At 65.1% G+C, this 55,822-nt stretch carries 54 protein-coding genes and 1 pseudogene (2 of these 55 running past the window's edge); 32 read left to right on the forward strand and 23 right to left on the reverse strand.

All coding sequences use genetic code 11. From position 1 onward, the window contains the following. Positions 1-306, reverse strand: partial view of a thioredoxin TrxC gene (gene trxC / locus ACFORG_RS01070; protein WP_386733522.1) — the 5' portion only. It extends 120 nt beyond the left edge of the window; 306 of the gene's 426 nt are visible here — the first part of the coding sequence; it begins with the start codon at positions 304-306; its stop codon lies beyond the left edge, outside the window. Between the two features lie 191 nt (positions 307-497). Between trxC and ACFORG_RS01075 the strand changes: the two genes are divergently transcribed. The 4 genes from ACFORG_RS01075 to ACFORG_RS01090 all read left to right on the forward strand — a co-directional run bounded on the left by ACFORG_RS01075 (position 498) and on the right by ACFORG_RS01090 (position 2,500). Continuing rightward, entirely contained in the window at positions 498-884 is a 387-nt protein-coding gene (locus ACFORG_RS01075) for a hypothetical protein (RefSeq protein ID WP_386733523.1), read from the forward strand. An 85-nt stretch (positions 885-969) separates the two neighbouring features. Beyond that, the gene (locus ACFORG_RS01080) at positions 970-1,524 is read left to right on the forward strand and encodes a L,D-transpeptidase family protein (RefSeq protein ID WP_386733524.1); all 555 of its coding nucleotides are present in this window, start codon (positions 970-972) and stop codon (positions 1,522-1,524) included. A gap of 25 nt (positions 1,525-1,549) precedes the next feature. Next, complete coding sequence (locus tag ACFORG_RS01085; RefSeq protein WP_386733525.1) at positions 1,550-2,131, forward strand: DUF4329 domain-containing protein; 582 nt, start codon at positions 1,550-1,552, stop codon at positions 2,129-2,131. 162 nt (positions 2,132-2,293) lie between these two features. Next, positions 2,294-2,500 (forward strand): cold-shock protein, encoded by a 207-nt coding sequence (locus tag ACFORG_RS01090; protein ID WP_386733526.1) that lies wholly within the window; start codon positions 2,294-2,296, stop codon positions 2,498-2,500. A 44-nt stretch (positions 2,501-2,544) separates the two neighbouring features. On the opposite strand, the gene ACFORG_RS01095 is transcribed toward ACFORG_RS01090, so the two are convergent. After that, positions 2,545-3,183 carry an arylesterase gene (locus tag ACFORG_RS01095; RefSeq protein WP_386733527.1) on the reverse strand — a complete coding sequence of 213 codons (639 nt, stop codon included), beginning with the start codon at positions 3,181-3,183 and terminating at the stop codon, positions 2,545-2,547. A 52-nt stretch (positions 3,184-3,235) separates the two neighbouring features. Between ACFORG_RS01095 and ACFORG_RS01100 the strand changes: the two genes are divergently transcribed. Together ACFORG_RS01100 and ACFORG_RS01105 are read left to right on the forward strand one after the other, a co-directional pair. Then, positions 3,236-3,928 (forward strand): ABC transporter ATP-binding protein, encoded by a 693-nt coding sequence (locus tag ACFORG_RS01100; protein WP_386733891.1) that lies wholly within the window; start codon positions 3,236-3,238, stop codon positions 3,926-3,928. Beyond that, a complete protein-coding gene (locus ACFORG_RS01105) occupies positions 3,925-6,453 on the forward strand; it encodes an ABC transporter permease (protein WP_386733528.1) in 2,529 nt (842 codons plus the stop codon). The genes ACFORG_RS01100 and ACFORG_RS01105 overlap by 4 nt, the downstream gene beginning before the upstream one ends. Here ACFORG_RS01105 and ACFORG_RS01110 read toward each other — a convergent pair whose 3' ends face one another. Next, positions 6,454-6,900: an RrF2 family transcriptional regulator gene (locus tag ACFORG_RS01110; protein ID WP_386733529.1), complete on the reverse strand. Its 447-nt coding sequence runs from the start codon at positions 6,898-6,900 to the stop codon at positions 6,454-6,456. A gap of 93 nt (positions 6,901-6,993) precedes the next feature. On the opposite strand from ACFORG_RS01110, the gene ACFORG_RS01115 reads away from it, so the two are divergent. Continuing rightward, on the forward strand, positions 6,994-7,563 hold the full coding sequence (locus ACFORG_RS01115) for a gamma-glutamylcyclotransferase family protein (protein WP_386733530.1): 570 nt from the start codon (positions 6,994-6,996) through the stop codon (positions 7,561-7,563). A 45-nt stretch (positions 7,564-7,608) separates the two neighbouring features. Here ACFORG_RS01115 and gltX read toward each other — a convergent pair whose 3' ends face one another. Both gltX and ACFORG_RS01125 read right to left on the reverse strand, forming a co-directional pair. Beyond that, complete coding sequence (gene gltX, locus ACFORG_RS01120) at positions 7,609-8,934, reverse strand: glutamate--tRNA ligase (protein WP_386733531.1); 1,326 nt, start codon at positions 8,932-8,934, stop codon at positions 7,609-7,611. 277 nt (positions 8,935-9,211) lie between these two features. Then, a complete protein-coding gene (locus tag ACFORG_RS01125; RefSeq protein ID WP_386733532.1) occupies positions 9,212-9,640 on the reverse strand; it encodes a DUF1801 domain-containing protein in 429 nt (142 codons plus the stop codon). Positions 9,641-9,756: 116 nt separating this feature from the next. Between ACFORG_RS01125 and ACFORG_RS01130 the strand changes: the two genes are divergently transcribed. Further along, positions 9,757-10,698, forward strand: coding sequence for an MBL fold metallo-hydrolase (locus tag ACFORG_RS01130; protein WP_386733533.1), 942 nt, complete (start codon positions 9,757-9,759; stop codon positions 10,696-10,698). Between the two features lie 22 nt (positions 10,699-10,720). On the opposite strand, the gene ACFORG_RS01135 is transcribed toward ACFORG_RS01130, so the two are convergent. The 3 genes from ACFORG_RS01135 to ACFORG_RS01145 form a co-directional block, all read right to left on the reverse strand. Next, positions 10,721-12,052, reverse strand: a complete 1,332-nt coding sequence (locus tag ACFORG_RS01135; protein WP_386733534.1) for an NAD(P)/FAD-dependent oxidoreductase — start codon at positions 12,050-12,052, stop codon at positions 10,721-10,723. A gap of 137 nt (positions 12,053-12,189) precedes the next feature. Continuing rightward, positions 12,190-12,729 (reverse strand): hypothetical protein, encoded by a 540-nt coding sequence (locus tag ACFORG_RS01140; RefSeq protein ID WP_386733535.1) that lies wholly within the window; start codon positions 12,727-12,729, stop codon positions 12,190-12,192. Between the two features lie 123 nt (positions 12,730-12,852). After that, complete coding sequence (locus tag ACFORG_RS01145) at positions 12,853-14,511, reverse strand: NAD+ synthase (protein WP_386733536.1); 1,659 nt, start codon at positions 14,509-14,511, stop codon at positions 12,853-12,855. Positions 14,512-14,700: 189 nt separating this feature from the next. Here ACFORG_RS01145 and ACFORG_RS01150 point away from each other — a divergent pair, with 189 nt between their 5' ends. Next, entirely contained in the window at positions 14,701-16,125 is a 1,425-nt protein-coding gene (locus tag ACFORG_RS01150; protein WP_386733537.1) for an MORN repeat-containing protein, read from the forward strand. A gap of 58 nt (positions 16,126-16,183) precedes the next feature. On the opposite strand, the gene ACFORG_RS01155 is transcribed toward ACFORG_RS01150, so the two are convergent. Further along, complete coding sequence (locus ACFORG_RS01155) at positions 16,184-17,713, reverse strand: cryptochrome/photolyase family protein (RefSeq protein ID WP_386733538.1); 1,530 nt, start codon at positions 17,711-17,713, stop codon at positions 16,184-16,186. Next, the gene (locus ACFORG_RS01160) at positions 17,707-18,372 is read right to left on the reverse strand and encodes an SDR family NAD(P)-dependent oxidoreductase (protein WP_386733539.1); all 666 of its coding nucleotides are present in this window, start codon (positions 18,370-18,372) and stop codon (positions 17,707-17,709) included. The genes ACFORG_RS01155 and ACFORG_RS01160 overlap by 7 nt, the downstream gene beginning before the upstream one ends. 329 nt (positions 18,373-18,701) lie before the next feature. On the opposite strand from ACFORG_RS01160, the gene ACFORG_RS01165 reads away from it, so the two are divergent. Further along, a complete protein-coding gene (locus ACFORG_RS01165; RefSeq protein ID WP_386733540.1) occupies positions 18,702-20,279 on the forward strand; it encodes a 2-isopropylmalate synthase in 1,578 nt (525 codons plus the stop codon). Positions 20,280-20,520: 241 nt separating this feature from the next. On the opposite strand, the gene ACFORG_RS01170 is transcribed toward ACFORG_RS01165, so the two are convergent. Continuing rightward, positions 20,521-21,306, reverse strand: coding sequence for a 23S rRNA (adenine(2030)-N(6))-methyltransferase RlmJ (locus tag ACFORG_RS01170; RefSeq protein WP_386733541.1), 786 nt, complete (start codon positions 21,304-21,306; stop codon positions 20,521-20,523). 247 nt (positions 21,307-21,553) lie between these two features. On the opposite strand from ACFORG_RS01170, the gene ACFORG_RS01175 reads away from it, so the two are divergent. Genes ACFORG_RS01175 through ACFORG_RS01200 form a run of 6 tightly spaced genes read left to right on the forward strand, consistent with a single transcriptional unit; the run spans position 21,554 to position 28,136 of the window. Continuing rightward, entirely contained in the window at positions 21,554-22,600 is a 1,047-nt protein-coding gene (locus ACFORG_RS01175) for a rod shape-determining protein (RefSeq protein ID WP_386733542.1), read from the forward strand. A gap of 58 nt (positions 22,601-22,658) precedes the next feature. After that, on the forward strand, positions 22,659-23,570 hold the full coding sequence (gene mreC, locus ACFORG_RS01180) for a rod shape-determining protein MreC (protein WP_386733543.1): 912 nt from the start codon (positions 22,659-22,661) through the stop codon (positions 23,568-23,570). Beyond that, positions 23,563-24,102 carry a rod shape-determining protein MreD gene (locus tag ACFORG_RS01185; RefSeq protein ID WP_386733544.1) on the forward strand — a complete coding sequence of 180 codons (540 nt, stop codon included), beginning with the start codon at positions 23,563-23,565 and terminating at the stop codon, positions 24,100-24,102. Before mreC ends, ACFORG_RS01185 begins: the two co-directional genes overlap by 8 nt. Then, positions 24,099-26,045 carry a penicillin-binding protein 2 gene (gene mrdA, locus ACFORG_RS01190; protein WP_386733545.1) on the forward strand — a complete coding sequence of 649 codons (1,947 nt, stop codon included), beginning with the start codon at positions 24,099-24,101 and terminating at the stop codon, positions 26,043-26,045. Before ACFORG_RS01185 ends, mrdA begins: the two co-directional genes overlap by 4 nt. Next, complete coding sequence (gene rodA / locus ACFORG_RS01195; protein ID WP_386733546.1) at positions 26,042-27,181, forward strand: rod shape-determining protein RodA; 1,140 nt, start codon at positions 26,042-26,044, stop codon at positions 27,179-27,181. The genes mrdA and rodA overlap by 4 nt, the downstream gene beginning before the upstream one ends. A gap of 22 nt (positions 27,182-27,203) precedes the next feature. Beyond that, the gene (locus tag ACFORG_RS01200) at positions 27,204-28,136 is read left to right on the forward strand and encodes a 2-hydroxyacid dehydrogenase (protein ID WP_386733547.1); all 933 of its coding nucleotides are present in this window, start codon (positions 27,204-27,206) and stop codon (positions 28,134-28,136) included. 9 nt (positions 28,137-28,145) lie between these two features. On the opposite strand, the gene ACFORG_RS01205 is transcribed toward ACFORG_RS01200, so the two are convergent. Next, positions 28,146-30,161, reverse strand: a complete 2,016-nt coding sequence (locus ACFORG_RS01205) for a M3 family metallopeptidase (RefSeq protein WP_386733548.1) — start codon at positions 30,159-30,161, stop codon at positions 28,146-28,148. Positions 30,162-30,274: 113 nt separating this feature from the next. Here ACFORG_RS01205 and ACFORG_RS01210 point away from each other — a divergent pair, with 113 nt between their 5' ends. The 6 genes from ACFORG_RS01210 to ACFORG_RS01235 all read left to right on the forward strand — a co-directional run bounded on the left by ACFORG_RS01210 (position 30,275) and on the right by ACFORG_RS01235 (position 35,481). After that, the gene (locus ACFORG_RS01210) at positions 30,275-31,486 is read left to right on the forward strand and encodes a trans-sulfuration enzyme family protein (protein WP_386733549.1); all 1,212 of its coding nucleotides are present in this window, start codon (positions 30,275-30,277) and stop codon (positions 31,484-31,486) included. 236 nt (positions 31,487-31,722) lie between these two features. Then, the gene (locus ACFORG_RS01215; protein WP_386733550.1) at positions 31,723-32,598 is read left to right on the forward strand and encodes an STAS domain-containing protein; all 876 of its coding nucleotides are present in this window, start codon (positions 31,723-31,725) and stop codon (positions 32,596-32,598) included. 1 nt (position 32,599) lies between these two features. Further along, entirely contained in the window at positions 32,600-32,956 is a 357-nt protein-coding gene (locus ACFORG_RS01220) for an STAS domain-containing protein (protein WP_386733551.1), read from the forward strand. Further along, entirely contained in the window at positions 32,949-33,353 is a 405-nt protein-coding gene (locus ACFORG_RS01225; RefSeq protein WP_386733552.1) for an ATP-binding protein, read from the forward strand. Before ACFORG_RS01220 ends, ACFORG_RS01225 begins: the two co-directional genes overlap by 8 nt. Further along, a complete protein-coding gene (locus ACFORG_RS01230) occupies positions 33,350-34,354 on the forward strand; it encodes an ATP-binding protein (protein WP_386733553.1) in 1,005 nt (334 codons plus the stop codon). Before ACFORG_RS01225 ends, ACFORG_RS01230 begins: the two co-directional genes overlap by 4 nt. Next, positions 34,351-35,481, forward strand: coding sequence for a sensor histidine kinase (locus ACFORG_RS01235; protein WP_386733554.1), 1,131 nt, complete (start codon positions 34,351-34,353; stop codon positions 35,479-35,481). The genes ACFORG_RS01230 and ACFORG_RS01235 overlap by 4 nt, the downstream gene beginning before the upstream one ends. A gap of 2 nt (positions 35,482-35,483) precedes the next feature. Here the strand turns inward: ACFORG_RS01235 and ACFORG_RS01240 are convergent, their stop codons facing one another. Further along, positions 35,484-36,089, reverse strand: a complete 606-nt coding sequence (locus ACFORG_RS01240) for a ferric reductase (protein ID WP_386733555.1) — start codon at positions 36,087-36,089, stop codon at positions 35,484-35,486. Positions 36,090-36,094: 5 nt separating this feature from the next. Continuing rightward, a complete protein-coding gene (locus tag ACFORG_RS01245; protein WP_386733556.1) occupies positions 36,095-36,583 on the reverse strand; it encodes a twin-arginine translocation pathway signal in 489 nt (162 codons plus the stop codon). Between the two features lie 193 nt (positions 36,584-36,776). Between ACFORG_RS01245 and ACFORG_RS01250 the strand changes: the two genes are divergently transcribed. Then, positions 36,777-38,090 carry a hypothetical protein gene (locus ACFORG_RS01250; protein ID WP_386733557.1) on the forward strand — a complete coding sequence of 438 codons (1,314 nt, stop codon included), beginning with the start codon at positions 36,777-36,779 and terminating at the stop codon, positions 38,088-38,090. A gap of 65 nt (positions 38,091-38,155) precedes the next feature. Here the strand turns inward: ACFORG_RS01250 and ACFORG_RS01255 are convergent, their stop codons facing one another. Beyond that, on the reverse strand, positions 38,156-39,592 hold the full coding sequence (locus tag ACFORG_RS01255) for a dihydrolipoyl dehydrogenase (protein ID WP_386733558.1): 1,437 nt from the start codon (positions 39,590-39,592) through the stop codon (positions 38,156-38,158). Between the two features lie 107 nt (positions 39,593-39,699). Between ACFORG_RS01255 and ACFORG_RS01260 the strand changes: the two genes are divergently transcribed. Continuing rightward, positions 39,700-39,915: a hypothetical protein gene (locus ACFORG_RS01260; protein WP_386733559.1), complete on the forward strand. Its 216-nt coding sequence runs from the start codon at positions 39,700-39,702 to the stop codon at positions 39,913-39,915. After that, positions 39,912-40,301 (forward strand): annotated as a pseudogene (ligD, locus tag ACFORG_RS01265) (non-homologous end-joining DNA ligase LigD). The gene ACFORG_RS01260 and the pseudogene ligD overlap by 4 nt, the downstream one beginning before the upstream one ends. A gap of 57 nt (positions 40,302-40,358) precedes the next feature. On the opposite strand, the gene ACFORG_RS01270 reads toward ligD, so the two are convergent. From ACFORG_RS01270 to ACFORG_RS01290, 5 genes are all read right to left on the reverse strand, one after another. Continuing rightward, positions 40,359-41,432: a HesA/MoeB/ThiF family protein gene (locus ACFORG_RS01270; RefSeq protein ID WP_386733560.1), complete on the reverse strand. Its 1,074-nt coding sequence runs from the start codon at positions 41,430-41,432 to the stop codon at positions 40,359-40,361. Beyond that, on the reverse strand, positions 41,432-41,887 hold the full coding sequence (dut, locus tag ACFORG_RS01275; protein WP_386733561.1) for a dUTP diphosphatase: 456 nt from the start codon (positions 41,885-41,887) through the stop codon (positions 41,432-41,434). The genes ACFORG_RS01270 and dut overlap by 1 nt, the downstream gene beginning before the upstream one ends. Positions 41,888-41,903: 16 nt before the next feature. Further along, positions 41,904-43,106, reverse strand: a complete 1,203-nt coding sequence (coaBC, locus tag ACFORG_RS01280; RefSeq protein WP_386733562.1) for a bifunctional phosphopantothenoylcysteine decarboxylase/phosphopantothenate--cysteine ligase CoaBC — start codon at positions 43,104-43,106, stop codon at positions 41,904-41,906. Positions 43,107-43,182: 76 nt separating this feature from the next. Continuing rightward, on the reverse strand, positions 43,183-44,013 hold the full coding sequence (locus ACFORG_RS01285; protein ID WP_386733563.1) for a ChaN family lipoprotein: 831 nt from the start codon (positions 44,011-44,013) through the stop codon (positions 43,183-43,185). Further along, positions 44,010-44,888, reverse strand: coding sequence for an RNA polymerase factor sigma-32 (locus tag ACFORG_RS01290; RefSeq protein ID WP_386733564.1), 879 nt, complete (start codon positions 44,886-44,888; stop codon positions 44,010-44,012). Before ACFORG_RS01290 ends, ACFORG_RS01285 begins: the two co-directional genes overlap by 4 nt. A 106-nt stretch (positions 44,889-44,994) precedes the next feature. On the opposite strand from ACFORG_RS01290, the gene cobU reads away from it, so the two are divergent. Genes cobU through ACFORG_RS01310 form a run of 4 tightly spaced genes read left to right on the forward strand, consistent with a single transcriptional unit; the run spans position 44,995 to position 48,415 of the window. Continuing rightward, positions 44,995-45,516 (forward strand): bifunctional adenosylcobinamide kinase/adenosylcobinamide-phosphate guanylyltransferase, encoded by a 522-nt coding sequence (gene cobU, locus ACFORG_RS01295; RefSeq protein ID WP_386733565.1) that lies wholly within the window; start codon positions 44,995-44,997, stop codon positions 45,514-45,516. Next, positions 45,513-46,091 carry a histidine phosphatase family protein gene (locus ACFORG_RS01300; RefSeq protein WP_386733566.1) on the forward strand — a complete coding sequence of 193 codons (579 nt, stop codon included), beginning with the start codon at positions 45,513-45,515 and terminating at the stop codon, positions 46,089-46,091. Before cobU ends, ACFORG_RS01300 begins: the two co-directional genes overlap by 4 nt. A gap of 59 nt (positions 46,092-46,150) precedes the next feature. After that, positions 46,151-46,852: a glutathione S-transferase gene (locus ACFORG_RS01305; protein WP_386733567.1), complete on the forward strand. Its 702-nt coding sequence runs from the start codon at positions 46,151-46,153 to the stop codon at positions 46,850-46,852. A gap of 48 nt (positions 46,853-46,900) precedes the next feature. Continuing rightward, positions 46,901-48,415, forward strand: coding sequence for a YifB family Mg chelatase-like AAA ATPase (locus tag ACFORG_RS01310; protein ID WP_386733568.1), 1,515 nt, complete (start codon positions 46,901-46,903; stop codon positions 48,413-48,415). A gap of 15 nt (positions 48,416-48,430) precedes the next feature. On the opposite strand, the gene gshB is transcribed toward ACFORG_RS01310, so the two are convergent. The 3 genes from gshB to rsmI all read right to left on the reverse strand — a co-directional run bounded on the left by gshB (position 48,431) and on the right by rsmI (position 50,659). Then, positions 48,431-49,363, reverse strand: coding sequence for a glutathione synthase (gene gshB, locus ACFORG_RS01315; RefSeq protein WP_386733569.1), 933 nt, complete (start codon positions 49,361-49,363; stop codon positions 48,431-48,433). A 65-nt stretch (positions 49,364-49,428) separates the two neighbouring features. Next, a complete protein-coding gene (locus ACFORG_RS01320) occupies positions 49,429-49,800 on the reverse strand; it encodes a YraN family protein (protein ID WP_386733570.1) in 372 nt (123 codons plus the stop codon). Between the two features lies 1 nt (position 49,801). Then, on the reverse strand, positions 49,802-50,659 hold the full coding sequence (gene rsmI / locus ACFORG_RS01325; RefSeq protein ID WP_386733571.1) for a 16S rRNA (cytidine(1402)-2'-O)-methyltransferase: 858 nt from the start codon (positions 50,657-50,659) through the stop codon (positions 49,802-49,804). Positions 50,660-50,746: 87 nt separating this feature from the next. Between rsmI and ACFORG_RS01330 the strand changes: the two genes are divergently transcribed. The 3 genes in view from ACFORG_RS01330 to murJ are tightly spaced (each overlapping or abutting the next) and all read left to right on the forward strand, a layout consistent with a single transcriptional unit that may run on beyond the window. After that, positions 50,747-51,922: a penicillin-binding protein activator gene (locus ACFORG_RS01330; RefSeq protein ID WP_386733892.1), complete on the forward strand. Its 1,176-nt coding sequence runs from the start codon at positions 50,747-50,749 to the stop codon at positions 51,920-51,922. Next, entirely contained in the window at positions 51,882-54,704 is a 2,823-nt protein-coding gene (locus ACFORG_RS01335) for a [protein-PII] uridylyltransferase (protein WP_386733572.1), read from the forward strand. The genes ACFORG_RS01330 and ACFORG_RS01335 overlap by 41 nt, the downstream gene beginning before the upstream one ends. Beyond that, positions 54,701-55,822 carry the 5' portion of a murein biosynthesis integral membrane protein MurJ gene (murJ, locus tag ACFORG_RS01340; RefSeq protein WP_386733573.1) on the forward strand. Its footprint extends 423 nt past the window's final position, so 1,122 of the gene's 1,545 nt are visible here — the first part of the coding sequence; it begins with the start codon at positions 54,701-54,703; its stop codon lies beyond the right edge, outside the window. The genes ACFORG_RS01335 and murJ overlap by 4 nt, the downstream gene beginning before the upstream one ends.

Here is a 55,822-nt window from a genome sequence, read left to right on the forward strand (position 1 = left end):
CCCGGCCTGCTGATGCGTCTGCGTGTCGAGCTTGACGAGCCGCGCATGTCCCTTAAGCTCCTGAGCTGCCTTCGAAAACTCGGGCGACATCATTCGGCAGGGCCCACACCAGGGCGCCCAGAAGTCGACCACCAGCGGCAAGTCATCGACCCGCGCCGCCTTGTCGAGGATCGCGGGGTCAACATCCACCGGCGCGCCCGGAACCAGCGCCGCACCACAGGTGCCGCACTTGGCCCCCGACAGGATTCGCTCCGCTGGCACCCGATTCACCTGCCCGCAGGTCAAACATGTGAGTTTTTTAGGCACGACAGGGCCTCCTGAATACACATTCGTGAATCGATATGGGAACTTCTCGACAGCGCCGCAAGTTGTCGACACGGTGAAACAGAGTAACGGGAAGACATTAACTCATGAGAAACCCGCGTAAGACATCCTCGTCGCATGCGACCACCGCGGACCGGTGGATTAACACGACACGAGGACGAGACGATCGGGACATGGTTCAGTTCTCCACGCTCATCGCGCCGCTTCTGACCCTTGTCGCGCTTTCCGGCGGCGCGGTCTGGACCGGGGCGACAAGCGCACTCGGCGCTGCCCCCTGGTGGGCGGAAAAGGTCGTCTGGGCCGGGCTTCCTGCCGGAATCGCCTTGGCCGCAACGGCATGGTTGCTGGCCCCGTCGCGCAGGCCACGCCTTCTGACGCTTGCCGCACTCACGGTTATTGCCTTCACACTGGCGAGGTACGGACAGGCGAATGCAGTTGCGTCGGCACCCGAAGCCCCCGAACTTGCCGCGCAGACATGGTATTTCGGCTGGTTTGCCACCTGCGCGCTGGCAACGGCGACCGTGGCATCACTTTTCCGCTATCACAGGCCCGCGCATTGACCGATCGGAAAAGCCGACGGAAAATGAGCGGGGGCGTAACAGCTTCTCAACGAACCCGAAGAGCAAAAAGACGGAGACGCCAGACATGATCACGCGCCGCAGCTTCCTCGCCGCGACTACTGCCGCCGGTGTATTGCCCGGACTTGGCATGGCGCAAACGACCGAGTTCGATCCGACGCCGCAATACGTGCGCATCAAGGCCGATTTTGCACCGGGCCAGCTTTTGGTGCTGCCGCGGTCATTCTACCTTTATTACGTTACCGAACCGCGCACCGCGATCCGCTATGGCGTGGGTGTTGGCAAGGCCGGCCTGCAGTTCCAGGGTACCGCAACGATCGACGTCAAGAAGGAATGGCCGACCTGGCGCCCCACCGAAGAGATGATCGAGCGCAGCCCGCAAACCTATGGCCGATTCAAGGACAATGATTACGTCCAGCCGGGTGGACCGGACAACCCGTTGGGGGCCCGGGCGCTGTATCTCTTCCAGAACGGCAAGGACACCTTTTTCCGTATCCATGGCACAACGCAGCCCGAAACCATCGGACACGCCGTATCGAACGGGTGCATCCGCATGCTGAACGAGCATGTAATCGACCTCTACGACCGTGTGCCCATCGGTACGCAGGTCTCCGTCATCTGATGCGGCACGCGGCGGAGAGCGGATCGTGAACCTCTTCGCCGCGTTCGGCCCTTCCGCCAGCCTTGGGCTGGCCCTTTTGCCCGCTGGCCTGAGTGCTGCGCTTCTTCCTTGCATGTTGTGCGCGGACGAGATGCACCGCCCGCCGGTCGAAGTGATCGAGGCCGTGCGCCGTCGCTTCGACCCGATCCAGCACCTGTCCTTCGCCGCGAACCTTGAATATTGCGGCTATGTCGGGCGCGATGTGAACGGGGAAATCGCCTTTACCCCGATGCTGCGCGGCGATGCGGATGGTTGCACACCGCCGATACCCGACCCGACCTTGACCGTGTTTGCCTCGATGCACACGCACGGAGCCTATCATCCTGACGTTCCAGCCGAATTTCCCACCGCGCTCGATATGCAGAGCGATCGGAACGAAGGAGTGAACGGGTTCGTTGCAACGCCGGGCGGACGGCTTTGGTACATCGACAGCGCCGCGATGATCACCTTCCAGCTGTGCGGGCTTGGCTGCCTTCCGCAGGATCCGACCTTTCGTGCGGGGGACGACGGCACGATCGCGCAAAGCTACACGTTGGAACAGTTGCTGCAACTGGAAGGATATCACTGAAAAGGATCCCTCTTGATCCGAATCTCCTCTTGGCTCAGACAAAGAGGGCGACGTTGGACTATCGACTACACTGCTCCACTACCGGCCCAGTCTTCGATTTCTACTGACAGAGCCGCCCTGCCGCATCCCGCGGGCAGAATTTGAAACAGGAGTATTGAGACGATGGCCACCGGCACCGTCAAATGGTTCAACACCACCAAAGGATACGGCTTCATCGCGCCCGAAGGCGGCGGCAAGGACGTGTTCGTGCATATTTCCGCGGTCGAGCGTTCGGGCCTGACCGGCCTCGCCGACAACCAGAAGGTCAGCTATGAGTTGAAACCCGGCCGCGACGGTCGCGAGTCGGCGGTCGATCTGCAGCTTCTGTGAAACGAAGCTCTTGCGCATGAGGCCGGGAATTCCCCGGCCTTTCTTCATTCGTCAGCAGCGCGGCTGACAAGATCCAGCACTTGCGGCCCAAGCGCCTCGACGATCCGTGCAACCCCTTGGGCGTTCGGGTGTATGCCGTCGGGCTGCATGAGCTCACGCGCCGCTGCCGGATCGCCTTCCACCGCAAGCCCATCAAAAAAGCTCTGTGCATAAAGGGCGCCGTATTCATCGGCCAGTTCGGGATAGATCGCGTCGAAATCCGCCTTGTATTCGGGTCCATAATTGCCCGGCGCCTGCATCCCCACCAGCAGTACCTCGACATCACGGTCCGCCGCGGCCTGCAGGATCGTGTCGATGTTGGCGCGAGCCACCGCCGGATCGATCCCCCGCAGCACGTCATTGCCACCCAGGGCAACGATCATGCCATCGACCTCGGGCGTCAGAGTCCACTCGACCCGCGCCGCCCCCCCGGCCGTGGTATCGCCCGATACACCCGCATTGATCAGCCGCACATCCGCGCCCCGTTCGGACAGCCACGCACGCATCTGCGGCACGAATCCCTCCTGCTCGATCAGGCCATAACCCTGCGTGAGCGAATCACCGAGCGCCGCGATCACCACCTGTTGGGCCGTGGCGGCAAAACCGCAGACCGTGAACACCGCTGCCAGAAGAACCTTGCGCATGATCCTCTCCGCTCCATATCCCGAAAAGACGCCAATCAAGGAGGCCGCCCACGTGACCGACCCCGTGCTCACCCTCGAAGATGCCGCATTGTCGCTGGATGGCAATGCCGGGCGCGTCGATATCCTGCACGGGATCACGCTTGCCGTCGACAGGAGAGAAACGCTGGGCCTCGTCGGGCCGTCCGGGTCGGGCAAGTCCTCGCTCCTGATGTTGATGGGCGGATTGGAGCGCGCCACGGGCGGAACGATCCGTGCCTTGGGCCACGACCTGACCGCGATGGACGAAGACGCGCTCGCCCGGTTCCGACGCGATCACATGGGCGTCGTGTTCCAGAGCTTTCACCTGATTCCCACGATGACCGCGCTCGAGAATGTGGCCACGCCGCTGGAACTGGCCGGCCATTCCGACGCCTTCGCCCGCGCCGAGGCCGAGCTTGAGGCGGTCGGCCTCTCGCATCGCGCGGGCCACTATCCCGCGCAGCTGTCCGGCGGCGAGCAGCAGCGCGTTGCGCTGGCGCGCGCCTCGGCCCCGCGCCCCGAGATCCTGCTGGCCGACGAGCCGACCGGAAATCTTGACGAATCCAATGGCGCGGCGATCATCGATCTGCTCTTCGGTCTGCGCGACCGGCACGGGGCGACGCTGGTGCTGGTAACGCACTCCCACACCCTTGCGCATCGCTGCGACCGGACGATCCGCCTGCGTGACGGCCGCGTCGCCGAACCGGAGCGTGAGGCCGCCGAATGAGCCTGCGCCTCGCCGCCCGTTTCGCCCGTCGTGAGCTGCGCGGCGGCCTGCAGGGGTTTCGGATCTTCCTCGCCTGCCTTGCCCTTGGGGTTGCGGCCATTGCTGCGGTGGGAACGGTTCGCGCAAGCATCGAGGCCGGGTTGGCGCGCGAAGGCGCGGCACTGCTCGGCGGCGATGCCGAGATGGAATTCACCTATCGCTTTGCCACCGAGGCCGAACGCGCCTGGATGGAGGAGGCCGCCCTTGCCGTCAGCGAGGTGGCCGATTTCCGCTCCATGGCGGTCGTCGAGCGCGATGGCGAAACGGAACGCGGGCTGACGCAGGTCAAGGCAATCGACTCGGCCTATCCGCTGATCGGCGCAGTCGAGCTCGACCCGCCTATGCCGCTGGACGAGGCGATGTCGGGAACCGGCGGCCTGCCCGGCGCAGTGATGGAACGCGCACTGAGCGACCGGTTGGCCCTGACGCCCGGTGACGTCTTTCGCCTCGGGACGCAGGACTTTGTCCTGATGGCCGCGCTGGAGCATGAACCCGATGGCGCCGCAGGTGGTTTCGGGCTGGGCCCCCGCACGCTGGTCCGGACCGAGGCGCTTGCCACCTCGGGGCTGCTTGCCCCCGGCACCCTGTTTTCGACCAAGTACCGGATGGATCTGCCCCAGGCGGCGGATCTGTCGGCAACGGCGCAGGAGGCGCGCACCGCCTTTGCCGAATCCGGCATGCGCTGGCGCGACGCGCGCAACGGGGCGCCCGGCGTGGCCGAATTCGTCGCGCGGCTCGGTGCCTTCCTCATCCTCGTGGGGCTCGCCGGGCTTGCTGTGGGCGGCGTCGGGGTCTCGGCCGCCGTGCGTGCCTATCTTGCCGGCAAGACATCGACCATCGCGACCTTGCGTACGCTCGGCGCAGATCGCGCCACCATCTTTCAAACTTATTTCCTGCAAATTGGCTTGCTCTCCCTCGCGGGCATCGCGATCGGGCTTGTCCTTGGGGCGCTTGCGCCGCTCTTCCTCGCCCCGCTGATCGAGGCGCGGCTTCCGATTCCGGCCGCTTTCGCCATCTATCCCACCCCGCTGGCCGAAGCCGCCCTATACGGGTTGCTCACTGCACTTCTGTTCACGCTCTGGCCGCTTGCCCGGGCCGAGGAGGTCCGCGCCGCGACCCTTTTCCGCGATGCGCTATCCTCGGCGAACCTGCTGCCACGCGGGCGATACCTGCTGGTGACGGGCTTCGGGCTTGCCCTGCTGATCGGTGCGGCGGCATGGTTCAGCGGATCTACATGGCTCACGTTGTGGACCTTCGGCGGCATCACGGGCGCGCTGCTCCTTCTTGCCCTCTCGGCGCTGGCCATTCGCAGGCTGGCCCGTGCGACAGCCCCTGCCGCGCGCGGGCGCCCTGCCCTACGCTGGGCTCTCGCCGCGATCTCGGGTCCCGGCGAAGGGGCAGGTTCCGTCGTCCTTTCGCTGGGCCTTGGCCTGTCTGTTCTCGCCGCCGTGGGACAGATCGACGGCAACCTGCGCAATGCCATCTCCGGCGATCTGCCCGAGGTCGCACCCTCCTATTTCTTCGTCGACATCCAGAAGGACCAGATGCCCGGCTTCACCGAGCGGCTGAACGGCGATCCGGCTGTCGACAAGGTGGAAAGCGCGCCCATGCTGCGCGGCATCATCACCCGTATCAACGACCGCCCCGCCAGCGAGGTGGCGGGCAATCACTGGGTGCTCGAAGGTGACAGGGGCGTCACCTACTCAGCCGACCTGCCGCCCGATACGCGCCTGACAGAAGGCGAATGGTGGCCCGACGGGTATGACGGCCCGCCGCTTGTCAGCTTTGCCGCCGAAGAGGCCGAGGAAATGGGCCTCTCACTGGGCGACACGCTGACGGTCAACATCCTTGGCCGGGATATCACCGCCACGGTCGCATCGTTCCGCGAGGTCGATTTTTCCACCGCTGGCATCGGGTTCATCATGTCGATGAACCCCGGCGCGCTTGCCGGCGCTCCGCACAGCTTCATCGCGACCGTCTATGCCGAACCTCAGGCCGAGGCCGCGATCCTGCGCGACCTTGCCGGGCAGTTTCCCAACATCACCGCGATCCGCGTGCGCGATGCGATCGATCGCGTGGCCGACCTGTTGGCCGGGCTGGCCGCCGCCACGTCATACGGGGCTGCGGCATCGCTTCTGACCGGTTTCCTCGTCCTGATCGGGGCTGCCGCCGCAGGCGAAGGCGCTCGACGTTACGAAGCTGCGGTCCTCAAAACGCTCGGCGCGGCACGGCAGCGCATCCTGATGAGTTTTGCCCTGCGCGCCACGCTTCTCGGCGCCGCTGCGGGTATCGTGGCACTGGCGGCTGGCATCCTTGGCGGCTGGGCAGTCAGCACCTTCATCCTCGACACGGATTTCGCGGTGATCTGGCCCTCGGCCCTTGCCATCGTCCTGGGCGGCATCGGCATCACGCTTGCAGCCGGGCTCGCCTTTGCCTGGCGACCACTGGCCGTGCGGCCCGCCCGAATCTTGCGCGCGAACGATTGATCAGCGCGCGCACTGCACCGGCTGAAGGATCTTGAGCAACGCGTCATTGTCACAGACAAGCGCATCCAGCGTGATCTCGTCCAGCGAGGCATAAAAAGCGACAGCCGCGTCCTGCAGGGCCACCCTGAGACGACAGGCCTTGGTCAACGGGCATGTATTGTCGGCATCGGCAAAGCACTCTGCCAAGGGCAAGCCCCCCTCGATAGAGCGGAAGACATCGCCGATCCGGATCTGGCTTGCCGGTCGTGCCAGCGTCATCCCGCCGTTCCGGCCGCGCTGTGTGTTCAGGTAATCGAGCTGGCTCAACTGGTTGATGACCTGCGCCAGATGGTTTTCCGAGATGTTGCAGACCTCGGCGATCTCGGATTTCGTGACCAGCCGGTCCTGATGCGCGGCGCAGTACATCAGCAGGCGAATTGCAATATTTGTCCGTTTCGTGATGCGCATGTCGACTCCTCCCGCGGCAGCGGCACATCCTTGTCGCATGACGCGGGAAAAAACGGTTTGACATACATCAATAGGCAAAGGCAGGCAGGGCGCATGGCAGATCCCTACTTCTTTGGCTATGGCAGCCTCGTGAACACCTCCACCCACGATTTCCCGGACCCGCGACCGGCGGTTCTGTCCGGCTGGAAACGGGCATGGCGCCACACCGACCTGCGCCCCGTTGCCTTTCTCACCGCGATCCCGGTCGAAGGTGCCGAAATCGAGGGCATGATCGCCCATGTCCCGAACGATGACTGGGCCGCTCTGGATGAACGTGAATGGGCCTATGATCGCGTTGGTGTGACCTCATCCGTCACGCACACCCTGACGGAGGATGCCGATATCGCGGTCTATGCCGTGCCCGAAGGCCGGCACAGGGTTCCGTCCCGCAACTACCCCATTCTGCTCAGCTATCTCGATGTCGTGGTCCAGGGCTACCTGCGGGTCTTCGGACCAGATGGGGCCGACCGCTTCTTCGCCACGACCGAAGGGTGGGACAGCCCGATCCTGAACGACCGGGCCGAGCCGCGCTATCCTCGCCACAGGGTTCTGACCGAACAGGAACAGGGCTTCGTCGATGACCGCCTCGCCCGCCTGGGCGCGTCGCTGGTCAAATCGACCTGACCCTTGCGTCGCCGCCCGCGTGGCCGGCGACGAAGGCAGCGCAGGTCAACCGCGGGCGCGGATATTCTGCAACAGAGGCAGCAGCGCAGCCATTTCAGGCCCGCGCTCTTGCCCCGTCAGCGCCTTGCGCAGTGGCATGAACAGGCCTTTGCCCTTACGGCCGGTCGCCTCCTTGACGGCGGCGGTCCAGCTGCCCCAGCTCGACTCGTCCAGCGGGCCCTCGGGCAGCAATGTCATTGCCTGTTCCACGAACGCGCGGTCCTCTTCGTCGATCAGCGGCTCGGCACCGTCGCGGCAAAGGATCCACCACGCCTCAAGGTCGTTCAGCGTCTGGATATTGCCACGCGCCATCGACCAGAACGGCGCCCGGATCTCCTCGGGAATGCCCAGCGCCTCCAACCGGTCGGCCACGTCCTCGGCCGACAATGCCTGCAGGTAATGCGCCGTCAGCGGGAAGAGGTCGTTTACGTCGAACTTGGTTGGCGCCGCACCAAAGCGTCTCACGTCAAACCCGTCGATCAACTGTCCCATCTCGGTGCGCAGCTCGACCGGGTCTGCCGAACCAAGGCGCGCCATCAGCGACAACAAGGCATAGGGCTGCACACCCTGTGCACGCAGGTCGCGCAATGCCAGAGTGCCCAGCCGCTTTGACAAGGCCTCGCCCTGCGGGCCGGTCAACAACGAATGATGGGCAAACTGCGGGACGGTGCCGCCCAACGCCTCGATGATCTGGATCTGCGTCGCCGTATTGGTGACGTGGTCGGACCCGCGCACGACGTGTGTGACACCCATCTCGGTATCGTCGACGACCGACGCAAGCGTGTAGAGGAACTGCCCATCGCCACGGATCAGCACAGGGTCCGAAACCGAAGCAGCGTCGATGGAAACGGGGCCCAGAATGCCATCCTCCCACTCGATCCGCTCGTGATCCAGCTTGAACCGCCAGACACCGTCCCCACGCTCTGCGCGCAGGCGCGCCTTTTCTTCGTCGGACAGCGACAACGCGGCGCGATCATAAACCGGCGGGCGACCCATGTTCAGCTGTTTCTTGCGCTTGAGGTCCAACTCGGTCGGGGTCTCGAAGGCCTCGTAGAACCGCCCGATCTCGCGCAGTCGGTCAGCCGCGGCGTGATAGCGGTCCAACCGCTCCGACTGCCGCTCGACGCGGTCCCAGGTCAAGCCCAGCCATTCGAGGTCCTGCTTGATCGCGTCAACATACTCTTCTTTCGACCGTTCCGGATCGGTATCGTCGATCCGCAGGATGAATGTGCCACCCTCCTTGCGGGCGATCAGCCAGTTCATCAGCGCAGTGCGCAGGTTGCCGACATGGATGTATCCGGTGGGCGAGGGGGCGAAACGGGTGGTGGTCATCGACGATCTCCTGTTGCCGCGGCTCTTGTCACAGAGACGCCCCGTTGTCCAGCGATGGCCCTGTGAACAAGGGCTCCCGTCCCCTTGGCATGCATCGTGGATGCACGCCAAGGCGTTGGGCCGGGCGCCGCGCAATGCGCGGCGCGACTCCGCGACCTGATCTGGCGTGCCTCGTATCCGGGATCGCGACCGCGCCGTGCACGCAAGGGCACGGCGCCCGGCCCAAAGCCGCCAGCGGCTCCGGCCCTACCGGAGGCGCGCGGGTGCGGGAGCCTCCCTAGACCGGCTTCACCGGCCATCGACGCGCCAGATCAGCAAGCCCCGCGCGGATCAGCTCAGCAAGGACATCAATGTCGATATCCTCAAGCTTGTTGACGTAAAGGCAGGACTTTCCTGTCCGGTGCTTGCCGATCCTGCGCAGGATTTCACCGAAATCAGCATAACCGGGCATGATGTAGATCGAATGTCGCGCCTTGCGCGGCGCAAAGCCCGTGGCAAGAAAGTCGCCTTCGCGGCCACTAGCATAGTGATAGTGGTAGCGCCCATAGCCGACGATACCCTCGCCCCAGATCTGCGGCACGAACCCGGTTGCATCGCGAAACACCGCGTCGAGGCGGCGCGCCTCGTCAACCCTGCGAGGCGGATCGAGAGTGGCGATGAAGGAATCGACATCCACGTTCGTCGGCCGTGTCTTGTTTTCGCCCATGTCCGCCCTCTCACCCTGCGCCCTGACGCACATCCCCTATCGCAGAAACGAACAGTGGCCTGATCCAGTCACAACCCTAGCTTACGCAAAGGAAAGCCCCAACAGGAGATATTGAAATGACCATGGACCTGACCCGCCGTGCCGCTCTGACCGGCGGTGCCGCTCTGCCCCTCGCCGCTATGGCCGGCCCTACCCTCGCCGCGTCGCATTCTGCCGGCGAAGGCGGCGCGGCTTTGCCGCATGCGCGCAGTTTCATGCTGGGTGACATGACCGTCACAACGCTTCTCGACGGCACCGTCACGCGTGACGGGGTCAAGGATATCTTCGGCGGTGGCGCCACGCAGGAAGCCTTCGAAGAGGTATCGCAGCAGAACTTCATCCCCGCCGACATGGCGCAGTTCTTCTTTACGCCGACGCTGGTGGAAACCGGGGGGCAGCATGTGCTCTTCGACACCGGCCTGGGCCAGGGCGGCATCCAGAAAGCCCTCGCCGAGGCCGGCAAGTCCCCCGAGGATATCGACATCGTCGTCCTGACCCACATGCACCCCGATCACATCGGCGGGATGACGACCGGCGACGCGGCCACCTTCCCCAATGCCAGCTACGTCACCGCCTCGGCCGAGTACGATTTCTGGTCGGGGATGGAAGCGGGCAACCGTGTCGGTGACATGGTCGCCCAAAAGGTCACGCCGATGGCCGAGAAGATGAGCTTTATCGAGGATGGTGGAGAAGTGGCCCCCGGCCTTACCGCTGTGGCCGCCTTCGGTCACACGCCGGGGCACATGGCCTATCGCCTCGAAAGCGGTGGCCAGCAGCTGATCCTCACAGCTGACCTTGCCAACCACTATGTCTGGACCTTCGCCCATCCCGAATGGGAGGTGAGCTTTGACATGGACAAGGCGGCCGCGACCGAATCCCGCCGGCGCATTCTCGGCATGCTCGCCGCGGATCGCATCCCGATGATCGGATACCACATGCCATTCCCCGCCGCCGGGTATGTCGAGGCGCGCGGTGACGGGTTCCGCTTCGTTCCCGTCAGCTACCAGATGATGGGCTGACGCCCGGATCGCGGCGCCCGGGTCAGTACCCCGGATCCGGGCGCACCTTCGATCCGTCCGTAAATCGTGACAGGCGGAAGGCCTGCGGATCCACGCATGGGACCACCCCCGTCACGAGGTCCGCCATCAACCGTCCCGCCCCGGGGCCAATACCGAAACCGTGGCCGGAAAAACCGGTCGCGATGAACATCCCCGGCAGATCATCGACACCCGAGATCACGGGGATGGCATCCGGGGTCACGTCGATCATGCCGGCCCAGCTTTGCACGATCTCGGCACGGTCCAGCGCCGGGAACGCCTTGCGCGCCTCGGCCCATGCGCGTCGCAACACCTTTTCCGACGGCTCCGGGTCCAGCACCCGGCATCGTTCGAACGGGGTAACCTCCGCAGGTGCCCACCGACGGGGTTCGCGCGCCTCTTCCGCCCAGCGCCTTCCAAGGCGAAAGCGCAAAGATCGCCAATCCTGCGCAAAGGCCGGCAGGAACCGCCACGCCAGCCGGAAACTGTCGGGAACGAGGTCGACCATGTTCTCGGTCCCGCTCGCCACGGTGTATCCGCCATCGGCGCGCTTGCGGATCGCAAATCCTCCGGACCACAGGGCGGGCGCGGGCCCGTCTTCGACCGGAGAGGTCCGCATGACGGTGTTCAGTACCTTGAGCTGCGGCAGGAAGATCCCGGCGTTTCCGGCAAAAAGCCTGGACCATGCCCCGCCTGCCAGCACCACCGCGTCACAACTTACCCGGCCGCGCTCGGTCATCACGCCCGAGATCCGCCCCGCGGCGGTCTCGACGCTGCGCACCGCGCATCCGGTCATCACCGTCGCGCCGCGGTCCCGCGCCCCCTCGGCGATCGCCGGTGCGGCCCATTGCGGCTCGGCCCGGCCATCGCCCGGCGTGTGCAGCGCGCCCTTGAGCGGCAGCTCGTTTCCCGGCAGCAACGCGTCAAGCGCTTTGCCCGAAACGATCGCGGCCTGCGCCTGGTACGGTTCGAGGTTGCGCATCCAGCGTTGATGATCCGCCAGGTCACGATCCGTTGCACAGCCGAACAGGATACCGGTCTGCCGATAACCTGTCTCGCGGCCCAACCGGGCATCGAGCCCTTTCCACAGGCGCAGCGCCTCGATCATCAAGGGAATTTCGCGGGGATCGCGCATCCCCAGCCGCACCCAGCCCCAGTTGCGCGAGCTTTGCTCGCCCCCGATCTGGCCTTTCTCGCACAGCAGGACAGACTGCCCCCGCTCGGCCAGTTCCAGCGCGGTCGAGGCGCCGATGATGCCTCCGCCGATCACCACGACGTCCACACGTTTGGGAAGCGAAAGATCAGGCTCGAAGGAAGAGGGCTTGGGGCCCGGCATCAAGGTCACCGCACGAGGTTACAGGTAGCGCAGCAATACCGGCGTGGCCCCGCAAGCAAAGCCCAATTCGCGTTGTCGCGGCGCAAATCCGCCGCGACTGTGGCCGCCGCGCAATGACCGGCAGCGCGCCCGCGGATTCAGCCTTCCCGCAGCCGCTCGGCCAGCCGGTCGAACGGATCCTCGAGCATCTTTTCGGGCAGCTCGTGCGGCTCTCCGGCGATCATTTCCGTTACCCGGGCCTTCAGGCGTTCGACACCACGCACCAGCCGAGGCGCCCGTTTGCGTGCCATCGCTTCGGCCTTGTCCCGGCCCAACACCGCCCAGGCAATCCCGCCCGCCACAAGGCACAGCAGGAAAAGCGCCGGAAGAAGAAGGGGAAAGGCCAGCGTCACCGCCAGCAGGCCGATTGCGCCGCTCAGTTTCAGGCTTGGCCCGCGACGCGGCGCGCGTCCGGTCGACGCGGATGCCCTCGCCCCGCCCTTGCGCAGCGGCATCGCGCGCTGCGACTGCGGCGCATCAAATCCCCGCTGGTCCAGCGCGGCGTGTTTGGCCGCGGTTTCCTGCAACAGGGATTTCACCGCTTTTTCTGTTTCCGCGTCGTCATAAACGCGCGCGGGGGATTTCAGAGGCTGGACACCGGGCTTTCCGTACAGCGATCCGTATTCCGCATAGGACATTCTTCGTACCCCTTTCGACAGTCGTCACAATTCGGCCGGGTTTGCCCCCGCATCGCCGCGGCCTTGCCCAGAATGTGCCACATTCCGGGGCAAGGCCCGAGTGCAATGCGCCGAAAAGCGATGTCAGGAAGGGTCGCGCCAGCGATTTACGATGGGATATCGGCGGTCCAGCCAAAAGGCACGCTTGGTCAGCCGTGCCCCAGGTGCCGACTGGAAGCGCTTGTATTCGCTAATATAAATCAAATTTTCGACCTTTTTGACCGTCTCGCGGTCAAAGCCGAGCGCCACCGCGTCGGCCACCGAACCGTCGCGATCCACCAGCGTTTCCAGAATGGCATCCAATTCCGGATAATCTGGCAGACTGTCGCTGTCTTTCTGGTCTTCGCGCAGCTCGGCGCTTGGCGGCTTCTCGATCATGCGGGGCGGAATCACCTCTCCCGCCGGGCCCATCATCCACTCGCGATGATGATCGTTGCGCCAGCGGCAGGTCTCGAAAACGCGGGTTTTGTACAGGTCCTTGATCGGGTTGTAGCCGCCTGCCATGTCGCCATAGATCGTGGCATAGCCGACCGCCACCTCGGACTTGTTGCCGGTGGTCAGCAGCATCTCGCCGAACTTGTTTGACAGCGCCATCAGCAGCAGGCCACGAAGGCGTGACTGGACGTTCTCCTCGGTCAGCCCCGGCTCGGTCCCCTCGAACAGCGGTGCCAGCGTTTCGGTAACTGCCGCGCGGGCCGGTCCGATGGGCACATAGTCGTAGCGCACGCCCAGCGCCTTGGCGACGCCCTCGGCATCCTCCAGCGACTCGGAGCTGGTGTATTCCGACGGCAGCATCACGCACCGCACGTTTTCGGGCCCCAGCGCGTCAACGGCGATCGCCGCGACCAGCGCGGAGTCCACGCCTCCCGAAAGACCCAGCAGCACCTTGCGAAAGCCGGTCTTGCGCATGTAGTCGCGCAGGCTTTGTACCATCACGCGGTAATCCTGCTCCCATTCGTCGGGCTGCGGCGCGATCTCGCCAGGAAGGATACGCCACCCCTCCGGCCCGCGCTCCAGATCGACATGGCTCACCACTTCGTCGAAAACCGGCAGGCGGAATGCCAGCCCTCCGCCCGGATTCAGCCCAAAGCTGCCGCCGTCGAACACTTGGTCATCCTGCCCGCCAACCATGTTGAGATAGATCAGCGGCAATCCCGTCTCGATCACGCGCGACACCATGTGGGTCACCCGCACGTCAAGCTTGTGCCGGTAATAGGGAGAGCCATTGGGCACCAGCAGGAACTCCGCCCCCGTTTCGGCCAACGTCTCGGCCACGTCCGGGTGCCAGCTGTCCTCGCAGATCGGGGAACCGACGCGTACGTTACCCACGGCATAAGGTCCGCCCAACGGACCGGCATCAAAGATGCGTACCTCGTCGAATACCGTTTCATTCGGCAATTCGTGCTTGAAGACCTTTGCCGCGACCTTCCCACCCCGGGAGATCAGGTAGGCATTATAGAGCTTGCCATCCTCGGCCCACGGCCCACCGATGGCCAGCGCCGGGCCGTCGGCACAGTCGCGCGCCAGCGCCTCGACTGCCGCCATCGCCGCACGGTGAAAGGCGGGCTTCATCACCAGGTCCTGCGCATTGTACCCGGTTATGAACATCTCGGTGGTCGCGACCAGGTCCGCCCCCGCGTCGCGGCCGGCGTCCCATGCGGCGCGCGCCTTGGCGGCGTTGCCGTCGATATCGCCGACCACCGGGTCGAGCTGTGCCAGAGTGATGCGGAAACGCTCGGCCATGCCGCCCCCTTGCGCCTGAACTTTCCGCCCGATTTAGCAGATCACGCTGTGAGGAAAAGGCAAATGCGGCAAAAGACGTTGCCCCCGCCTGTCCCGTGCCGTAATTTCGCCCAAAACCCTACCGCGCGTGAGCGCCGAGATCACGGCAGGCATGGGCAGATTTCAGCAGACGGGGACAAGACGCCAGCCATGCAGAAACTTACCGCTTCCATCGCCACAGCCCTCCTGCTCGCAGGCGCGGCGCCCGCGCTTGCACAGGACGGCCAGATCCTCACCACCGAGGACGATATCGGCGGCGTCTACGAAGGGACATTCCGCGGCGGGCTGCAACACGGTACCGGCACATACCGCCTGCCCAACGGGTACGAATACACCGGCGACTGGGTGGACGGAGAGATCAAGGGCCGCGGCGTCGCACGCTTTCCCAACGGCTCGGTCTACGAGGGCGAGTTTGCCAAGGGCAAACCCCACGGCATCGGCAAGATCACCTTCGCCGACGGAGGCACCTACGAGGGCGAATGGTCCGAGGGCGTGATCAACGGCCCCGGCATCGCCGTCTACGCCAACGGCGTCCGCTACGAGGGTGGCTTCCGAAACGCCCAGCATCATGGCGCGGGCGTGATGACCAGCCCCGGCGGCTATGTCTATGACGGCGACTGGACCGATGGGCAAAAGGACGGCACGGCCAAGATCACCTATCCCGACGGCGCCGTCTACGAGGGCGAGGTCAAGGCAGGTCAGCGCCACGGCGAGGGCACGCTCGAACTGCCCGACGGGCTGATCTATGTCGGCACGTGGATCAATGGCCAGATCGAAGGCGAAGGCCGCCTGACCCAGCCCAACGGCGATGTCTACGAGGGCGAACTCGTCGCCGGCCGGCGCGAAGGGATCGGCCGCGTCACATATGCCAACGGCGATGTCTACGAGGGCGACTTTCTCGACGACCGTCGTCATGGCCAGGGCACGTTCACCGGGACCGATGGCTATCTCTACACCGGGTCCTGGATCGAAGGACAAATCGAAGGTGAAGGCCGCGTGACCTATCCCGACGGCTCGATCTACGAAGGCGCGTTTCTCGACGATCTGGCGCATGGCGTGGGCAAGATCACCTATCCCGACGGCTCCACCTACGAAGGCGAGTGGGTCGCCGGCGTGATCGAGGGCACCGGCACCGCCCGATACGCCAACGGCATCGTCTACGAGGGCGAGTTCCGTAACGCCAAGAACCACGGCCAGGGCGTGATGACCTATGCCGACGGATACCGCTACGAGGGCGACTGGCAGGACGGCGTGCGACACGGCAAGGGCAAGGCCACCTATCCCGACGGGTCGGTCTATATCGGCGATTATGTCGACGGGCAGCGCCAGGGCGAGGGCGAGATCGTGATGGCCGACGGCTTCACCTATTCCGGCCAGTGGGAGGGCGGCAAGATCAGCGGCAGGGGCACTGCCACCTACGCCAATGGCGATGTCTACGAAGGGCAGTTCCGCAATGGCAAGCGGCAGGGCGAAGGCACCATGCGCTATGCCAGCGGACAGGAAGAGACGGGCACGTGGGACAATGGCGCGCTCGAACGCGACGGCGAAACCGGCAGCGCCCAGAACGACGGCTGACCGGCATTCGCACACGGCTTGGCGGCTCTGACCCCGCCAACGCCCCCGTCAAAGCGGCCTATACGACCTCGCCCGCGTCCATCCGTTTCAGGAACGCGCCTGCCTCTTTCAGCACCGTTTCGCGCCGGTCGGCATCCATCCGGTCAAACGTCCGGTACATCTGCGCCATGCGCGGATTGCCCTCGAACCGGTCGCGATGCCGGTCGAGGAAATGCCAGTAGAGCAGGTTGAACGGGCAGGCCCCCTCGCCCGTCTTGCGGCTGACGACATAGTCGCAGCCTTTGCAGTAATCCGACATCTTGTTGATGTAATTACCCGACGAGACATAGGGTTTCGACGCGATCACCCCGCCATCGGCGAACTGGCTCATGCCGACCGTGTTGGGCGCCTCCACCCATTCATAGGCATCCGCATACACCGCCAGGTACCATTCATGCACCTCGGCCGGATCCACCCCGGCCAGCAGCGCGAAATTGCCCGTCACCATCAGCCGCTGGATATGGTGGGCATAGGCCTCGTCCCGCGTCTGCCCCACCGCCTCGGACAAACAGCGCATCCTGGTTTCCGCACCCCAGTAAAGCGGCGGCAGCGCGCGTTTGTGCCCAAGCCCGTTGCGCGCGGTATAGTCGCGCCCTTCCAGGAAATAGATCCCCCGCACGTATTCCCGCCAGCCCAGGATCTGCCGGATGAACCCCTCAACCGCATTGAGCGGCGCGCGCCCCTCGCGATACTCCGTCTCCGCGTCGCGGCACACCTCCAGCGGGTCCAGCAGGCCAAGGTTCATGTAAAGCGAGATCACCGCGTGATAGAGGAAGTGCTCCCCCCGCATCATCGCGTCCTGGTAATCGCCGAATTTCGGCAGCGCCTCACGCATGAATTGTGAACAGGCCCGCCGCGCCTGCCCCCGCTCGGTCGCGAACCAGAAAGGGCGCAGCGTGCCGAAATTGTCGCCGAACCGGTCCTCGACGAGGTCCAGCACCTCTTCGACCGTCTCATCCGGCGTGAAATGCATCACCCGCTGCCGTTCGATCCCCTCGGGCGGCGGCTTGCGGTTCTCGCTGTCATAGTTCCACTCGCCGCCCTCGGGCTTGTCGCCATCCATCAGCAGGCCCGTCTTGCGCCGCATCTCGCGATAGAAATACTCCATCCTGAGCGCCTTGCGCCCTTCGGCCCAGTCGCGGAACTCCTGCCCCGAACAGATGAACCGGTCATCGGCGTGGAACCGCGTCTTGAGCGGCGTGTGCTTCAGCGCGTCGATCAACCGCCACTCCCCCGGTGTCGTGACCAGCACCTCGGACGCACCGGCCTCCTCGGCCCGGCGCAACAACTCGGACGGGATCGAGCCGCCATTCTCGGGATCGTCCAGCCGGGTATAGGCGACCTGCCATCCCTCGTCGCGCAATTCATCGGCAAACTTGCGCATGGCGGCAAAGATCAGCGCGATCTTCTTGGGGTGGTGCGGCACGTATCCCGCCTCGTCGGCTACCTCGGCCATCACGACAAGGTCGCGCCCCCTGTCGCCCTCGCGCAAGGCCGAAAGAGTGGGCGTCAACTGATCGCCCAGCACAAGTACCAGCCGCGTCACCACTCCACCCGCTTGCCGGCCCAGTCGAAAAACAGTCCCGTCTCGTTCGGTGTCAGCCCGTCGATCACCCCCAGCAGTTTCCCGGCCGCAGCCGCCGGTTCGACCGCCGGATGCCGGCCCAGGTATTTCCGCGTGAATTCCGTGGCGACCGTGCCCGGATGCAGCGCGACACAGACCGCCTTCTTATGCGTCCGCGCCAGCTCGATGGCGGCCGTATGCACGATCTGGTTCACCGCGGCCTTGGCCGCCCGGTAGCTGATCCAGCCACCGATCCGGTTGTCCCCGATGGAGCCCACGCGCGCCGACAACACGGCAAAGACCGTCCGCTCCTCGCGCGGCAACAGCCGCCCCGCCTCGCGCAGCACCAGCGCCGGCCCAACCGCATTCAGCGCGAACTGATCCATCATCGCCTGCGCATCAATCGCGCGGATGGTTTTCTCGGGCTCCGCCCCGGCGATCTCCAGCGCACCAGAGGCCACGATCACCAAATCGAACGGCCCGTCGAGCCCCCCCAGCACCCGCGCGACGCTTCCCTCGTCGGTCAGGTCCAGCCCATCACGCGACCGGCTCAATCCCGTGACGGAAACCCCGCGCACCTCCAGCGCCTCCACCAGCGCCGAGCCGATTCCGCCCGACGCACCGATAACCAATGCATTTTTCATGTCGCGCCAGCTAGCGGGAAAAGGCGCGGCTTCAATCCTTCTTCTCGCTGCGCACCGGAAACGGCGGGCCCACGAACCGCGGCACGAACGTGCAAGCGGCAATCGGGCGATTTCGCCCTTTTCAATCGCCTCGCCCTCGGTATAACGTCGCGGCATGATCGCACGCGCATCCATATCCTCCGCCGCCGCCCGTCCGGGCGCGGTTCTGCGCGGCCTGCTGATCCTAATCCGCCTCTGAGCGTGCCACCCGGCGCGCCCGCTCAGAGGAGGACGCCTGCGCGCCAAACGCACCCAACAGGTTTCAGCATCAAAGACGAAAGACCCCGGAGATGACCCAAGCAGCGACCGAACAGGACCGCGTCCTGATTTTCGACACCACCCTGCGCGACGGCGAACAAAGCCCCGGCGCCACCATGACACATGATGAAAAGCTCGAGATCGCCGAACTGCTCGACGAGATGGGCGTCGACATCATCGAGGCAGGCTTCCCGATCGCCTCCGAAGGCGATTTCAAAGCCGTGAGCGAGATCGCGAAACGCTCGAAGGATGCGGTGATCTGCGGCCTGGCCCGCGCCAACGCAGCCGATATCGACCGCTGCTGGGAGGCGGTCCGGAACGCAGGCAAGCCACGCATCCACACTTTCATCGGCACCTCGCCGCTGCATCGCGCCATTCCGAACCTCACCCAGGACGAGATGGCCGAAAAGATCCACGAAACGGTGACCCACGCCCGAAACCTCTGTGACAACGTGCAATGGTCGCCGATGGACGCCACGCGCACCGAGTGGGATTACCTTTGCCGCGTGATCGAGATCGCGATCAAGGCGGGCGCCACCACGATCAACATTCCCGACACGGTGGGCTACACCGCGCCGGTCGAATCCGCCGACCTGATCCGCCGCCTGATCGAGACCGTTCCCGGCGCGGACGAGGTGATCTTTGCCACCCACTGCCACAACGACCTGGGCATGGCGACGGCCAACGCGCTGGCCGCCGTCGCCGGCGGCGCGCGCCAGATCGAATGCACGATCAACGGCCTTGGCGAACGCGCCGGCAACACCGCTCTCGAAGAGGTGGTGATGGCGCTCAAGACCCGCCACGACATCATGCCGTGGCACACGGGTGTCGACACCACCAAGATCATGCATATCTCGCGCCGCGTCTCGACCGTCTCGGGCTTCCCGGTCCAGTTCAACAAGGCGATCGTGGGCAAGAATGCTTTTGCGCACGAATCGGGCATCCACCAGGACGGCATGCTCAAGAATCGCGAGAATTTCGAGATCATGCGCCCCGAGGATGTCGGCCTCGCCGGAACCTCGCTGCCACTGGGCAAGCATTCGGGCCGCGCCGCGCTCCGCGACAAGCTCGAAAACCTCGGATACGAGGTCGGCGACAACCAGCTCAAGGACATCTTCGTGCGGTTCAAGGAATTGGCCGACCGCAAGAAAGAGGTGTTTGACGACGACATCCTCGCGCTCATGCGCACCGCCGCGGATGCCGAGAACGACCATCTGCAACTCGTCTCGATGAAGGTCGTCTGCGGCACCGGGGGGCCGGCCGAATCCACCGTCGAGATGGAGATCGACGGCAAGGACGTCACCGCCACCGAACATGGCGACGGGCCGGTTGACGCGACCTTCAAGGCGATCCGAGCGCTGCATCCCAACAAGGCCCACCTGCAACTCTACCAGGTTCACGCCGTCACCGAAGGCACCGATGCCCAAGCGACGGTCTCTGTACGGCTTGAAGAGGACGGCATGATCGCGACCGGCCAGTCGGCCAATACCGACACCGTGGTCGCCTCGGCCAAGGCCTATATCAACGCCTTGAACCGGCTGATCGTGCGCCGAGAAAAGGCTGGTCCCGGTGCCGATGCGCGCGAGATCAGCTACAAGGATCTCACCTGACACGAGCCGAAAAGGGGGAAGGCTCCCGCACCCGCGGGACCCCGGCTCCGCCGGGCTCCCTTTGCGGCTTTGGGCCCGGCGCCGCGCCCGTCCCGGACGCGGCGCGGTGGCGCGATAAGATCGGCGTCGTTACCTGGTCAGCTATGCGCAACCGCGCCGCGCCCCACCGGGGTGCGGCGCGCGGCCCAACGCTTTGCCGCGCATCCCTGATGCGCTGGAAAGGGGCGGGAGTGCTTGCCCGTCAGAGTTTCGCGAAAAGGGATGAAAGCCGCTGCGCCTCGTCGGACAGGCCCCACGGCGCGTTCACGACGAACATGCCCGACCCGATCATGCCATGGCCTTCACGCGCCGGTGGAAACCGGACCTCGTGATGCAACGGGCCGGGAAAATCACGCGCAGCCAGCGCCGCGACCATCTTCTCGTGCCGCGCATCCGCCAGGATCGGGTACCATAGCATGATGACCCCCACGTTCCACTTGCGGTGCAACTGCGCGACGATCCCTGGCAGGCGATCGTATTCCGCCTTGATCTCGTAGCTCGGATCGATCAGCACCACGCCCCGGCGCGGCGTCGGCGGCAGAATCGACTGTGCCATCTCGTACCCGTCCCGACGATGCACATTGGCCCCGTAACGCCCCATCGCCGCCTCCAGCGCCGCGCCTTCCTGCGGATGCAACTCGGCAAGATGCATCGCATCCCCTGCCCGCAGCAATTCGCCCGCGATCACCGGAGAGCCGGGATAAGCCGCAGCCCCTTCCCGCGCCCGAACCTTTTCCAGAACCCGTGTCAGGGGATGATCCGCACCGAACCAGCCCGCGCCCAGCGCCCGGCCCAGCCCCGCCTCTGCCTCGCCGGTCTTGACCGCCTCCATGGCGTCCAGCCGGTACAGGCCGCGCCCCGCATGAGTCTCGACATAGGACATCGGCTTGGCCTTGCGCGTCATGTAGTCCAACGCCACGGCAAGCAGCGCGTGCTTGTGCATATCGGCCAGGTTGCCCGCGTGATAGATGTGCTGATAGGACAGCATCGGCATCTCCCTGCCTGCGCGATTTCCTGCCCCGCTACCGCGAAAGCCGCCCCCTCGCAAGCCGCCGACCCGACGGCAGAAAGGCGGAAACGCGCTGATTTGCCCGGAAATGGACCTTTCGCATGGGCTTTGCGCGGCCTATAAGTCACACGTCCTGCGCCCCCGAGTCGCGGGGCCAACGGGCTCGAAAAGCCCGCACGCGTCGCCGGTGGCGCATTCTGACGACCTTTGGCAAGCAGGATCATAGATGGGGATCTTCGATAGTTTGAGCGGCCTGTTCACCTCGGACATGGCCATCGACCTCGGGACGGCGAACACGCTGGTCTACGTGAAGGGCCGCGGCGTGATCCTGTCCGAGCCTTCGGTCGTGGCCTATCACGTCAAGGACGGCGTGAAGAAGGTGCTCGCCGTAGGCGAGGACGCCAAGCTGATGCTCGGCCGGACCCCCGGCTCGATCGAGGCGATCCGCCCGATGCGCGAAGGCGTCATCGCCGATTTCGACACCGCAGAAGAGATGATCAAGCACTTCATCCGCAAGGTGCACAAGCGCTCGACCTTCTCCAAGCCCAAGATCATCGTCTGCGTGCCCCACGGCGCGACCCCGGTCGAGAAACGCGCCATCCGCCAATCCGTGCTCAGCGCCGGCGCGCGCCGCGCGGGCCTCATCGCCGAACCCATCGCGGCCGCCATCGGCGCGGGCATGCCGATCACCGATCCGACGGGCAACATGGTCGTCGATATCGGCGGCGGCACGACCGAGGTTGCGGTGCTGTCGCTGGGCGACATCGTCTACGCCCGTTCGGTCCGCGTTGGCGGAGACCGGATGGACGAGGCGATCATCAACTACCTGCGCCGCCAGCAGAATCTGCTGATCGGCGAATCCACCGCCGAGCGCATCAAGACCTCGATCGGCACCGCGCGCATGCCCGATGACGGGCGCGGCGCCTCGATGCAGATCCGCGGCCGCGACCTGTTGAACGGGGTGCCCAAGGAAATCGAGATCAGCCAGGCCCAGGTGGCCGAGGCGCTGGCCGAACCGGTCCAGCAGATCTGCGAGGCGGTGATGACCGCTTTGGAGACCACGCCGCCCGACCTGGCCGCCGATATCGTCGACCGCGGCGTCATGCTCACCGGTGGCGGCGCGCTTCTGGGCGATCTCGACCTCGCCCTGCGCGAACAGACCGGTCTTGCCGTGTCGATTGCCGATGAAAGCCTCAACTGCGTGGCCCTCGGCACCGGCAAGGCGCTGGAATACGAGAAACAGCTGCGCCACGCGATTGACTACGACAGCTGACGCGCCCACCCTTTGAGGCGCGGACGCACGGCGCACGCACCCGAACGGAAGGAGCCAAGTGGCCAAGGACCGCCATCAGCGCGAGGATTTCGCAGGCCCCCTGCGCAGGTTGCTGCTGGGGGTCGTCCTCCTGTGTCTGGTCGGCATCTTCCTCGTCTGGCGCATCGACAGCCCGCGTGTCGAACGCTTTCGCGCCCAGGTGATCGACAGGGTCGTGCCCTCGATGGACTGGGCGATGGTTCCCGTCACCGCCACCGTCAACCTCGCGCGCGATTTCCAGAGCTACCAGGCGCTCAGCGAGCAGAACCGCGAGCTGCGCAGCGAACTGCGCCAGATGCGCGCGTGGAAAGAGGCCGCGCTACAGCTCGAACAGGAAAACGCGCGCCTTCTCGACCTCAACAACGTGCGCCTCGACCCCCGGCTCACCTATGTCACCGGTGTCGTGATGGCCGATAGCGGCTCGCCCTTCCGGCAATCGGTACTGCTGAACGTGGGCGCGCGCGACGGCATCGTCGATGGCTGGGCCGCGATGGACGGGATCGGGCTGGTCGGGCGCATCTCGGGCGTCGGCCAGAACACCGCGCGGGTGATCCTTCTGACCGACCCGGCCAGCGCCATCCCAGCCACGATCCAGCCCTCGGGCCAGAGCGCGCTGATCGTCGGCGACAACAGCGCGGCGCCGCTGGTCGATTTCCTCGAGAACCGCGATTTCGTGCGCCCCGGCGACAGGGTTATCACCTCGGGCGATGGCGGGGTGTTTCCCGCGGGCATCCTGATCGGACAGGTGGCGCAGGATCCCGGCGGGCGGCTGCGCGTGCGGCTCTCGGCCGATTACGAACGGCTCGAGTTCCTGCGCGTGCTGCGCCACCACGGGACCGAAACGCCCGGCGATCCCGGCGGTATCGTCGGCCCGGTCCGCCCGGCCGAAACCGCCATCGTCACACCCGATGACGGAGGCGCCGATGGCTAACCCGTCCCCTTCCCGGCTGTGGGTGATGCGGGCGGCCTATCTCGGGCTGTCGCTGCTGATCCTGTTCTTTCACCTGTTGCCGCTCGATACCGTGCCCCGGCACTGGGCGCCGCCCGACCTGCTGATCGCGCTGACCTTTGCCTGGGCGATGCGCCGGCCCGATTTCGTCCCCTCCGCAGCCATTGCGCTGGTCATGCTGACCGCCGATCTCCTGCTGCATCGTCCGCCCGGCCTTCTGGCGGCGCTGGTGGTGGGCGGCGCGGCCTGGCTCAAGGCCGACCGCGCGGGCCTCAGCGAGGCGAGCTTTCTCGGCGAATGGGTCTCGGTCGGCCTCGTCCTGATCGTCATCGCCATCGCCAACCGCCTGCTTCTGGGTCTGACGGCCGTGGAACAGGCCCCGTTCTGGCTGACGGTGATCCAGCTGGTGCTGACCATCGCCGTCTATCCCCTCGTCGTGCTGGTCAGCCAGCTGCTTTTCGGCGTACGCCGCCTCGCCCCGTCCGAGGCCGAAGCGATGGGAGCACGCTCATGAAACGCAATCCCCGCGAGCTTGAACAGACGCACAAGACCTTCAGCCGCCGCGCCCTGCTGGTGGGCGGTATCCAGGCCGCCATGATCGGCACGCTGGCCATGCGCATGCGGTTCATGCAGGTCGATCAGGCCGACCAGTTCCGCCTGCTGGCCGAGGAAAACCGCATCAACATCCGCCTGGTCCCACCCACGCGTGGCGAGATCTTCGACCGCGAGGGGCGCGTGCTGGGCCGCAACATTCCCTCCTACCGCGTCGTGCTGGTGCCCGAGGATGCCGGCGACGTCGACAAGGTGATCGCCGATCTGGCCCAGCTCGTGCAGCTCGACCCCGAAGAGCTGGAACGCGCCCGCACCGAGATGCGCCGCTCGCCGCCCTTCCTGCCCATCACGCTGGCCGATCAGGTCACGTGGGAGGATATCTCCCGCGTTGCGGTCAACGCCCCCGCGCTGCCCGGCATCACGCCCGAGGTGGGCCTGACCCGCGTCTATCCCCGGCACGAGGACCTGGCCCATGTGGTGGGCTATGTCGGCCCGGTCAGCGACTATGATCTCAACCAGCTGGAAGACCCCGAACCGGTGCTGCGCATCCCGCGTTTCCAGATCGGAAAGGTCGGGCTCGAGGCCAAGCATGAATCGCTCCTGCGCGGCAAGGCGGGCTCCAAGCGGGTCGAGGTCAACGCCTCGGGCCGCGTCATGCGCGAGCTTGACCGGCGCGAGGGCGAACCCGGTGCCGACCTGCAACTGACCATCGACGCCGACCTGCAGGAATACACCCAGGCCCGGCTGGCCGGTGAAAGCGCCGCCGCCGTCGTGCTGGATTGCGAAACCGGCGATCTGCGCGCCATCTCCTCGGCGCCCAGCTTCGACCCCAACCTCTTTGTCCGCGGCATCTCGGTCCCGGATTACCGCAGCCTGACCGAAGACAAGTACCGCCCGCTTGCCAACAAGACGGTGCAGGGCGTCTACCCGCCCGGCTCCACCTTCAAGATGATCACCGCGATGGCCGCGCTCGAAGAGGGGCTGATCGGCCCCGACGAAACGGTCTATTGCCCCGGCTTCCTCGAGGTCAGCGGCCGCCGGTTCCATTGCTGGAAACGCGGCGGGCACGGTCATGTGAACCTCGAGAACTCGCTGAAGCAAAGCTGCGACGTCTATTACTACGACCTCGCTCTCAAGGTCGGCATCGACAAGATCTCGGCCATGGCCAACCGCTTCGGTCTTGGCGTGCGGCACGACCTGCCCATGTCGGCCGTGGCCGCGGGCCTTGCCCCCGACCGCGCGTGGAAACGCCGCGTGCATGACCAGGAATGGCTGGTGGGCGATACCGCCAACGCCTCGATCGGGCAGGGCTACATGCTGGCCTCGCCGCTGCAACTGGCGGTCATGACCGCGCGCATCGCCACCGGGCGCGAGGTAGCCCCGCGCCTGGTGAAATCGGTCAACGGCATCGAACAGCCCTCTGGCGCCGGGGAACCGCTCGGCATGAACGAGAACAACCTGCGCAAGATGCGCCGCGCGATGTACGCGGTGTCGAACGACCGGCGCGGGACAGCTTATGGCAGCCGCATCATCGAAGACGCCTACCGCATGGCGGGCAAGACCGGCACCAGCCAGGTCCGCAACATCACCGCCGCCGAACGTGCCGCGGGCGTGATCCGGAACGAGGATCTGCCGTGGGAACGGCGCGACCACGCGCTGTTCGTGGGCTTCGCGCCCTATGAAAACCCGCGCTACGCGGTGTCGGTCGTTGTCGAACATGGCGGCGGCGGGTCCCGCGCGGCCGCGCCAGTGGCGCGCGACGTGTTGCTGCAGGCGCTCTATGGCGGCACGCCGCCGCTCGACGCCTATCCGCAAAAGGACCGCTCGCGCATCGAGGCGCAACAGGAACGCCTCGAACGCGAGCGCCGCCCCCGCGCCCGCCCGAACGAGAGCGACCGCGCATGAGCTATCTCGAGTATAACGTCAAGGCGACCCCCTCGGGCCTGCGCAAGGTTCTCTACATGAACTGGCCGCTGACGCTCCTGCTCATCTCGACGGCCTGCGTGGGCTTTCTCATGCTCTACTCGGTCGCGGGCGGCTCCTTCTCGCCCTGGGCCGAGCCGCAGATGAAACGCTTTGCCCTCGGGCTTGCGGTGATGGGCGCGGTGGCGATGGTACCCATCTGGTTCTGGCGCAACATGGCCGTGGTGGCCTATTGCCTGTCGATCGTGCTGCTGATCGCGGTCGAATTCGTCGGCGCCACCGGCATGGGCGCCCAGCGCTGGATCGACCTCGGCTTCATGCGCCTGCAACCGTCCGAGCTGACCAAGATCACGCTGGTTATGCTGCTTGCCGCCTATTACGACTGGCTCCCGGCGCCGCGCACCTCCCGCCCGTTCTGGGTGCTCGTTCCAGTGGTGATGATCCTTCTGCCGACCTTCCTCGTGCTGCGCCAGCCCGATCTCGGCACCTCGATCCTGCTGTTGACCGCCGGAGGCGGGCTGATGTTCCTTGCCGGCGTGCACTGGGCCTATTTCGCCGCCGTGATCGCGGCGGGGGTGGGCCTCGTCTCGGCCGTGTTCCAAAGTCGTGGCACGGACTGGCAACTGCTCAAGGATTACCAGTACCGTCGCATCGACACGTTCCTCGACCCCTCCACCGATCCGCTGGGCGCGGGCTATCACATCACCCAGTCCAAGATCGCGCTGGGATCGGGCGGCTGGTCGGGACGCGGTTTCATGCAGGGCACGCAATCGCGGCTCAACTTCCTGCCCGAGAAACATACCGATTTCATCTTCACCACCCTGGCAGAGGAGTTCGGCTTCATCGGCGGCGTGTCGCTGCTGATCCTCTACGCTCTGATCCTCGTCTTCTGCCTGTCCACGGCGCTCGCCACGCGCGACCGCTTCTCGTCGCTGGTGACGCTGGGCATCTCTATCAACTTCTTCTTGTTCTTCGCCGTGAACATGTCGATGGTGATGGGCCTTGCACCGGTCGTCGGCGTACCGCTGCCGATGGTCAGCTATGGCGGATCGGCCATGCTGGTGCTGATGGCCGCCTTCGGCATCGTGCACAGCGCCCATATCCACCGCCCCCGCTAGACAGACCCGTCAGAAAGACCGCATGACCGCCAACATCCTCTTCGCCGCGAAACCCGACCGCTGGACCATCTACGAGGCACCGCTGCGCCGTGCGCTCGACGCTGCTGGCGTGACCTATGACCTGCGTACCGGTTTCGCGCCCGAGGAGGTGGATTACATCGTCTACGCGCCCAACAGCGACGTGCAGGATTTCACGCCCTACACCCGGCTCAAGGCGGTGCTGAACCTCTGGGCGGGGGTCGAGAACATCACCGGCAACCAGACCCTGACCGTCCCGCTCGCGCGCATGGTGGATCACGGTCTGACGCAGGGCATGGTCGAATGGGTCACAGGCCACGCGCTACGCCACCATCTCGGGATGGATGCCGACATCCTCGGCCAGGACGGCACATGGCGCAAGCATATCCCGCCACTGGCAAGCGAGCGCGGCGTGACCGTGCTGGGCCTTGGCGAGCTTGGCCGCGCCTGCGCCGAAACGCTGGCCTCGCTGGGCTTTGACGTCACCGGATGGGCCCGTTCGCCCAAGGACATCCCCGGCATCCGCTGCCTGCATGGCGACAGCGCGCTCGCCGACGCGATGGCCCGCGCCGAAATTCTCGTGCTGCTGCTGCCCGACACCCCCGCGACCGAGAACACGCTGAACGCCCGCACCCTGGCGCAACTGCCGCGCGGGGCCTGCATCATCAATCCCGGTCGCGGCCCGCTGATCGACGACGACGCGCTGCTCGCCGCGCTTGACGCGGGCCAGGTCGGTCACGCCACGCTCGACGTGTTCCGCACCGAACCGCTGCCTGCGGATCACCCCTACTGGGCACATCCGAACGTCACCGTGACGCCGCATATCGCGTCGGAAACACGTCCCGAGACCGCCTCGCAGGTCATCGCTGAAAACGTCCGCCGGGGCGAGGCGGGGGAACCTTTCCTCCACCTCGTCAACCGCGACCTCGGCTACTAGCGGCGGCCCTCAGGCCGCCACCAGCCCCCGCCCCCGCAACAGGGCATCGACGCCCGGCAAACGCCCGCGGAATGCGGTATACAGATCCTCCGCCTCGGCCGAACCGCCGGTCGACAGGATATGCGCCTCAAGCGCCTTGGCGCGTTCGGCATCGAACGGGCCGCCCGCCTCCTCGAAGGCTTCGAACGCGTCGGCATCCATGACTTCCGACCACATGTAGGAATAATAGCCCGCGCTATAGCCGTCCCCGGCAAAGACATGGGCGAAATGGGGCGTAGCGTGCCGCATCCCGATGGCGTGCGGCATGCCGATCCCGGCCAGCACCTCGGCCTGTTTCGCCATCGGATCGGCTGGCGCGGACCCTTCGTGAAAGGCCAGATCGACCAGCGCCGAGGCCACGTATTCCACCGTCTGGAACCCGGTCCCGTGCTTGGCCGCCGCCAGAAGCTTGGTCAGCAACGCCTCGGGCATCGGCTCGCCCGTTTCGGCATGGGTGGCGAACTCGGCCAAGACCTCGGGCACCTCCAGCCAATGCTCGTAGAGCTGGCTGGGCAATTCCACGAAATCGCGCGCCACCGACGTGCCCGAGATGCTCTCATAGGTCACGTCCGACAGCATCTGGTGCAACGCATGCCCGAACTCGTGGAACAGAGTGCGCGCATCGTCCCAGGACAACAGCGCCGGATCGCCCTTGGCGAAGTTGCACACATTGATCACGATCGGTGCCTGCGTCTCGGGGAACTTGGCCTGCCCCCTTATCGCCGTGCACCACGCGCCCGACCGTTTCGAGCCGCGCGCGAAATAATCGCCGATGAACACCGCCAGATGCTTGCCGTCCCGCGTGACGTCCCATGCCCGCGCATCCGGGTGATACAGCGGCACGTCCAGCGGCGCGAATTCCAGCCCGAACAGCCTGTTGGCACAGGCAAAGGCCGCCTCGATCATCCGCTCGAGCTGCAGATACGGCTTCAACTCGGCCTCTTCGAGGTCATGCAGTGCAGCGCGATGCTTCTCTTCGTAGTAGCGCCAGTCCCACGGCTCCAGCGGCCCGTTCACGCCGTCAGCCTGCATCAGTTCGGTCAGCGCCGCCTCTTCGCGCGCCGCCTGATCGCGGGCGGGCTCCCACACTGCCATCAGCAGCTCGCGCACCCGCCCGGGGCTGCGCGCCATCTCGGTCTCCAGCTTGTAATCGGCGAAACTCTCATAGCCCAACAGCTTTGCCCGCTCCTCGCGCAGCGCCAGGATCTCGGCCGCGATGGCGCGGTTGTCCGTCTCGCCGCCATTGGCGCCCCGTGCCGCCCACGCGGCATAGGCTTTCTCGCGCAGGTCGCGGCGCGGCGAGAATTGCAGGAACGGCACGATCAGCGAACGCGACAGCGTCACCACCGGGCCATCCACGCCCTTTTCCTGCCCGGCCGCGCGGGCGGCATCCACGACGAAACCCGGCAAACCTTCAAGGTCGGCCTCTGACAGTTCCATGAACCAGCCGCGCTCATCCGCCAGCAGGTTCTGCGTGAACTGCGTGCCAAGGCTGGCCAGCCGCGACTTGATCTCGGTCATCCGCGCCTCTTGCGCGCCTTCCAGCGCCGCGCCCGACCGGACGAAGCCGCGATGCGTCAGCATCAGCACCCGCGCCTGCTCATCCGTCAGGTCGAGCGTGTCGCGTTGCTCCCACAGCGCGCGCACGCGGGCATACAGCGCCTTGTTCGACGAGATCGCCGCGAAATGCGCGGCCAGCCTGGGCGAGAACTCCCGCTGCAGCGCCTCGCGCGTGTCGTTGCTGTCAGCGCCCGCAACGGTGAAGAACACGCCCAGCACCTTGTCCAGCCCCTCGCCCGCCGCTTCCAGAGCCTCGACCACGTTGGCAAAGCTCGGCGGCGCGGCCTCCTGCGCGATGGCCTCGATCTCGGCGGCATGCGCCTCGAGCGCGCGCTCCAGCGCAGGCGCGAACTGGTCGTCGCGGATCATGTCGAAAGGTGGCAGCTCGAACGCGGTGCGCCATGGCGCAAGGATGGGGTTGGTCATGCGGGATCTCCTTTGACCGTCAAGCTAGGGTCGGCACGCCGCAGGGTCCAGAGCCCTTGCGCCGCGACCGCGACCCGGCCACCCTGCACGCGACATGCGACAGGAGGCCCGCCATGACCCGACCGAACCGCCCGCAGGGCCAGATGACCACCGCCATCCACGCGGGCGAAACGCCGGACCCGGCCACGCTCGCCTCCTCGCCGCCGATCCACATGAGCTCATCCTTCATCAGCGAAGAGGTCGCGGGCTTCTCGGCCCATGACATGACGCCTGACAGCCCCTATTGCTACACCCGCTGGGGCAACCCGACCGTCGCCATGCTGGAAGACAAGATCGCCGCGCTGCAAGGGGCCGAGGCCTGCCTGTGCACCGCCTCGGGCATGGCCGCGGCCAGCGCGATCTTCTTCACCTTCCTGTCGGCGGGCGATCATTGCATCGTCTCGGATATCTCCTATGCCGGGGTTGCCGAACTGGCGCGCGATACGCTGCCGCGCATGGGTATCGCGGTCTCGATCGTCGATCTCAGCGATCTCGACGCGGTGGCCGCCGCGATCCGGCCCGAAACCCGGCTGATCCACAGCGAAACGCCGGTCAACCCGATCGGACGGCTGACCGATCTTGCCGCCGTCGCGGAGCTGGCACACCAGTCCGGCGCGCTGCTCAGCTGCGACGCCACCTTCGCCTCGCCGGTCGGGATGGATGCGATCGGGCTGGGCGTCGACCTGGTGATGCACTCGGCCACCAAGTATATCTGCGGCCATGGCGACGCGGTCGCGGGGGCCGTGGCAGGCCGCGCCGAGCTGATCCGGCAGATGCGGATCGAGGCCGCGATCCATCACGGCGGCGTTCTCTCGCCCTTCAACGCCTGGCTGGTCGCGCGCGGCGCGGCGACGCTGCCGATGCGGATGCGCGCGCATGAGACCGGCGCCCGCAGCGTCGCAGAGTGGTTGGAGGGCCACCCCGCCGTCACCCGCGTCGTCTGGCCGGGCCTCGCCTCTCATCCGCAGGCAGAGCTTGCCGCGCGGCAGATGCGCAATTTCTCGGGCATGCTGTCCTTCCAGGTGGGCGATGCCGCGACGGGCCGGCGGCTGGCCGAGACGATGATCGAGAAGCTCGAGACCATCCACTACGCCGTTTCGCTCGGCCATCACCGCAGCCTGATCTTCTGGATGGAGACGCAAGGCCTGCTCGACAGCTCCTTCCGCCTCGAGGGGGCACAGGCGCAGGCCTATCGCGACTGGGCCGGCGACGGGATCTTTCGCCTGTCGGTCGGGCTGGAGGACGCCGAAGACCTGATCACCGATCTCGCCCGCGTCCTGGGCTGACGCTCCATCTGGAGGGGGCGCTCCCGCCCCCTGCGGCGCCGCGCTGACGCGCGCCCTCCTCGGGGTTGGGCCGGGCCGCGCGCCTGCGGCGCACGGCGGAACCGCCCTGTCGCCGGCGGCAAGCCGCCCTTTCCCCCACGTTCCGGCCCCCGAACCCTCCCTCACGGAGGTGTTTCATTGACATTCCCCCCTCCCACCGGGTTAATCGCGGCCACATGTCCAAGGAACATTTCACCATGCCGCATACCGGAACCACCCACATCCTGACCCTGCTGGAATCGGATTTCTCCGGTATCGTCGACGAATGGGTCGGCGCCCAGATCGAAGAGGGCGTCAAGCGCTCCGACCTGTTCTCGGATGCCGAAAGCCGTGCGCAAAGCACCGAGCTTCTCAAGGCGCTCGCCAAGGGCATGCGCATCAACGAAAACAGCGACGATTTCAACTTCCACGCCGATGCCTGGGACGACCTGCGCGCCGTGCTGGCCGACATCACCCGCGAACGGGTCAACCGCGGCGTTACCCCGACCGAGATGGCCACCTTCATGATGGCGCTCAAGGGCCCGCTCTTCGGCCGCCTGCAGGATACCCTCGGCGCCGAACCCGACGAACTGCTGGCGCAGATCATGCTGGTCACCAAGCTGGTCGACGCCTTCGCCATCTTCACCAACGAGGTGTTCATCGCCGAACGCGAACAGATCATTGAACGCCAGCGCGAAGAGATGATGGAGCTGTCGACGCCCGTGGTCGAACTGTGGGACCGCGTCCTGACGCTGCCGCTGATCGGAACGCTCGACAGCGCCCGCGCGCAGGAAGTGATGGAGAACCTGCTGGAAACCATCCTCCAGCGCCAGGCCGAGGTCGTCATCGTCGATATCACCGGCGTCGGCACCGTCGATACCCAGGTCGCCCAGCACCTGCTGCGCGCCGCCGCCGCCGTCCGCCTGATGGGCGCCGAATGCATCATCTCGGGCATCAGCCCGACGATCGCGCAGACCATGGTTCAGCTCGGCATCGACGTGGGCACCGTCACCACCCGCCAGAACATCCGCGCCGCGCTGGCCGACGCGCTGAACAAGGTCGGGTACAAGATCCACCGCGTTCAGGACAGCTGACATGGCCGGCGTTGCCTCCATCACCCTGGTCGGGAACGCATTGCTGGTCTCGATCCAGGACGACGTCACCGATACCGACATCATCGAGCTTCAGGATACCCTCTCGCAGCGCATCGCGTGCGAAGAGGGCGTCCGCGGCGTTGTGCTCGACATCTCGGCGCTCGAAATCGTGGATACCTTCGTCGGCCGCGTCATTGCCCAGCTTGCGGGCATCGCGCGGCTGCTCGACGCGCAGACCTATGTCGTGGGCATGCGCCCGGCGGTCGCCGTGACACTGGTCGAGCTCGGAATGTACCTGCCCGAATCCCGGACCGCGCTCAGCCTCACCCACGCGCTCGCCCAGCTCAAGCGTGGCTGAGCACAGCCGGGATCTGCTTCGCCTGCCGCTCAAGACCAATCGCGACGTCGTGGCCGCACGGCAGGCCGTCGCCAAAGAGCTCAAGGCGCGCGGTCTCTCGGCGGTCCGCGTCACCCGTTTCGCCACCGCCGTCAGCGAAATCGCACGCAATACCATCGTGCATGGCGGCGGCGGGTCATTTGCGGTTTTTCTCGACCGGGCTTCGGGCTATCTGGTTGTCGAATGCCGCGACACGGGCGCGGGTATCGACGATATCGACCGCGCCCTGACCGACGGCTTCAGCACGGCCGGCAGCATGGGGCGCGGCCTGGGCGGGGCCAAACGGCTTGCCGACCGTTTCGAGATCGAGACTGAAACCGGCAACGGAACATGCGTGAGGCTGGGCGCGAGACTATGAAAAAGTGGATCGAGATCAACGACCGCAGCGCCATCGCCGCGATCCGGCGGCTGGCACGGCGCTACGCGTCCGGGATGGGACTGACCGAAACGCGGCTCGACGCGCTCGGCATCGTCGTGACCGAGGCGACCACCAACATCCTGCGCTACGCCGAACGCGGCCGCGCCCTGATCGAAGTGATCGAGGGCGCAGGCGTGCGCAAGATCGCGCTGGTCTTTGCCGATCACGGCCCCGGCATCTCGGACATGGACCGGATGATGCAGGACGGGAACAGCTCGGTCGCCTCCTCGGGTCTCGGCCTCGGCTCGATCCGGCGCCTGTCGGATTCCTTCGACATCTATTCCGTCCCCGGCGAGGGCACGACAATCACATGTACCTTCGCGGTACAGGACACGCCACCCTATGCCGGGTCACTGGCGATCGACGGGCTGCGCGTCTGTCACCCTGCCTCGAACCATTGCGGCGACGACCTCATGGTGCGCCCCGGTCCCGGCCATACCGACCTGATGCTCTGCGATGGCCTGGGGCACGGCCAGCGCGCGGCCGAGGCGTCGGCCGAGATCGTGGAAACCGCGCGCCGCCTGCACCTGCCGCCGTCCGAGAGCATCGCCCATCTCAGCCGCGAGATGGTCGGCCATCGCGGCGCGGTGGCGGCCATGGCGCGGATCGACCACGCCACCGGGCAGCTCGACCATTCGGGCCTCGGCAACATCACCACCTTCTGCCTTGGCAGCGAAACGCGCAAACGCCTCGCCGTGCGCGACGGCCGGATCGGCGGTGCGCCGACGCAGGGCTTCGATGAACAGGTGATGCTCAAACCCGGCGATCTGGTGGTCATGCATACCGACGGGCTCAAGACCCTCGGGGACAAGGACCTACCCCCCGCGCTTCTCGCCCGCAGCCCGATGCTGATCTGCGGCCACCTGCTGGACCGCGCCTTTCGCGGGCGCGACGATGCCGGCATCCTCGTCGCGCGCTGGCTGGGCGGGGTCGCGGCATGAAACCGGTTCGCCTGACCACGCTGCGGCTTGAGAAAAGCGCCGACATCATGCGCCTGCGCGAGGTCGGAATGGCCATCGCGACAAAGCTGGGCTTTGCCACCTTCGAACGTACCCGCACCGTGACCGCGATGATCGAGATGGGGCGCAACGCCATCGAACATGGTCAGCGCGGCCGCGCCACCTTTACTCTGGCCGAGGTCCAGGGCCGCACCGCCGTGCAGTTCACCGTGCTCGACCAGGGCCGCGGCATCCCCGAGGACGTGCTCGAACGCAAGCGCGGCACGGGCCAGGGCCTCGGCCTCGGCCTGCGCGGGGCCGAGCGGATCTCCTACTCCTTCGACATCGAAAGCGGCAGCGAAGGCACCCGGATCGAGGCGGTCTTCCGCCCCTCCTCGATGTTGCCGCTGACCGACTCGCTGGTCTCCGAAGTGACCGAGGTGATCTCGACCCTCGACGATGCCGACCCCACCGCCGCACTCACCGAACAGAACCGCGAACTGCTCGAGGCACTGGCCGAACGCGACCTGCTGATGCAGGAACTGCACCACCGCGTCGGCAACAACCTCACCCTGATCGGCGCGCTGATCCGCATGACCGCCAGCCAGTCCGACAGCGCCGAGACCAAGCAGGCCCTGACAGAGCTGGAAACCCGCGTCTCATCGCTGGCCAAGGCGCATGAGCTGATGCAGCAGGCCGCCAAGGAAGGCACCGTACCCGCCGGAAAACTGCTCGAGGACGTGGCCCAGAACACCGAACGCGCCTTCAACACCTCGGGCCGGCAGGTCAGGATCACGGTGAACTGCCCCCCGCTGGAACTCGACGGCCGCGTCGCGGTCGATATCGGGCTGATCGTCGGCGAACTGATCACCAACGCCTACAAACACGCCTTCAAGGGCCGCTCCAACGGTGACATCACCGTCACGCTGAGCGAACCGGACGACGGCGGGCTCTATCTTACCGTGGCCGATGACGGCGTCGGACTCGCCGCGGATGCCGAACGGCCCGAGAGGTCGAACTCGCTCGGCTGGCGCCTGATCCGGACGCTTGTGTTCCAGCATGACGGCACGCTGACGGTTGAAAACGAAAACGGCATGACCGTCCGCATCCACCTCGCACCTGCCGAATAGGCTCAGGCCCGCCGCCGCACCAGCAAGCGCCACACCCTCAGGTCGATCAGCACCCGCACCAGCGCGGCCAGCGCCAGCCCGCACAGCACCAGCTTGGACACCGTGCCCATCGTACCCTCGATCAGCACGGCGTGGATCACGCTCGTCACCACGACAACCGCCACCACCGCGCTATGGCCCAGCCGCCAGGTCCGCACCCGCATCCTGCCGCGCATCAGCGCCAGCGCGGCGGCGGCGAACACACCCCACATGGCGATCACGCCCCAGGCCGAAAACGGCGTCGGAGAGGTGAAGGTCAACGCATCGACAACATCCGGCGGGCTGGTCAGCCACAGACCGCCCACATGCAGCACCACCGCCAGCAGCAGGGCCACGCCCACGCCCCGATGCACCAACCGCCCCGGACGCACCGGCAGGCCGGGCAGGTATCCCCCGGCCAACAGCGTCTGCACCAGCAACAGCGCCAGCGCGACGATGCCCGCGAACCCTGCGGCGATGTAGACGGGCTGGCGCCACTGCAACAGCGGGCTCATCCCCGCGACGACCAACGGAACCGCCACGGCGGCGGCCAGCGCCGACCAGATCAGGACAGCCCTCGGGCGTGGCATCAAGGTCAGGCTGGCTGCAACACGAAATGCGCGCTCAACGTATTGTCGCTCGCGCTGTCCATCACCGGACGCAGGAACACCGTCTGGAACGCGTCGCTGTCATAGGCCAGATGCCCGTGCGGCTGGCCAAAGGCCGGCACGATCTGCGGCATCTCAAGACGGAACGCGCCCTGTTCATCGGTCAGCGTTGCGCCGTGGCTGTGCCAGTCGCGCTCATGCCCCTCGGTCGTATGCGCCCAGATCTGGATGCGCTGGCCGGGCAGCGGCGCCCCGTCGCCCGCGCGGCTGACAGTGCCGGTCATCCAGAACCCGCCGCCGCCGATGCGGTCGACGATCGGCGCGCCGGGTCGATAATTGTTCGATCCTCCCCGCATCGACGGGGTTGGCGCGACGCCCTGCGCGCGCGCGGGAACAAGAAGGCTGGATGCCCCCGTCGCCACGATCGAGGCCGCGGTGGCGATAAGGGTCCGGCGGGTGAAATTGGTCAGATGCATGTCGCCTCTCCTGCTGGGCAAAAGATTCTGGGCAAAAGATTGGAACTTGCACCTAACCTAGTCTCTTCGCCCGCCTGATCGAAGCGCACCCACGATATCGTGAAACAGGCCGCGCATCGGCCATACGGCGATTGCCACCACCTCGGGCACCGCCATACCCTGTGCGCAGCTTCCCGCATCGAGCGAGGTCAGGATGATCCCCAACGCCTTACCCAACGCGATCCGCGCACTTGCCGCAATCGCCCTGATCGCCGCCAGCCCCGCCCCGGCGCAAGAGGTCGAATTCGGACCCGGCCTGCGGTCGCTGGATTTCGCCGAGGTGTTCGACACCTCCGTTCCCGCCCGCGCACAGATGTGGGACGCGTTCCACGATGCCGGGATCCGGCACATCGTCCTGTCGCAGGGGCTGGTCTCGCCCTTCGCGCCCGACCGCTCCAAACGGCCCGCAGGCACCTATATCGCGGATCGCGAACTGGCCGACCTGCGCGCCACGCTCAACCGCGGGGCCGCGCCGGATGACGATTTCCACGTCACCTATGTCGGCGGCTACGGCCTTGCGCCCGATGTCTGCCGGATGCGGGCCACCCCGGCCGAAATCGGCATTGCCGCCGCCGAATGGGAATTCACCCGGATTGTCTCGCGCCTTCTCGACGCCGGCCTGCCGGTGCGCACCATCGATATCGACGGCCCGTTCCTGCGGGTGATCGACGGCGCGCGCAAGGGGTTCAGCTGCGCCCTGACATCCGACAGCCCCGCCTTTGATACGACCCAATCGGCCGAGATCGTGCTGAGTTACATGAAGCATCTTCGCGACCTCACCGATGCCCATGCCACGAACCGCGCCGCCGGTGTCAATGTCGGCATGACGCTTCTGATAAACCTGCCCAACTGGCGCGTCGGCCGCTATCCGCCGCTCGCCTCGGGGGCCGAAACCGGCGACCTCGTGGCCGAGATCCTGCCCGCCTTCGGGGCGGCGATGCGCGCCGATACCGATCGACCGCTGGCGCTCGACGGCGCTGTCATCGACTACCCCTACCCGCTGGCGCGCGACGACACCGCGGCCTTCATCGCGAAGTCCGAAGGGCTGCTTGCCGGTCTGCGCGCGCTGCCACGCACGCGGCCTCGACTGGCCTATTTCACCAACACGCATTACCGCCTGACCCCGTCCGAGACGGATGACCGGTACCGCGCATATGGCGGCACCGTGCGCTGCGTCTGGTCCGAGAACTGGCGCATCTCGGGCGGCAGCCTTCCCTATCTTCCTTACGAAAACGCAAACGGGGCGAAAATGCCTGCCGACTGCATCGCGCAACAGAACCAGGCCGACGCCCGCTACTGGGACGAGTCCGCCCTGTTCGCCAATCGCATCCTGTCAGGCGACTGGCTGGGCCGCACCGTCACGCGCGCAGATATCTCGGCAGTCCGGTTCATGTCCTGGCACGAAATGCCGGCAAGCTCTCTCTCGACGATGAACCGCACGCTGCGCTTCAAGCTTTATGGAAACTGACCGGGCTGGGGGGTACCAACCTGTACAAAACGGTCAATACCGCTCCGAACGGGCGTACAAAACGGTCAAAACGCGGTACATCCGGCCCAGGACGCGCCGCGCAGGTCTCCGGGCAGTGGATCGTCGTCACGCTGCCACGGACCGGCCTGCCCGGTCTGCGAACAGATATCCCGCAGCGCCGTCTGCAACCCCTCGGCCAGAGTGGGATGGTAGAACGGCAGGTCCAGAACCTCCGTCGCGGTCAATCCACATTGCATCGCCCAGGCCAGCAGATGCGCCAGATGCTCTGCCCCCGGCGCGCACAGCGCGGCCCCGGACAGCTTGCCATCCGACCCCGTCGCATGGACATGGCACAGGCCATGCGCCTGCCCCATCGCCCGCGCGCGGCCCTGATCCCCGAAATCGACGACCCCAGTGTGGCAGTCATCAGGGTTCTCCGGCAAAGTCCCGATGACGGCAGCCTCGGGTCGGGTGAATGTCACCGTCAACGGCACCTTGCGAACGGCGCGCGACACGTCAGGCCACGCCGCCGCATTCCTCCCGGCGATGGTCCCTTCGTCGGATGCCTCGTGCAGAACAGGACGATCCGCGTTGGCATCGCCTGCGATAAATACAGCAGAATCAGAGCATTGCATCGTCTCGCGATCGAAGACAGGTGCGCCGTTTTCATCCAGTTCGATGCCGGCACGGTCAAGGTCCAGCCCCTGAAAGTTCGGCGGCCGCCCGGCCGCAAGCAGGAGCCTCTCGAACACGGCAGAGTTGCCGGGCCAAGTCAGACGGACCCCATCCGGGTCGGGCGCGGCTTCGGCTTCGGTGTTCAGGTGAATGGGAAACTCTCGGGTCAGAGCGCCGTAAAGGCTGTCGCTTTGCGCCTTGGGCAGACCCCCGATGCGGTCGGACCCTTCGAACAGCGTGACATCGACACCGAGCCGGGACAGCGCCTGCGCCAGTTCCAGGCCAACCGGCCCGCCGCCAATGACGCCAATCGAATGGGGGAGGTCTTCCAGCTCGAACAGCGACTCGTTGGTCAGAACAAGATCGGACACGGCAGAAAAAGCCTCCGGCACCAGCGAAGAGGAACCGGTCGCAATGACAATCGCCCGCGCCTCGACCGTGTCACCCGTCTCCAGCAAAAGCCGCCCGGGCCCATCAAACCGAGCGCGCGCCGTCACCGCGACACCGTCGGGTAGCTTGGCGATCGAGGAGCGGACGCCCGCCACGAAATCATCCCGCAGCCTGCGGACCCGTTGCATAACGGCTGCTCCATCGACGTCTGGCTTTGCCCCTAAACCGAATTGCGCGCCCTCTCGGATGGTCTGCGCCGCGTCTGCGGCCGCGATCAGTAGCTTGGATGGCATGCAGCCAACACTTGCGCATGTCGTGCCCGCAAACGCCGGGTCGATCAGCAAGGTGCTTGCCCCGGCCTGACGTGCATGGCGTTCCGCGGCAAGCCCGGCGGTCCCGGCGCCGATCACGGCAACGTCGGTCTGGTAACTGGTCATGGAGTTCCCCTCGGCCGATGTGTCGCGGGACAAACGGCTGTGCGCCGATTTGGGTTCCGTTCCGCGCAGGAAACCGATGGGCGGGATCCGGTGTTAACCACCGATCCATGGCGAAAAAAGAGCATTCCACCAATGTCCTCACTCGTAACCCGAAAAGACCCGCTGCGCGGCACTATCGTGGTCGCGTTGGAACAGGGTTCGATGCCGACGAGGGGCTGGGCTTCGACCAGGTCAAGAAGGCCGCGTTCGAGATCCGGGATGCGTTGGAAGGGATCGGCCTGCAATCCGCGGCAATGGTTACCGGCGGGAAGGCGTCCACGTGATCGTACCCCTGCGGCGATCCGCGTGTTGGGACACGGTCAGTGGCTTTGCGCAGACTTTTGCACATATCCTCGCGAACCGGTATCCCGACCGCTACACGGCGACCATGTCATAGACAAAACGCAAGAGGGTGGGTTTTTTCGATTGGCTCAGGAACGAACGTGGCGCGACGGCCATCGCGCCCTATTCACTGCGGGCGCGCGCCGGTGCGCCGGTTGCGGTTCCGATGGAGTGGGATGAACTTTCGGACCTGTGCCGCGCCAAAGGATTCGGCCAAAGCGACATGCAGGCTCGTCTTGCCCGGCCCTGCCCGCTGTCGCGGTCCGCGCCACGGTCCGTCGGCAAGAGGGTCGTAGCGGCGCTGGAAGACTGGGCGGGTATGACCTGAACCGTTCGCCGAGACAGCCACGTGTCGCCTTGTTGCCAGTTCGCGATATGGCAGAGGTCAGGAGGCGTGTCGCTCCGCCCTGCTTGCGCCGCAGATCGGGCAATCGGCGCGCTGCTTGAGCGTGATCTTTCGGCTTTCGCCGTAAAGCGCGTCATAGATCAGCATTTCGCCGCGCAGCACCGTGCCTGCCCCTGTCAGCAGCTTGATCGCCTCCACCGCCATCATCGAGCCCACAACCCCCGGAAGCGGCCCCACAACGCCCGCCTCGGCACAGGACGGTGCAAGCCCTTCGGCTGGCGCCTCGGGAAAAATGCACTGGTAACAGGGTCCACCATGGGCCGGGTCAAACACGCTCAATTGCCCCTCCCACTGTGCCAGCGCGCCCGAGATCAGGGGTTTGCCCTGCGCCACGGCAACGCGATTGGCGAGGTAGCGCGTTTCGAAATTGTCAGTTCCGTCGAGTATCAGATCGTAGTCGTCAAAAAGATCGCTGGCGATCTCTTCGGTGAGGCGGCGATTATAGGGCCGGACGATAACGCTCGGGTTCTGCGCCTCCATCGCCGCCTTGGCGGAAAAGACCTTTGGCACGCCGATATCTGCGTCGCGGTGGATCACCTGCCTTTGCAGGTTGGCGTTTTCGACCGTGTCATGGTCGATCACACCGATGGTACCGACGCCTGCCGCGGCGAGGTATTGCAGCGCGGGCGCACCTAGACCACCTGCACCGATCACCAAGACGCGCGCAGTCTTCAGGGACTTTTGGCCGGGGCCACCGATTTCGCGCAACACGATGTGGCGTGCGTAGCGGTCCAGTTCGGCCTCGGAGAATGCACCCGGCCTGGAGAGCCCCGCGTTCCCGGCGGGTATTTCGTTGGCCGCTGCGCGCGACCGCAAGACGGCAAGGCCCTGCCGGTACAGGATGATCAGTCCCGCGAACCCGGCAAGGATAAGCCACAAAGCAGGGGATTGACCGGTCGCTTCGCGTAGCGGATGGCCGTCGGGCAGGACAAGCTGGATCATCAGAACGACGCCGAACAGCACACCGAGCGTATTGAGGCGTGCGCGTCGCGAGGTGCCGAACGCCCATCCTGCCCCCCAAAGCGCAGCAGCAATGATGAAAACCAAGAGCATCAGCCGCGCCCTGTTGAGCCGAAACCGCCGGTTCCGCGTTGCGTCTCGCCCAGCTGGTCCACCAGATCGAACCGTGCCTGTACGACGGGCGCGACCACGATCTGGGCGATCCTGTCCCCATGCATGACTTCGACTGTATCGTGCCCCGCGTTCAGAAGGATCACGCCAAGCGGGCCGCGATAATCGCTGTCGATCGTTCCGGGAGAGTTGGGCAACGTGACCCCGTGTTTCAGCGCAAGCCCTGACCGGGGGCGCAACTGGATCTCGAAACCATCGGGGATCTCGATGCGCAGACCGGTGGGAATTAGTGCCCGCGCCCCTGGCTCAAGTCGCAGAGAACCGCGATCCGGCAGGTTGGCCCGCAGGTCGGCCCCCGCCGCGCCCGGCGTTTCATAGCTTGGCAGCGGGACATCTGGGTCCGCGTCTGCATCGCGCGTGATCCGGATCGATACCATGTCCGCCACCTTTCGCTCAGCCACGTTCAGCAAGGGCTGCAGCAACCCGCCCGGCGAGTTGTGTGGCAACGGCATCCTTGCCCATGCGCGGCCATGCCTCGGCCCCGTCTGCGGTGATAAGCGTGACCGCGTTCTCGGCCCCACCCATGATCCCCGTAGCCGGACTTACGTCATTGGCCACGATCCAGTCGCACCCTTTCCGCGCCCGCTTGGCGGTCGCATGCTCAAGGACGTTATCCGTCTCGGCGGCGAACCCGACGACAAGCGAGGGGCGCCCCTCGGCCATCTGCGAGATACGTTTCAAGATGTCCGGATTCTCGGCAAATTCGAGCGTCGGCAACCCGTCGCGGGTTTTCTTGAGCTTTCGGTCGGACGCAGTTGCAACACGCCAATCGGCGACAGCAGCGGCGAAGATGCCCGCATCGACGGGCAGTGCGGCGCTGACGGCCTCGTCCATCTCTCTCGCATTTTCGACGCGAACCACCTCGACCCCTTGGGGTGGCGGAACGCTGGCTGGTCCGGTGACAAAGACAACATGAGCGCCCAGGGCGGCGAGCGCGCGCGCCACGGCCGCACCTTGCGCGCCGGACGAGCGGTTGGCGATGTAGCGGACCGGATCGATCGGCTCATGCGTTGGTCCGGAGGTCACGAGAACGCGTTTGCCGGCAAGCGGGCCGCCGCCGAGTGCGGCGTCGATCGCGGCAACGATCTCCAACGGTTCTGACATGCGTCCCGGCCCATACTCACCGCAGGCCATGTCACCCGAGTTCGGCCCGACAAAGCGGATGCCGTCACCTGCGAGGGTCGCCATGTTGCGCTGTGTCGACGGATGCTCCCACATCCGCACATTCATGGCCGGGGCGATGAGAACGGGCGTATCGGTCGCCATCAAAAGGGTGGACGCCAGGTCATTGGCTAATCCGGCGGCCATCTTGCCCATCAGATCGGCGGTGGCAGGGGCAACGACGACCAGGTCTGCCGACCGTGAGAGCTGGATATGGCCCATCTCGGCCTCGGCCGTCAGGTCGAACAGGTCGCGATGCACCATCTCGCCCGACAGCGCGGACACAGAAAGCGGTGTGACGAATTCCTCGGCCGCGCGAGTCAGAACGGGGCTGACCGCCACGCCGCGCTCGCGCAAGCGCCGTATCAGGTCCAGGGATTTGTAGGCTGCGATGCCGCCCCCGATGATCAACAGAATGCGTTTCGATGTCAGCATGGGCGCCCCTCGCGGTTGCGGTCGGCTGCGACAATAGGCAAGCGCGGCACGCTCTGCCAGCGGTTTCGACGGGATCCTAGTTCGACGGTGCGAAAGCGGCGCAAGGGTCTTCACGCTCGGCGGCGGGACTGTCGAGAACGACGTCGTACTCGCCTTCGATCAGCCCATCCTCGGACTGCCCTAGCACGAACACCCGCACCCCCGGACGCATCCGCGCAAGGAAGGTCGGCACGCCACGATCCTTTCGCGCATGTCCGTTTCCGGTGATGACCGCCACGGGGCCACCGGTCTCTTCCAGGGCATTGAGGATCGCGCGGGTAAGGACCGCGTCGCGCAAGCGTTGAATAGCTACCATCTGGGGCAGGATCTCGACTGGCAGAGCGTCGCAATGCGCGCGCATCTGGTCGGCCTCGCGCTCGGCCTGCTCATCTCCCGGCAGCGGGATCGTCAGACCGTAACGCGCCGCGTCCGCACCAAAGGCGACCGCGGGGCCTGTTTCCATTGCCGCCCGCGCGGCAGGACGTGGCACCAGCGCGCCGAACACCAATGCATCGGGCGCAGCGCCAAAAATCGGCAAGTACATCGAAAGAGGCGGCCAGCCCAGTTCGGCCCAGCGGATCTCTTCACGAAGCTTCTCGGGGTCCGATACGACGCGCGCGTTGACCCGCGCCGCGCCCTCTTCCGTAAGCATTTCCCAAACGACAGCGCGCGCGTCGATTGCGGAAACCGCCTCGGCCTGGATCCGGTGATGGGCAGGGTTGTCATGAACCTCGCCAAGGATCACGACATCGGCTGCTTGCATGGCTTCGATTACGTCGGCCGAGATAGGCTCTGATGCAAAGGCCGCCCCGAAAAGGACGGCCTGATAGAGTGCAACTGCACTGAACAAGTATGTGATGCGTTTCATGCGAGGAAGTTTTGCACTTCGCGGGATTGTGCTTCAAGACTCTTTCGCATCTTGACGAAGGCCGCGGCCTCGAGCTGCCGCACGCGCTCTTTCGACAAGCCCAGTTCCTGCCCGAGGCTCTCCAGAGTGCGCGCTTCTTCGCGAAGCTTGCGTTCGCGAACGATGAAACGCTCGCGATCATTCAGGCTGTGCATCGCGGCGACAAGCCATTCGCGCAGCTGGGCATTGTCGTGCCTATTCTCGACAACTTCGGCGGCCTGAACGCTGTCGTCCTCCAGCACGTCGATCCATTCGCGGCCATCCTCATCCGAAGCCTGCATTGCGTTGAGGGAGAAGTCGGAACCGGACAGACGCCCTTCCATCATCTCGACATCCCGCAGAGGAACGCCGATCTCGGTCGCGATAAGCTGGTGGAGCTGGTGGCGATCAAGCTCCATACCGTCGGCTGCCGCCTCGCGCTCCAGCCGTGCCTGCACCCGCCGCATGTTGAAGAACAGGGATTTCTGTGACGATGTCGACCCCGTGCGCACCATCGACCAGTTCCGCATGACGTAATCCTGGATCGATGCCTTGATCCACCATACTGCATAGGTTGAAAACCGTACGCCACGATCCGGGTCGAACTTGTCGGCCGCCTTCATAAGGCCAAGCCCTGCCTCCTGAATCAGATCGTTCATGGGGGCGCCGTATCGTTTGAACTTGGCCGCCATGGAAATCGCCAATCGCATGTACGCTGTAATCAAGCGATGAAGGGCCTGTTCGTCCCTCTCGTCCCGCCAAGCGTAGGCCAATCGCAATTCCGTCTCGGCATCCAGCAACTCGGCCTTCATGGCCTTCCGCGACATCGAGTGGTCCTGTGAACTATCAAGTGCCATGATCGTCTCCCTGACCTTCAGGTGCGCCAATTTCGTCGTCTTGCCTTGCGCGTTTGGTATCGTTACGCAGGATTGCTGCGACTGGATCAATCAACAGGTAAGATTTGTGCGCCATAAACTAACCCTCGTTCTGGGAGGCGCGGCTTCGGGCAAGTCTGCCTGGGCAGAAGAATACGTTGCAAACACGGGAAAACCGCGCAGCTACCTGGCAACTTCACAAGTTCTTGATGGCGAGATGCACGAAAAAGTGGCACGCCACCTGTCACGCCGCGGCCCGAACTGGCGAACGATCGAGGCTCCGCTGGATCTTGGACCTTCGCTGGCAGGACTGGGCGCCGATGAGGTCTGCCTGATAGACTGCGCCACGATGTGGTTGAGCAACCATCTGCTGGCCGAACATGACTTGGAAATCGCGCATGGCGAGTTGCTTAAGGCGCTGCAGGATTGCGCGGCCGAGGTTGTCATCGTTTCGAACGAAGTGGGACAAGGGATCGTGCCGGAGAACGCCTTGGCCCGGCAATTCCGCGAGGCGCAGGGCCGCCTGAACATTGTCCTGGCCAAGCAAGCAGACCGTGTCGTGCAAGTCGTCGCAGGCTTGCCAATCGTGCTGAAAGGAGAGATGTCATGACCCGCCTGCACCTCGTCCGCCACGGCCCGACCCACGCAAAGGGCATGGTTGGCTGGTCGGATCTTCCGGCGGATCTGAGCGATACGGAGGCTTTGGCGCGGCTCTCTGCACATCTGCCACCGGATGCGCTGGTCGTTTCCTCTGACCTTTCACGCGCGACCGAGACAGCAACGGCCATACAGGGAAAACGCCGCCGTTTGCCGCATCACCGCGACCTGCGCGAGATCAATTTCGGGGCATGGGAGCTGCGCAGGTTCGACGACGTGGAGTCGGATGACCCGCAATTGATCCGCGCCTACTGGGAAACTCCGGGTGAGGTCGAACCACCGGGCGGTGAAAGCTGGAACGCGGTACGCGCACGAGTTGATGCAACGATTGATGGCCTGATGACCGAACACGCCGGGGCGGATCTGGTTATCGTGGCGCATTTCGGTGTCATCCTGACCCAGATCCAGCGCGCTGGCGGGCTGAGCGCGAACCAGGCGTTCTCGCATCGCATCGATAACTTGTCCGTAACGGAAATCGCGAGTCGGCCTGCTGGATGGGAAACCGTTCGCATCAATCACCTTCCGTGATGCAGTTGCCCACAAAAGCGCGATTTACGGCTTTCGCGCGACCACGTTAGGCTGCATGCATGACCTACGACCTTTACATCGGCGATCGCCTGTTCTCCAGCTGGTCGCTACGCGGCTGGCTGATGTTCGAAAGCTTCGGCTTGTCGGCATCCGTTCATCACGTCGGGCTGTATTCCGGAACAATGGCGAGGGACATGGAGCCGCTTGCCCCGGCAAGGCTGGTTCCCGCCTTGCGCCTGCCATCGGGCACGGTAGTCGGCGAAAGCCTTGCAATGGCGGAGACCCTGGCCGAACGCCACCCGGAAGCTGGTTTGTGGCCCGCAGATGCAGAGCATCGCGCCACCGCCCGCTGGCTTTGCGCCGAAATGGTTTCCGGTTTTATGGCGCTGCGTGGCGCATGCCCGATGCAACTGGCCCATGTCTGGCGCGGTTTCGAAGCGTCCGACGCAGTGCGTACAGACCTGTCGCGGATCGAAACGCTTTGGAACCACGCGCGCAAGGTGTCGGGAGCTGTCGACGGCCCGCTATTCGGTCGCTTTTCGCTGGCCGACGTTTTCTACACCCCCGTTGCGGCGCGGATCATTGGTTACGACCTGACAGTCTCGGCAGAGAACCGCGCCTATTGCCTGTGGTTGCTCGCGCGTCCCGAAGTGCAGGCGTGGCGCGCCGAAGGGCTGAAGATCACATATGATCCATTTCCCTATCCGCAGGCCCTGCCTGTGGATCCGTGGCCAGGGTCGGGTACCGTTAACACTTCTTAAACCACGGCGGCGCTAGCAATAACCCGTTAACCAATCGACGGGAGCAACATGGTCGCGCGCGCCTATACCGTGGCTTTTCAGGGGGTCGAAGCCCGCCCCGTCGAAGTGCAATGTGCGGTCACGCCTGGCCTTCCGGCGTTTTCCATCGTCGGCCTGCCTGACAAGGCCGTGTCCGAGGCGCGCGAGCGGGTGCGGGCAGCTCTGTCGGCCATGGCCATCGCGCTCCCGTCGAAACGGATCACCATCAACCTATCCCCCGCGGACCTGCCAAAGGAGGGGAGCCATTTCGACCTGCCCATCGCGCTTGCGCTGTTGGCGGCGCTCGAAATCGTGCCGGCGGATGCCGCCGAGCAAACTGTTGCCTTGGGTGAACTATCCCTCGATGGCGCCCTTATGCCGATCGTAGGCGCCTTACCAGCAGCGATGACCGCGGCGGAGGAAGAGCGCACACTGCTCTGTCCCAAAGGGTCGAGCGCCGAGGCCGCCTGGGTCGATGCGGCACAGGTGATTGGCGCGCGGACACTGGCCGAGGTCGTGCGGCACTACACGGGGCAGTCGCCGTTGCCCGCCGCGCAACCCGGTGAAGTCATCGCCGAGCCCTTTGCGCGAGACCTGCGGGACGTGAAGGGACAGGAACGCGCAAAGCGCGCGATCGAAATCGCGGCGGCCGGACGACATCACCTGATCATGATCGGCACGCCGGGATCGGGAAAATCCATGCTCGCGGCGCGCATTCCTGGCATCCTGCCGCCGCTGACGGCGGCAGAGGCCTTGGAAACTTCGATGATTCATTCGCTTTGTGGCCTGCTGGACGAAGGGGGGATCGACCGTACGCGCCCGTTTCGCGAGCCGCATCACACAGCTTCGATGCCCGCTATCGTTGGCGGCGGGAAGGGTGCCAAACCCGGTGAGGTCTCCCTTGCTCATAATGGCGTCTTGTTCATGGACGAGTTTCCCGAATTCCCACGCACGGTGCTCGAAACCCTGCGCCAGCCGATAGAGACCGGCGAGGTCATGGTTGCCCGCGCAAATGCGCATGTCCGCTATCCCTGTCGGTTCATGCTGGTTGCCGCCGCCAACCCGTGCAAATGCGGCTACATGTCCGACCCGGCCCGCGCCTGTTCGCGCGCCCCGGTTTGTGGTGAGGATTACCTCGGGCGGATTTCCGGGCCGCTGATGGACCGGTTCGACCTGCGTATCGAGGTGCCGCCAGTCAGCTTTTCCGATCTGGACCTGGCACCATCGGGCGAAGGGTCCGCCGCCGTGGCCGAGCGTGTCGCAGGTGCGCGAGAGATCCAGGCCGGGCGTTTTGCCGGACATGAGCGGGTCAGGCAAAACGCCGATGTCGAGGGCCAGCTTCTCGAAGAGATCGCACAACCGGATGACGAGGGACGCGCGTTGATCACACGGGCAGCGGAGCAGTTCGGCTTGTCCGCCCGCGCCTATCACCGGATCCTGCGTGTGGCACGCACGATCGCCGATCTGGAAGCGTCGGAAACCGTACGTCGCCCGCACGTGGCCGAAGCGTTGAGTTTTCGCGTCTCGGCCCGCGTAGCAGCATGAACGACGGGTGCCGGATCAGAACCGCGCCTCGATCGCCTCCCAGATGCGGCCGGCCACGTTCACGCCGTCAAACCGTTCCAATTCCTGAATGCCGGTCGGAGAAGTCACGTTGATTTCGGTCAGGTAATCACCGATCACGTCGATCCCGACAAAGATTTGTCCCTTTTCACGCAGCAACGGGCCGATTGCAGCACAAATTTCAAGGTCGCGTTCCGTCAGCCCGATCTTTTCGGGCCGTCCGCCGACATGCATGTTCGAGCGCGTTTCACCTTCGGCCGGCACGCGGTTGATCGCGCCCACGGGCTCGCCATCGACAAGGATGACCCGCTTGTCGCCGTTGCTGACGTCGGGGAGAAACTTCTGCACGATCAGTGGCTCACGTGAGAACCCGGTGAAAAGCTCATGCAGTGAGCCGAGATTGCGGTCGTTGGCATCCAGCCGGAACACACCCGCGCCCCCATTGCCGTAAAGCGGTTTGAGAATGATGTCGCCATGCTTGGCCTTGAACGCTTTGATGGTGTCGAGATCACGCGCGATCGTCGTCGGCGGAGTCAGATCGGGGAAGTCGAGAACCAGCAGTTTTTCAGGATAATTGCGCACCCAGAACGGATCGTTGACCACCAGCGTCTTGCCCTTCAGACGGTCAAGCAAATGCGTGGACGTGATGTAATGCATGTCGAATGGCGGATCCTGACGCAGCCAGACGACGTCGAACTCGGCCAGATCGACCTCGCGCATCGGGCTCAGTTCGGCGGGGTTGCCCGCGACGCGGCGAACTTTCATGTCGTGACCGCGCGCCGTTATGCGCCCTTCCTGAAAGGCAAGGTGATCCGGCCCGTAGTAAAACAGCTCGTGCCCCCGCGCCTGTGCCTCTTCGGCCAGGCGAAAGCTGCTGTCGGCGTTGATGTCCACGGCCCCGATCGGGTCCATCTGAAAGGCGATCTTCATTTGGCGCGTCCCCTTGGATTGACGCCCCGATACATGGCGTGTCCCGACCGGGGGATCAATGGCGTTCAGCCGTGCCCGAACGCGTTCTCTACGATCTGGATTTCTCCCTTCGCGTCGACCAAGGCAGCGTCGAACCGCGATTGCGTCAGGCTTCCCAGCGGTTCACCTTCGAGAAATTCCGCCGCCGAGCACTGAATACGCTCCATCTGCCGCGGGCTGAGACGTTCGGCAGCGCGGGCAAGACTGCGGCTTTTCTTGACCTCGATGAAAACCACGGTCGCGCCGTCGCGCGCGATCAGATCGATCTCGCCACCACAGCCGCGCCATCGGCGGTTGATGATCGACATGCCGAGGTGCTCATAAGCGCGGGCCACGCTCTCCTCGGCGGAAAGTCCTGCGTGATACCCGGTTTTTCCGGCAGCAACCTTTTGCGTCATGTCAGGCTTTTCCCAATGCAAGGGCGCGCTGATAAACCGTGCGCCTTTTCAGACCGAAAGCGCGGGACACGAGGTCGGCCGCATCCTTGACCGAATGTTCCTCCAACGCTTCGCGCAAGGCTGAATCTATGTCCGAATCGCTAACGGTTTCTGAACGCGCACGGTCGACGAGAACGACAATCTCGCCTTTGACCGGATTATCAGCGATCTGCTGTGACAGAGTCGCCAGCGTCTCGCGCCGGACCTCTTCGAATTTCTTGGTCAATTCACGGCACAGCGCAGCCTGACGGTCGCCGCCCAGAACGTCGGCCATATCGGCAAGGCTCGCCGCGACGCGCTTTGGCGATTCGTAAAACACCAGCGTTCCGGGTATCTGGCGCAATTCCTCCAGCCGGGTGCGCCGGGCGGATGCCGCAGACGGCAGGAAACCAGCAAAGAAAAAGGCATCCGTAGGCAGCCCGGCCAGCGTAAGCGCCGCGAGGGCCGCGGATGCTCCGGGTGCGACGCTGACGACGTGGCCGGCCTCGGCCGCCGCACGGGCGAGATCGTAGCCCGGATCGGCAATCAGCGGCATACCCGCCTCGGACGCATAGGCCACGGACCGGCCGTCGGCCAGTTCCGACAGAAGCTTTGTCCGTGCGCCTTGTCCGCTATGATCGTGATAGGCAACGATCCGCCGCCCGTCCAGGGGAACGCCATGGATCTCCATGAGCCTGCGCAGGCTGCGTGTGTCTTCGGCTGCGATCACCTCGGCCGAGGCCAGAACGTCGAGTGCGCGCAGTGTAATGTCGCGCGCGCTGCCGATCGGGGTCGCCACGAAATGAAGCCCCGGCAGCAAACTGACCTTCTGGAAATTCACTACTGGACCCGCTTTCAATGCTGTTTATGATCGGCACTCGATCGGACCAGGCAGTTTCGCTGCCGGACAGAGGAGTATCTCTTGCCCATGTTTGCCTTTTTCCAGCCCGCCCGCAAGCTTGCCCTGACCGCTGCTGCGCTGGCCACGACAGCTTTCCTGTCGGCCTGTGAGCCGGTTTCCGTCGGCGGCGGCGGACCGAGCATCGACACCTCTGCCCCGGTTCCTGTTGCACTTCTGGTTCCGCGCGGGTCGGCGCAATCGGGCGACGCGGTTCTGGCGCAAAGCCTCGAAAACGCAGCACGTCTTGCCATCGCGGATCTGGGCAATGTGCAGATCGATCTGCGCGTGTACGATACAGCTGGCGATCCGAACCGGGCCGCCTCGGTCGCCAGTCAGGCGGTGGACGAAGGCGCTCAGATCATCCTTGGTCCGGTCTATGCGCAGGCTGCTAATGCGGCGGGACTGGCGGTACTCAACCGCGAGATCAATGTTCTGAGCTTTTCGAACAATACGAGCATCGCGGGCGGAAACGTCTTTGTCCTTGGGCCCACCTTCCAGAACACGGCCGACCGCCTCGTGAGCTATGCCGCGCAGCAGGGCAAGCGCAATATGGTGGTGGTTCACTCGACCGACGCGGCGGGCCAGTTGGGCCGCGATGCCATTACCCAGGCGCTTTCTGGCAGCCGGGCGCGCCTTGCAGGCACGGTTCCCTACAGCCTTTCGCAACAAGGCGTGATCGCCAGCGTGCCACAAATCAAGTCCGCGGTAGAGAGCAGCGCGGCGGATTCGATCTTTCTGACCTCGACGACCGCGGGTGCCCTGCCCCTGTATTCCCAGCTTCTTCCTGAAAGCGGAATGCGTTCCCCTACACCGCAGTTCATCGGTCTGACACGGTGGGACATTCCCGTGCAGACGCTGGAGCTGTCGGGTGTTCAGGGCGGCTGGTTTGCGTTGCCCGACCCCAGCAAAAGTCAAGTCTTCCGCCAGCGCTACCAGGCTGCGTATGGCAGCGCACCACATCCGATCGGCGGGCTTGCCTATGACGGCATCGCGGCCGTCGGAGCGCTTGTGAGCCGCGGTAATTCCGACGCGCTGACCGGCCGCTCATTGACCCAGAATGCCGGCTTCCAAGGGGTGGGGGGCGTGTTCCGCCTCCGCCCGGACGGCACAAACCAGCGCGGGCTTGCCGTTGCGACGATCCAGAACAAACAGGTGGTTGTGATTGACCCTGCCCCACAAAGCTTCTCCGGTGCCGGTTTCTGAGGAACCGAACCCGCTCCATCCCGCCCTGCCGGGCGACCTGATCTGCGATCCCGCCGCCGTGTTCGACCCGGCGGCGGTTCTGGGTCAGGTCATGTCTGCCGTCGATCGTTCGACCGACAACACGACCTTGCGGGCCGAGATCGTCCGGATACTTCGCGAAGTTCAGTCCGCGGGCAGAGCTGCCATTGCCGAGTCCTTTACAGAGAAACCTTTTGCCGCACGGCCGCTTACCCGCTCCTACACGTATCTCACGGATGGGCTGGTGCGCACCGCTCTCTACGTTGCCAGCGCACACATGCACCGCCTGTCGAACCCGACCGAGGGAGAGCGGATCGCGGTATTGGCCGTCGGTGGATACGGCAGGGGCGAAATGGCGCCGTTCTCGGATGTCGACCTGCTGTTCCTGACGCCCTACAAGATCACCGCTTGGGCCGAGAGCGTGATCGAATCCATGCTCTATATCCTGTGGGATCTGCGGCTGAAGGTTGGACATGCATCACGCACGATCCGCGATTGCGTTCGGCTTGGCACGGATGACTTTACCATCCGCACCGCGATGCTCGAACATCGGTTCTTGGCCGGTCACAAGCCGCTTGCCGATGATCTGGACCGCGCGCTGACCACCGAAGTCTTCAAGGGCACGGGCCGCGATTTCGTCGAGGCCAAGCTGAGCGAACGCGACGCCCGCCACCGAAAGCAGGGCGAGCGCTATGTCGTCGAACCCAATGTAAAGGAAGGCAAGGGCGGCCTGCGTGACCTGCAATCGTTGTTCTGGATCGCCAAGTATATCTATGGGGTACAGGATGCGGCCGAGCTGGTGCCCCTGGGCGTTTTCACGCGCGAGGAGTTCGCCACCTTCACGCAGGCCGAGGAGTTCCTTTGGGCCGTCCGTTCGCACATGCACCTCATCACCGGTCGTGCAACCGAACAACTGACCTTCGACCTGCAGGTCGAGGTCGCAGAGCGCATGGGGTACGAGGATCGCGCCGGTCGGCGCGGCGTCGAGATATTCATGCAGAAGTATTTCCGCGAGGCGACCCGTGTCGGCGACCTGACCCGCTTCTTCCTGACCAAGCTGGAAGCGGCGCACGTGAAAAGCGAACCGCTTCTTGAACGTATCTTTCGCCGAAAGCCCAAGGTCCGGGAGAGCTACAGGGTGGTCAACAACAGGCTGGACGTGGTCGAACCCGACGCGTTCCTGTCCGACAAGGTGAACATGCTTCGCCTGTTCGAGGAAGCACTTCGTACGGGCATGCTGATCCACCCGGACGCCATGCGGCTGGTCACGGCGAACCTGCACCTGATCGACGACGAAATGCGCAATGACAAGGAAGCGCGGCGCATTTTTCTCGATCTGCTGCTCAAGCATGGAAACCCGGAACGTGCGTTGCGGCGCATGAACGAACTGGGCGTTCTTGCGGCATTCATCCCCGAGTTCGAGCCGATCGTGGCGATGATGCAGTTCAACATGTATCACAGCTACACGGTGGACGAACACACGATCCAGTGCATCGCGCAGCTCGCACAGATCGAAAAGGGCGAGCTTGTCGAGGATCTGCCCATAGCCTCGGGGATCCTGAAGGAGGGCATCAATCGCAAGGTTCTCTATGTCGCGCTCCTGCTCCACGACATCGGCAAGGGTCGCCCGGAGGATCATTCGATCCTCGGCGCGCAGATCGCGCGCAAGGTCGCACCGCGGCTGGGACTGAACAAGACCGACAGCGAAACGGTCGAATGGCTGGTGCGCTATCACCTCGTGATGTCCGATATGGCGCAAAAACGCGATATCGCAGATCCGCGCACGGTGCGCGACTTTGCCAAGGCCGTGCAGACGGTCAAACGGCTCGACTTGCTGACGGTTCTGACGGTTTGCGACATTCGCGGCGTCGGTCCCACCACCTGGAACAACTGGAAGGCCGCGCTGATCCGGGGTCTCTATCGTCAGACACGGCGCGCGCTCGAAGGCGGTATGGAGGCACTGACCCGCGAGAACCGCGGGGCGGAGGCCAAGAAGGCACTGCGCGAGGCGTTGCCGGATTGGCCGAAGGCCGTGCTCAAGAAGGAAACTGCCCGCCATTACGAGCCTTACTGGCAAGGCCTGCATGTAACGGCGCATGTCGATTTCGCCGAGATGCTGCGTAAGCTCGAAGAGGATGCCGACCCCGGCGGGATCGAGATCCGGCTACATCCCGACGAGGATCGCGACGCCACACGCGCCTGCTTTGCCATGGCGGATCATCCCGGGATCTTTGCCAGAATTGCCGGTGCGCTCGCACTGGTCGGCGCCAACGTTGTCGATGCGCGCAGCTATACCACCAAGGACGGTTGGATCACCGATGCCTTCTGGGTTCAGGATGCCGAAGGACGCCCATTCGAGGCCGGTCGCCTCGAACGGCTCACCAAGATGATTCACAAGACGCTGAAAGGCGAGGTTGTTGCACGGGACGCGCTGGTGTCGCGCGACCGGATCAAGAAACGCGAGAAGGCGTTCAACGTCCCGACGCATATCACCTTCGACAATGACGGTTCCGATATCTACACGATCATCGAGGTCGATACGCGCGACAGGCCGGGGCTTCTATACGATCTGGCACGGGCCTTGGCCGCGTCGAATGTCTATGTGGCCAACGCCGTCATCGCGACCTATGGCGAGCAGGTCGTCGACAGCTTTTATGTCAAGGACATGTTCGGGCTGAAGTACCATTCCGAAGCCAAGCAACGCACGCTAGAGACGCGGCTTCGCAAAGCCATCACCGAAGGTGCGGAGCGGGCGGCGAAATGAAACCAATCCGCCTTGTCGCGGGGATGTTCACCGTAGGTTTCTGGACGCTGATGAGCCGCATTCTGGGGTTCCTGCGGGAGATCCTGCTTACGGCCTATGTCGGCCCCGGACCGGTTATGGACGCCTTTGTCGCGGCGTTTCGCTTGCCCAACCTGTTCCGCCGCTTCTTCGCCGAAGGAGCCTTCAACGCGGCTTTCGTGCCGATGTTCTCGAAACGCTTCGAGGCCGGCGAGGACGCTCAGGGTTTTGCCCAGAACGCGTTCAACCTGCTGGCTGTTGCAGTGCTGGGGCTGGTGGGGCTGGGTATGGTCTTCATGCCCGCTCTGGTTTGGTTGACCGCCGAAGGGTTCGCCGGAGATGCACGCTTTGCCATGACGGTCGAATTCGGGCGCGTCGTGTTTCCCTACATCCTGTTCATGTCGCTGGCAGCGCTCTTTTCCGGAGTCCTGAACGCAACGGGCCGCTTCGCCGCGGCAGCCGCCGCACCCGTGCTGCTCAACATCTTTGCCTGCGGCGCCATGATCTCGGCCGCGATTCTGGGCGAGCCGGTGATCGAATGGCTTATCGTGGTGATACCGGTGGCAGGAGTGGCCCAACTGGTTCTGGTTTGGACGGCGGCTGGCCGTGCCGGGATACGAATTCGGCCCGGCCTGCCGAAACTGGACGCCGAAATGCAGCATATGGTTCGCGTGGCGATACCTGCCGCGCTTGCGATGGGCGTGACGCAGGTGAACCTCGTCGTCGGGCAACTGGTGGCCTCGCGCACCGAGAACGCCGTGAGCTGGCTGTTCGCGGCTGATCGGCTTTATCAGCTGCCCCTGGGCGTGGTCGGAATTGCCGTCGGTGTGGTTCTGCTTCCCGATCTGTCGCGCCGGTTGCGGGCCGAGGATGACGCGGGCGCGCGCCATGCATTTTCCCGCGCCGGAGAATTCTCGCTCTTCCTGACGCTCCCCTCCACCGTGGCCTTCGTGGTAATGCCTCTCCCCTTGGTGTCGGTTCTCTTCGAACGCGGCGCAACCGGCCCGGAAGACAGCGCCGCCATCGCGCTGGCCACGGCGATCTACGGATTGGGCCTGCCCGCCTTTGTTCTGCAAAAGGTGCTGCAACCGCTCTATTTC

The sequence above is a fragment of the Lutimaribacter marinistellae genome, from assembly GCF_042648365.1.
Classification (GTDB): Bacteria; Pseudomonadota; Alphaproteobacteria; order Rhodobacterales; family Rhodobacteraceae; genus Lutimaribacter_A; species Lutimaribacter_A marinistellae.

Excerpts from the sequence above, each read along its gene's own strand:
- ACFORG_RS01075 (WP_386733523.1), top strand. The coding sequence starts at position 498 with ATGGTTCAGTTCTCCACGCTCATCGCGCCGCTTCTGACCCTTGTCGCG.
- ACFORG_RS01080 (WP_386733524.1), top strand. The coding sequence starts at position 970 with ATGATCACGCGCCGCAGCTTCCTCGCCGCGACTACTGCCGCCGGTGTA.
- ACFORG_RS01090 (WP_386733526.1), top strand. The coding sequence starts at position 2,294 with ATGGCCACCGGCACCGTCAAATGGTTCAACACCACCAAAGGATACGGC.
- ACFORG_RS01095 (WP_386733527.1), bottom strand. The coding sequence starts at position 3,183 with ATGCGCAAGGTTCTTCTGGCAGCGGTGTTCACGGTCTGCGGTTTTGCC.
- ACFORG_RS01105 (WP_386733528.1), top strand. The coding sequence starts at position 3,925 with ATGAGCCTGCGCCTCGCCGCCCGTTTCGCCCGTCGTGAGCTGCGCGGC.
- ACFORG_RS01110 (WP_386733529.1), bottom strand. The coding sequence starts at position 6,900 with ATGCGCATCACGAAACGGACAAATATTGCAATTCGCCTGCTGATGTAC.
- ACFORG_RS01115 (WP_386733530.1), top strand. The coding sequence starts at position 6,994 with ATGGCAGATCCCTACTTCTTTGGCTATGGCAGCCTCGTGAACACCTCC.
- gltX (WP_386733531.1), bottom strand. The coding sequence starts at position 8,934 with ATGACCACCACCCGTTTCGCCCCCTCGCCCACCGGATACATCCATGTC.
- ACFORG_RS01125 (WP_386733532.1), bottom strand. The coding sequence starts at position 9,640 with ATGGGCGAAAACAAGACACGGCCGACGAACGTGGATGTCGATTCCTTC.
- ACFORG_RS01130 (WP_386733533.1), top strand. The coding sequence starts at position 9,757 with ATGACCATGGACCTGACCCGCCGTGCCGCTCTGACCGGCGGTGCCGCT.
- ACFORG_RS01135 (WP_386733534.1), bottom strand. The coding sequence starts at position 12,052 with ATGCCGGGCCCCAAGCCCTCTTCCTTCGAGCCTGATCTTTCGCTTCCC.
- ACFORG_RS01140 (WP_386733535.1), bottom strand. The coding sequence starts at position 12,729 with ATGTCCTATGCGGAATACGGATCGCTGTACGGAAAGCCCGGTGTCCAG.
- ACFORG_RS01145 (WP_386733536.1), bottom strand. The coding sequence starts at position 14,511 with ATGGCCGAGCGTTTCCGCATCACTCTGGCACAGCTCGACCCGGTGGTC.
- ACFORG_RS01150 (WP_386733537.1), top strand. The coding sequence starts at position 14,701 with ATGCAGAAACTTACCGCTTCCATCGCCACAGCCCTCCTGCTCGCAGGC.
- ACFORG_RS01160 (WP_386733539.1), bottom strand. The coding sequence starts at position 18,372 with ATGAAAAATGCATTGGTTATCGGTGCGTCGGGCGGAATCGGCTCGGCG.
- ACFORG_RS01165 (WP_386733540.1), top strand. The coding sequence starts at position 18,702 with ATGACCCAAGCAGCGACCGAACAGGACCGCGTCCTGATTTTCGACACC.
- ACFORG_RS01170 (WP_386733541.1), bottom strand. The coding sequence starts at position 21,306 with ATGCTGTCCTATCAGCACATCTATCACGCGGGCAACCTGGCCGATATG.
- ACFORG_RS01175 (WP_386733542.1), top strand. The coding sequence starts at position 21,554 with ATGGGGATCTTCGATAGTTTGAGCGGCCTGTTCACCTCGGACATGGCC.
- ACFORG_RS01185 (WP_386733544.1), top strand. The coding sequence starts at position 23,563 with ATGGCTAACCCGTCCCCTTCCCGGCTGTGGGTGATGCGGGCGGCCTAT.
- mrdA (WP_386733545.1), top strand. The coding sequence starts at position 24,099 with ATGAAACGCAATCCCCGCGAGCTTGAACAGACGCACAAGACCTTCAGC.
- rodA (WP_386733546.1), top strand. The coding sequence starts at position 26,042 with ATGAGCTATCTCGAGTATAACGTCAAGGCGACCCCCTCGGGCCTGCGC.
- ACFORG_RS01200 (WP_386733547.1), top strand. The coding sequence starts at position 27,204 with ATGACCGCCAACATCCTCTTCGCCGCGAAACCCGACCGCTGGACCATC.
- ACFORG_RS01205 (WP_386733548.1), bottom strand. The coding sequence starts at position 30,161 with ATGACCAACCCCATCCTTGCGCCATGGCGCACCGCGTTCGAGCTGCCA.
- ACFORG_RS01210 (WP_386733549.1), top strand. The coding sequence starts at position 30,275 with ATGACCCGACCGAACCGCCCGCAGGGCCAGATGACCACCGCCATCCAC.
- ACFORG_RS01215 (WP_386733550.1), top strand. The coding sequence starts at position 31,723 with ATGCCGCATACCGGAACCACCCACATCCTGACCCTGCTGGAATCGGAT.
- ACFORG_RS01220 (WP_386733551.1), top strand. The coding sequence starts at position 32,600 with ATGGCCGGCGTTGCCTCCATCACCCTGGTCGGGAACGCATTGCTGGTC.
- ACFORG_RS01230 (WP_386733553.1), top strand. The coding sequence starts at position 33,350 with ATGAAAAAGTGGATCGAGATCAACGACCGCAGCGCCATCGCCGCGATC.
- ACFORG_RS01235 (WP_386733554.1), top strand. The coding sequence starts at position 34,351 with ATGAAACCGGTTCGCCTGACCACGCTGCGGCTTGAGAAAAGCGCCGAC.
- ACFORG_RS01240 (WP_386733555.1), bottom strand. The coding sequence starts at position 36,089 with ATGCCACGCCCGAGGGCTGTCCTGATCTGGTCGGCGCTGGCCGCCGCC.
- ACFORG_RS01245 (WP_386733556.1), bottom strand. The coding sequence starts at position 36,583 with ATGCATCTGACCAATTTCACCCGCCGGACCCTTATCGCCACCGCGGCC.
- ACFORG_RS01250 (WP_386733557.1), top strand. The coding sequence starts at position 36,777 with ATGATCCCCAACGCCTTACCCAACGCGATCCGCGCACTTGCCGCAATC.
- ACFORG_RS01255 (WP_386733558.1), bottom strand. The coding sequence starts at position 39,592 with ATGACCAGTTACCAGACCGACGTTGCCGTGATCGGCGCCGGGACCGCC.
- ACFORG_RS01260 (WP_386733559.1), top strand. The coding sequence starts at position 39,700 with ATGGCGAAAAAAGAGCATTCCACCAATGTCCTCACTCGTAACCCGAAA.
- ACFORG_RS01270 (WP_386733560.1), bottom strand. The coding sequence starts at position 41,432 with ATGCTCTTGGTTTTCATCATTGCTGCTGCGCTTTGGGGGGCAGGATGG.
- dut (WP_386733561.1), bottom strand. The coding sequence starts at position 41,887 with ATGGTATCGATCCGGATCACGCGCGATGCAGACGCGGACCCAGATGTC.
- coaBC (WP_386733562.1), bottom strand. The coding sequence starts at position 43,106 with ATGCTGACATCGAAACGCATTCTGTTGATCATCGGGGGCGGCATCGCA.
- ACFORG_RS01285 (WP_386733563.1), bottom strand. The coding sequence starts at position 44,013 with ATGAAACGCATCACATACTTGTTCAGTGCAGTTGCACTCTATCAGGCC.
- ACFORG_RS01290 (WP_386733564.1), bottom strand. The coding sequence starts at position 44,888 with ATGGCACTTGATAGTTCACAGGACCACTCGATGTCGCGGAAGGCCATG.
- ACFORG_RS01300 (WP_386733566.1), top strand. The coding sequence starts at position 45,513 with ATGACCCGCCTGCACCTCGTCCGCCACGGCCCGACCCACGCAAAGGGC.
- ACFORG_RS01305 (WP_386733567.1), top strand. The coding sequence starts at position 46,151 with ATGACCTACGACCTTTACATCGGCGATCGCCTGTTCTCCAGCTGGTCG.
- ACFORG_RS01310 (WP_386733568.1), top strand. The coding sequence starts at position 46,901 with ATGGTCGCGCGCGCCTATACCGTGGCTTTTCAGGGGGTCGAAGCCCGC.
- gshB (WP_386733569.1), bottom strand. The coding sequence starts at position 49,363 with ATGAAGATCGCCTTTCAGATGGACCCGATCGGGGCCGTGGACATCAAC.
- ACFORG_RS01320 (WP_386733570.1), bottom strand. The coding sequence starts at position 49,800 with ATGACGCAAAAGGTTGCTGCCGGAAAAACCGGGTATCACGCAGGACTT.
- ACFORG_RS01330 (WP_386733892.1), top strand. The coding sequence starts at position 50,747 with ATGTTTGCCTTTTTCCAGCCCGCCCGCAAGCTTGCCCTGACCGCTGCT.